At 68.4% G+C, this 55512-nt stretch carries 59 protein-coding genes and 4 pseudogenes (1 of these 63 only partly in view); 24 read left to right on the top strand and 39 right to left on the bottom strand.

The window, feature by feature from the left end; genetic code table 11:
- The 9 genes and pseudogenes from E3T37_RS17270 to E3T37_RS02750 all read left to right on the top strand — a co-directional run.
- Positions 1–490: pseudogene (locus tag E3T37_RS17270) on the top strand (transposase); the annotation flags it as partial.
- Between the two features lie 326 nt (positions 491–816).
- Entirely contained in the window at positions 817–2049 is a 1233-nt protein-coding gene (locus E3T37_RS02725; RefSeq protein WP_338145006.1) for an AMP-binding protein, read from the top strand.
- Positions 2046–2396, top strand: a complete 351-nt coding sequence (locus tag E3T37_RS17780) for a hypothetical protein (RefSeq protein ID WP_338145007.1) — start codon at positions 2046–2048, stop codon at positions 2394–2396. Before E3T37_RS02725 ends, E3T37_RS17780 begins: the two co-directional genes overlap by 4 nt.
- Positions 2393–3394 (top strand): pyruvate dehydrogenase (acetyl-transferring) E1 component subunit alpha, encoded by a 1002-nt coding sequence (gene pdhA, locus E3T37_RS02730; protein ID WP_134365318.1) that lies wholly within the window; start codon positions 2393–2395, stop codon positions 3392–3394. The genes E3T37_RS17780 and pdhA overlap by 4 nt, the downstream gene beginning before the upstream one ends.
- Positions 3395–3407: 13 nt before the next feature.
- Positions 3408–4389: pseudogene (locus tag E3T37_RS02735) on the top strand (alpha-ketoacid dehydrogenase subunit beta).
- Between the two features lie 28 nt (positions 4390–4417).
- Positions 4418–4492: pseudogene (locus E3T37_RS17275) on the top strand (biotin/lipoyl-binding protein); the annotation flags it as partial.
- Between the two features lie 40 nt (positions 4493–4532).
- Positions 4533–5276, top strand: a complete 744-nt coding sequence (locus E3T37_RS02740) for a 2-oxo acid dehydrogenase subunit E2 (RefSeq protein WP_241978612.1) — start codon at positions 4533–4535, stop codon at positions 5274–5276.
- Positions 5273–5515, top strand: a complete 243-nt coding sequence (locus E3T37_RS02745) for an acyl carrier protein (protein ID WP_134365319.1) — start codon at positions 5273–5275, stop codon at positions 5513–5515. Before E3T37_RS02740 ends, E3T37_RS02745 begins: the two co-directional genes overlap by 4 nt.
- Positions 5516–5636: 121 nt before the next feature.
- Positions 5637–6587, top strand: coding sequence for an RNA polymerase sigma factor RpoD/SigA (locus E3T37_RS02750; protein ID WP_179954742.1), 951 nt, complete (start codon positions 5637–5639; stop codon positions 6585–6587).
- On the opposite strand, the gene E3T37_RS02760 is transcribed toward E3T37_RS02750, so the two are convergent.
- Positions 6584–6832, bottom strand: coding sequence for a hypothetical protein (locus tag E3T37_RS02760; RefSeq protein ID WP_160141132.1), 249 nt, complete (start codon positions 6830–6832; stop codon positions 6584–6586). The genes E3T37_RS02750 and E3T37_RS02760 overlap by 4 nt on opposite strands.
- A gap of 89 nt (positions 6833–6921) precedes the next feature.
- Between E3T37_RS02760 and E3T37_RS02765 the strand changes: the two genes are divergently transcribed.
- The 5 genes from E3T37_RS02765 (at position 6922) to E3T37_RS02785 (ending at position 9930) form a co-directional block, all read left to right on the top strand.
- A complete protein-coding gene (locus tag E3T37_RS02765) occupies positions 6922–7818 on the top strand; it encodes a D-hexose-6-phosphate mutarotase (RefSeq protein ID WP_160141133.1) in 897 nt (298 codons plus the stop codon).
- A gap of 199 nt (positions 7819–8017) precedes the next feature.
- Positions 8018–8464, top strand: coding sequence for an Asp23/Gls24 family envelope stress response protein (locus E3T37_RS02770; protein WP_255572544.1), 447 nt, complete (start codon positions 8018–8020; stop codon positions 8462–8464).
- Positions 8465–8479: 15 nt separating this feature from the next.
- On the top strand, positions 8480–8746 hold the full coding sequence (locus E3T37_RS02775) for a GlsB/YeaQ/YmgE family stress response membrane protein (RefSeq protein WP_134365324.1): 267 nt from the start codon (positions 8480–8482) through the stop codon (positions 8744–8746).
- Positions 8747–8917: 171 nt separating this feature from the next.
- Complete coding sequence (locus tag E3T37_RS02780) at positions 8918–9328, top strand: DUF4383 domain-containing protein (protein ID WP_134365325.1); 411 nt, start codon at positions 8918–8920, stop codon at positions 9326–9328.
- Positions 9329–9381: 53 nt separating this feature from the next.
- Entirely contained in the window at positions 9382–9930 is a 549-nt protein-coding gene (locus E3T37_RS02785; protein WP_134365326.1) for a hypothetical protein, read from the top strand.
- Between the two features lie 41 nt (positions 9931–9971).
- Here the strand turns inward: E3T37_RS02785 and E3T37_RS02790 are convergent, their stop codons facing one another.
- A complete protein-coding gene (locus E3T37_RS02790; RefSeq protein ID WP_134365327.1) occupies positions 9972–11348 on the bottom strand; it encodes an ATP-dependent RecD-like DNA helicase in 1377 nt (458 codons plus the stop codon).
- A gap of 79 nt (positions 11349–11427) precedes the next feature.
- On the opposite strand from E3T37_RS02790, the gene E3T37_RS02795 reads away from it, so the two are divergent.
- Complete coding sequence (locus E3T37_RS02795; RefSeq protein WP_134365328.1) at positions 11428–12471, top strand: hypothetical protein; 1044 nt, start codon at positions 11428–11430, stop codon at positions 12469–12471.
- Positions 12472–12490: 19 nt separating this feature from the next.
- Here the strand turns inward: E3T37_RS02795 and E3T37_RS02800 are convergent, their stop codons facing one another.
- The 15 genes from E3T37_RS02800 to E3T37_RS02870 form a co-directional block, all read right to left on the bottom strand.
- Positions 12491–14440, bottom strand: a complete 1950-nt coding sequence (locus tag E3T37_RS02800) for a cytochrome c oxidase assembly protein (protein WP_160141135.1) — start codon at positions 14438–14440, stop codon at positions 12491–12493.
- 182 nt (positions 14441–14622) lie between these two features.
- The gene (locus tag E3T37_RS02805; RefSeq protein WP_066598601.1) at positions 14623–14910 is read right to left on the bottom strand and encodes an HU family DNA-binding protein; all 288 of its coding nucleotides are present in this window, start codon (positions 14908–14910) and stop codon (positions 14623–14625) included.
- Positions 14911–15199: 289 nt separating this feature from the next.
- On the bottom strand, positions 15200–15505 hold the full coding sequence (gene rpsN, locus E3T37_RS02810) for a 30S ribosomal protein S14 (protein WP_134364793.1): 306 nt from the start codon (positions 15503–15505) through the stop codon (positions 15200–15202).
- A gap of 2 nt (positions 15506–15507) precedes the next feature.
- Positions 15508–15675 (bottom strand): 50S ribosomal protein L33, encoded by a 168-nt coding sequence (gene rpmG, locus E3T37_RS02815; protein ID WP_104099752.1) that lies wholly within the window; start codon positions 15673–15675, stop codon positions 15508–15510.
- Positions 15675–15911 carry a 50S ribosomal protein L28 gene (rpmB, locus tag E3T37_RS02820; RefSeq protein WP_104099753.1) on the bottom strand — a complete coding sequence of 79 codons (237 nt, stop codon included), beginning with the start codon at positions 15909–15911 and terminating at the stop codon, positions 15675–15677. Before rpmB ends, rpmG begins: the two co-directional genes overlap by 1 nt.
- 250 nt (positions 15912–16161) lie before the next feature.
- Positions 16162–16596: a Fur family transcriptional regulator gene (locus E3T37_RS02825; protein WP_134365329.1), complete on the bottom strand. Its 435-nt coding sequence runs from the start codon at positions 16594–16596 to the stop codon at positions 16162–16164.
- On the bottom strand, positions 16593–17399 hold the full coding sequence (locus E3T37_RS02830) for a metal ABC transporter permease (protein WP_134365330.1): 807 nt from the start codon (positions 17397–17399) through the stop codon (positions 16593–16595). Before E3T37_RS02830 ends, E3T37_RS02825 begins: the two co-directional genes overlap by 4 nt.
- Complete coding sequence (locus E3T37_RS02835) at positions 17399–18268, bottom strand: metal ABC transporter permease (RefSeq protein WP_241976055.1); 870 nt, start codon at positions 18266–18268, stop codon at positions 17399–17401. The genes E3T37_RS02830 and E3T37_RS02835 overlap by 1 nt, the downstream gene beginning before the upstream one ends.
- Position 18269: 1 nt before the next feature.
- On the bottom strand, positions 18270–19061 hold the full coding sequence (locus tag E3T37_RS02840) for a metal ABC transporter ATP-binding protein (protein WP_134365331.1): 792 nt from the start codon (positions 19059–19061) through the stop codon (positions 18270–18272).
- Between the two features lie 7 nt (positions 19062–19068).
- On the bottom strand, positions 19069–20028 hold the full coding sequence (locus E3T37_RS02845; RefSeq protein ID WP_198415947.1) for a metal ABC transporter substrate-binding protein: 960 nt from the start codon (positions 20026–20028) through the stop codon (positions 19069–19071).
- A 106-nt stretch (positions 20029–20134) separates the two neighbouring features.
- Complete coding sequence (locus E3T37_RS02850) at positions 20135–20893, bottom strand: VIT1/CCC1 transporter family protein (RefSeq protein WP_134365332.1); 759 nt, start codon at positions 20891–20893, stop codon at positions 20135–20137.
- Positions 20894–20999: 106 nt separating this feature from the next.
- Positions 21000–22376, bottom strand: coding sequence for a dihydrolipoamide acetyltransferase family protein (locus E3T37_RS02855; protein ID WP_134365333.1), 1377 nt, complete (start codon positions 22374–22376; stop codon positions 21000–21002).
- A 124-nt stretch (positions 22377–22500) separates the two neighbouring features.
- Positions 22501–23523, bottom strand: coding sequence for an alpha-ketoacid dehydrogenase subunit beta (locus tag E3T37_RS02860; protein WP_134365378.1), 1023 nt, complete (start codon positions 23521–23523; stop codon positions 22501–22503).
- Positions 23524–23537: 14 nt separating this feature from the next.
- Positions 23538–24665, bottom strand: coding sequence for a thiamine pyrophosphate-dependent dehydrogenase E1 component subunit alpha (locus tag E3T37_RS02865; RefSeq protein ID WP_134365334.1), 1128 nt, complete (start codon positions 24663–24665; stop codon positions 23538–23540).
- 4 nt (positions 24666–24669) lie between these two features.
- A complete protein-coding gene (locus E3T37_RS02870) occupies positions 24670–25773 on the bottom strand; it encodes a histidinol-phosphate transaminase (RefSeq protein ID WP_134365335.1) in 1104 nt (367 codons plus the stop codon).
- A 106-nt stretch (positions 25774–25879) separates the two neighbouring features.
- On the opposite strand from E3T37_RS02870, the gene E3T37_RS02875 reads away from it, so the two are divergent.
- Positions 25880–26272 carry a phage holin family protein gene (locus E3T37_RS02875; RefSeq protein ID WP_134365336.1) on the top strand — a complete coding sequence of 131 codons (393 nt, stop codon included), beginning with the start codon at positions 25880–25882 and terminating at the stop codon, positions 26270–26272.
- A gap of 32 nt (positions 26273–26304) precedes the next feature.
- Here E3T37_RS02875 and E3T37_RS02880 read toward each other — a convergent pair whose 3' ends face one another.
- Entirely contained in the window at positions 26305–27828 is a 1524-nt protein-coding gene (locus tag E3T37_RS02880) for a hypothetical protein (protein ID WP_134365337.1), read from the bottom strand.
- Positions 27825–28145, bottom strand: a complete 321-nt coding sequence (locus E3T37_RS02885; RefSeq protein WP_134365338.1) for a hypothetical protein — start codon at positions 28143–28145, stop codon at positions 27825–27827. The genes E3T37_RS02880 and E3T37_RS02885 overlap by 4 nt, the downstream gene beginning before the upstream one ends.
- Before the next feature lie 146 nt (positions 28146–28291).
- Between E3T37_RS02885 and E3T37_RS02890 the strand changes: the two genes are divergently transcribed.
- Both E3T37_RS02890 and purB read left to right on the top strand, forming a co-directional pair.
- The gene (locus E3T37_RS02890) at positions 28292–28819 is read left to right on the top strand and encodes a low molecular weight protein-tyrosine-phosphatase (protein WP_134365339.1); all 528 of its coding nucleotides are present in this window, start codon (positions 28292–28294) and stop codon (positions 28817–28819) included.
- On the top strand, positions 28816–30198 hold the full coding sequence (gene purB / locus E3T37_RS02895) for an adenylosuccinate lyase (RefSeq protein WP_134365340.1): 1383 nt from the start codon (positions 28816–28818) through the stop codon (positions 30196–30198). Before E3T37_RS02890 ends, purB begins: the two co-directional genes overlap by 4 nt.
- Positions 30199–30264: 66 nt before the next feature.
- On the opposite strand, the gene E3T37_RS02900 is transcribed toward purB, so the two are convergent.
- The 16 genes and pseudogenes from E3T37_RS02900 to E3T37_RS02975 all read right to left on the bottom strand — a co-directional run bounded on the left by E3T37_RS02900 (position 30265) and on the right by E3T37_RS02975 (position 44143).
- Entirely contained in the window at positions 30265–30531 is a 267-nt protein-coding gene (locus E3T37_RS02900; RefSeq protein WP_134365341.1) for a hypothetical protein, read from the bottom strand.
- Positions 30528–31127: a DUF308 domain-containing protein gene (locus E3T37_RS02905; RefSeq protein WP_134365342.1), complete on the bottom strand. Its 600-nt coding sequence runs from the start codon at positions 31125–31127 to the stop codon at positions 30528–30530. Before E3T37_RS02905 ends, E3T37_RS02900 begins: the two co-directional genes overlap by 4 nt.
- A gap of 115 nt (positions 31128–31242) precedes the next feature.
- Positions 31243–32484: a Dyp-type peroxidase gene (locus E3T37_RS02910; protein WP_134365343.1), complete on the bottom strand. Its 1242-nt coding sequence runs from the start codon at positions 32482–32484 to the stop codon at positions 31243–31245.
- Positions 32481–33005, bottom strand: coding sequence for a copper chaperone PCu(A)C (locus E3T37_RS02915; protein WP_134365344.1), 525 nt, complete (start codon positions 33003–33005; stop codon positions 32481–32483). The genes E3T37_RS02910 and E3T37_RS02915 overlap by 4 nt, the downstream gene beginning before the upstream one ends.
- A gap of 76 nt (positions 33006–33081) precedes the next feature.
- Positions 33082–33675: a copper resistance CopC family protein gene (locus tag E3T37_RS02920; RefSeq protein WP_134365345.1), complete on the bottom strand. Its 594-nt coding sequence runs from the start codon at positions 33673–33675 to the stop codon at positions 33082–33084.
- A 102-nt stretch (positions 33676–33777) separates the two neighbouring features.
- Positions 33778–34398 (bottom strand): hypothetical protein, encoded by a 621-nt coding sequence (locus E3T37_RS02925; protein ID WP_134365346.1) that lies wholly within the window; start codon positions 34396–34398, stop codon positions 33778–33780.
- Between the two features lie 73 nt (positions 34399–34471).
- Positions 34472–35845, bottom strand: coding sequence for an NAD(P)(+) transhydrogenase (Re/Si-specific) subunit beta (locus E3T37_RS02930; RefSeq protein WP_134365347.1), 1374 nt, complete (start codon positions 35843–35845; stop codon positions 34472–34474).
- Entirely contained in the window at positions 35842–36153 is a 312-nt protein-coding gene (locus tag E3T37_RS02935) for an NAD(P) transhydrogenase subunit alpha (RefSeq protein ID WP_134365348.1), read from the bottom strand. The genes E3T37_RS02930 and E3T37_RS02935 overlap by 4 nt, the downstream gene beginning before the upstream one ends.
- On the bottom strand, positions 36153–37301 hold the full coding sequence (locus E3T37_RS02940; protein ID WP_134365379.1) for a Re/Si-specific NAD(P)(+) transhydrogenase subunit alpha: 1149 nt from the start codon (positions 37299–37301) through the stop codon (positions 36153–36155). Before E3T37_RS02940 ends, E3T37_RS02935 begins: the two co-directional genes overlap by 1 nt.
- A 158-nt stretch (positions 37302–37459) precedes the next feature.
- On the bottom strand, positions 37460–38851 hold the full coding sequence (gene dnaB, locus E3T37_RS02945) for a replicative DNA helicase (RefSeq protein WP_134365349.1): 1392 nt from the start codon (positions 38849–38851) through the stop codon (positions 37460–37462).
- 440 nt (positions 38852–39291) lie between these two features.
- Complete coding sequence (gene rplI / locus E3T37_RS02950; RefSeq protein ID WP_134365350.1) at positions 39292–39741, bottom strand: 50S ribosomal protein L9; 450 nt, start codon at positions 39739–39741, stop codon at positions 39292–39294.
- 6 nt (positions 39742–39747) lie between these two features.
- The gene (gene rpsR / locus E3T37_RS02955; RefSeq protein ID WP_035835236.1) at positions 39748–40011 is read right to left on the bottom strand and encodes a 30S ribosomal protein S18; all 264 of its coding nucleotides are present in this window, start codon (positions 40009–40011) and stop codon (positions 39748–39750) included.
- Between the two features lie 54 nt (positions 40012–40065).
- Entirely contained in the window at positions 40066–40569 is a 504-nt protein-coding gene (locus E3T37_RS02960) for a single-stranded DNA-binding protein (RefSeq protein WP_134365351.1), read from the bottom strand.
- 186 nt (positions 40570–40755) lie between these two features.
- Positions 40756–41124: pseudogene (gene rpsF, locus E3T37_RS02965) on the bottom strand (30S ribosomal protein S6); the annotation flags it as partial.
- Positions 41125–41392: 268 nt separating this feature from the next.
- Entirely contained in the window at positions 41393–42391 is a 999-nt protein-coding gene (locus E3T37_RS02970) for a hypothetical protein (protein WP_134365353.1), read from the bottom strand.
- 321 nt (positions 42392–42712) lie between these two features.
- The gene (locus E3T37_RS02975; RefSeq protein ID WP_134365354.1) at positions 42713–44143 is read right to left on the bottom strand and encodes a CCA tRNA nucleotidyltransferase; all 1431 of its coding nucleotides are present in this window, start codon (positions 44141–44143) and stop codon (positions 42713–42715) included.
- An 80-nt stretch (positions 44144–44223) separates the two neighbouring features.
- Between E3T37_RS02975 and E3T37_RS16685 the strand changes: the two genes are divergently transcribed.
- From E3T37_RS16685 to E3T37_RS03005, 6 genes are all read left to right on the top strand, one after another.
- The gene (locus E3T37_RS16685; protein ID WP_166787148.1) at positions 44224–46530 is read left to right on the top strand and encodes a DUF6049 family protein; all 2307 of its coding nucleotides are present in this window, start codon (positions 44224–44226) and stop codon (positions 46528–46530) included.
- Positions 46523–48142: a murein biosynthesis integral membrane protein MurJ gene (gene murJ, locus E3T37_RS02985; protein WP_241994532.1), complete on the top strand. Its 1620-nt coding sequence runs from the start codon at positions 46523–46525 to the stop codon at positions 48140–48142. Before E3T37_RS16685 ends, murJ begins: the two co-directional genes overlap by 8 nt.
- Positions 48143–48272: 130 nt before the next feature.
- Positions 48273–49247: a thioredoxin-disulfide reductase gene (gene trxB, locus E3T37_RS02990; protein WP_134365356.1), complete on the top strand. Its 975-nt coding sequence runs from the start codon at positions 48273–48275 to the stop codon at positions 49245–49247.
- Between the two features lie 11 nt (positions 49248–49258).
- Positions 49259–49582: a thioredoxin gene (gene trxA / locus E3T37_RS02995; protein ID WP_134365357.1), complete on the top strand. Its 324-nt coding sequence runs from the start codon at positions 49259–49261 to the stop codon at positions 49580–49582.
- Between the two features lie 121 nt (positions 49583–49703).
- Positions 49704–51023: a PLP-dependent aminotransferase family protein gene (locus E3T37_RS03000; RefSeq protein WP_134365358.1), complete on the top strand. Its 1320-nt coding sequence runs from the start codon at positions 49704–49706 to the stop codon at positions 51021–51023.
- A gap of 41 nt (positions 51024–51064) precedes the next feature.
- On the top strand, positions 51065–52021 hold the full coding sequence (locus tag E3T37_RS03005) for an ATP-grasp domain-containing protein (protein WP_134365359.1): 957 nt from the start codon (positions 51065–51067) through the stop codon (positions 52019–52021).
- 677 nt (positions 52022–52698) lie between these two features.
- On the opposite strand, the gene E3T37_RS03010 is transcribed toward E3T37_RS03005, so the two are convergent.
- From E3T37_RS03010 to E3T37_RS03025, 4 genes are all read right to left on the bottom strand, one after another.
- Complete coding sequence (locus E3T37_RS03010) at positions 52699–53649, bottom strand: ParB/RepB/Spo0J family partition protein (protein ID WP_134365360.1); 951 nt, start codon at positions 53647–53649, stop codon at positions 52699–52701.
- On the bottom strand, positions 53649–54587 hold the full coding sequence (locus E3T37_RS03015; protein ID WP_134365361.1) for a ParA family protein: 939 nt from the start codon (positions 54585–54587) through the stop codon (positions 53649–53651). Before E3T37_RS03015 ends, E3T37_RS03010 begins: the two co-directional genes overlap by 1 nt.
- A 98-nt stretch (positions 54588–54685) precedes the next feature.
- Positions 54686–55315, bottom strand: coding sequence for a 16S rRNA (guanine(527)-N(7))-methyltransferase RsmG (gene rsmG / locus E3T37_RS03020; protein WP_134365362.1), 630 nt, complete (start codon positions 55313–55315; stop codon positions 54686–54688).
- 14 nt (positions 55316–55329) lie between these two features.
- On the bottom strand, positions 55330–55512 hold the 3' portion of the coding sequence (locus E3T37_RS03025) for a R3H domain-containing nucleic acid-binding protein (protein WP_134365363.1). It continues 333 nt past the right edge of the window; only the last 183 of its 516 coding nucleotides appear in the window; the start codon falls outside the window, past its right edge — the gene reads right to left on this strand; its stop codon occupies positions 55330–55332.

Raw genomic sequence — 55512 nt, forward strand, 5'->3', positions numbered from 1 at the left:
CGCGCGGGCTCGAAAAGACGCGGAGAAGAAGGCCCGGGACAAGGGCGATGATGACGACGTGGTCTCGAAGAAGGGTGATGACGCGGCAAAGAACGCGGTCGTCGCTCCGAAGGCTCAGCGCAACTTCACCGACCCGGACGCTCGGATCATGAAGACCGCCGATGGGTCCTTCCACTACACCTACAACGCGCAGGCCATCGTTGATGCGGACCATCAAGTGATCGTCGCGACGACGCTGACGAATATTGCCGTGGACGTTGAACAGGTCGTGCCGATGATCGAGAAACTCCACGCCACGATGGGTACTCTCCCCGCCGAAGTGCTGGTGGATGCCGGGTATTGTTCAGCAGCAAACTTGGACTACGCCAAGACCGTGGAAGCCGCGAGCGACGGGCGGACTGAGTTCTTCATCGCGACCGGCCGGGTGAAGCACGGGGAACGTGTTCCGGATGTTCCTCGGGGCCGGATCCCCGCTGACGCGACGTTGCGCGNCTGCGGCCAAATCGGCCCGGATCTTGTCGAATCAACTTCGAATAGGCGTTACTGGCACACGCTCCTAGCCGCCGCGCCCCGGCGGGGGTTTCATGGGCTCATGACAGCCGGAACCGAGTCGTCGACACACTGGCCCACGATCCGAAAGGACGTCCCCAGCCTCCGTGTGGCCCCGAACCTCCTCGACTACGAGAAGACCCGCGCCACATTCACCTGGGACGAGGCCCGCCGCGGCCTGTCGGGGCTGCCGGGCGGCCAGGGCCTCAATATCGCCTACGAAGCCGTCACCGGCATGCCGCGGGCCCCCGCGCGCACCGGGAGGCCTTGCGCTTCATCCGGGCCGACGGCACGAGCCACTCCCTCACCTACGCCGAGCTCCTCGAGCAGACCAGCCGCTTCGCCGGCGTGCTGCGGGGCCTCGGGATCGAGCGCGGTGACCGCGTCTTCTCCCTCACCGGTCGCATCCCGGAACTGTACGTCGCAGTGCTGGGCACGCTCCGGCACGCCGCCGTCTTCTGCCCGCTGTTCTCGGCGTTCGGCGCCGAGCCCGTGCGCCAGCGACTGGAACTGGGCGGAGGCAGGGCACTGATCACAACGCGGGCGCTGTACCGCAAGAAGGTGGCGCCGATCCGGGACCGGCTGCCGCAGCTGCAGCACGTTCTCCTGGTCGACGCCGCGGATGAACCGGAACCGGGCACGCTGGACCTGGCGGCGCTGATGCGCGAGGCGCCGCCCTACGGGGAGATCGCCGAAACGCACCCCGAGGACATGGCCCTGCTGCACTTCACGAGCGGCACCACGGGCACTCCCAAGGGCGCGATCCACGTTCACGACGCCGTGACCGCCCACTTCGCCACCGGCCGCTTCGCCCTCGACCTGCATCCCGACGACATCTATTGGTGCACCGCGGACCCCGGCTGGGTCACGGGCACCTCCTACGGGGTGATCGCCCCGCTCGTGCACGGCGTGACCAGCATCGTCGACGAGGAGGAGATGGAAGCGGACCGGTGGTACCGCATCCTCGCCGATCAGCGGGTCAGCGTCTGGTACACGGCGCCGACGGCTCTGCGGATGCTGATGAAGGCCGGCACGGAGCGGGCCACCGCCCACGACCTGTCCGCACTGCGATTCGTGGCGAGCGTGGGCGAGCCCCTCAACCCCGAGGTCGTCGTGTGGGGTCAGGAGGCGTTCGGCCTGCCGGTGCACGACAACTGGTGGCAGACCGAGACCAGCGGAATCATGATCTCGAACTACGTCGCCACCGAAGATCCGCCCGGGCTCGATGGGCCGCCCCCTGCCCGGCGTCGAGGCCGCCCTGGTTCAGCGCGACGAGCAGGGCACACCCGTCATGCGGGGCGCCGAACCCGTGCTGGTGACCGAACCGGATGCCGTGGGAGAGCTGGCCCTGCGCCCCGGCTGGCCCTCGATGTTCCGCGGGTACCTCAACGAGGAGGAGCGCTACCGCCGGTGCTTCGTGGGCAGCTGGTACCTCACCGGCGACCTGGTCCGGAGGGACGCGGACCTACTGCTGGTTCGTCGGTCGCGGGGACGACGTGATCAAGTCCTCCGGCCACCTGATCGGCCCCTTCGAGGTAGAGAGCTCACTGATGGAGCACGCCGCGGTGGCCGAGGCGGCCGTGATCGGAATCCCGGACCCCGTCGCCGGCGAGGTGGTCAAGGCGTTCGTCGAACTGCACCCGGGCTGGGAGCCCGCCGAGGCACTGCGCCTGGACATCATCGGTTTCGCGCGAAAACGCCTCGGCCCGGCCGTGGCACCGCGGGAAGTCGAGTTCACGACGACGCTGCCGAAGACCCGCAGCGGCAAGATCCTGCGCCGCCTGCTGAAGGCCAGGGAGCTCGGCCTGCCGGAAGGGGACACGTCGACCGTGGAGGTACCCCGATGATCGATGAGTTCACCGCGAGACGGGTCACGGCCGACCCGGAGCGGGCCCGCCACCTGCTGCTGCAGATGCTGCGGGCGAGGCGGTTCGAGGAGAAATGCGTCGAGCTGTACAGCGCGGCCAAAATCCGCGGATTCATGCACGTGTACATCGGCGAGGAGGCGGTCGCGGCCGGGGTGATGGCGGCACTCGAACCGGAGGATGCGGTACTGGCCATCTATCGGGAGCACGGCCACGCCCTGCTGCGCGGAGTGTTGGCGGGAGCAATCCTCGCGGAGATGTACGGCTACGAACAAGGATGCTGCCGCGGCCGGGGTGGGTCGATGCACCTCTTCGACGCGGCCACCCGCTTCTACGGCGGCAACGCCATCGTGGCGGGCGGCCTGCCCCTGGCGGTGGGCCTGGCCCTCGCCGACAAGATGGCGGGTCGCGACCGCGTCACCGTCTGTTTCTTCGGGGAGGGCGCGGTCGCGGAAGGGGAATTCCACGAGAGCATCAACCTGGCCGCGCTGTGGCAATTGCCGGTGCTGTTTCGCTGCGAGAACAATCTGTACGCCATGGGCACGGCCCTCGGGCGCTCGGAATCCCAGACGGATATCGCGTTGAAGGCGGCCGCCTACGAGGTTCCCGCCTGGCCCGTGGATGGGATGGACGTGCTCGCCGTCGAGGAGACGGCCCGGCGGGCGGTGCACATGGTCAGAGCCGGCGGCGGCCCGCACTTCCTGGAGCTGAGCACCTACCGGTTCCGGGCGCACTCGATGTATGACCCCGAGCGCTACCGGGAGAAGGCCGAGGTGGCCACCTGGTTGGAGCGCGACCCCATCGACCTGCTGCGCGCGGCGCTGGAGGCGGCCGGCGAGCTCCCGGCGAAGACGTGGGCGGCGGTGCAGGGGGAGGTCGACTCGGAGGTGCAGGCCGCCGTCGAGTTCGCGAAGGCCGGCACACCCGAGCCGGTTGAGGACCTCACCCGGTTCCTCTACACCGAGCGAGGCCCGAAGTGACGGGGATGCCGACATGAAGACGACCTACCGCGAGGCGATGCGCGCCGCGATCCGTGAGGCGATGACGCGCGATGACCGGGTCTTCCTGATGGGCGAGGACGTTGGGCGGTACGGCGGCTGCTTCGCGGTGAGCCTCGGGCTGCTGGAGGAATTCGGCCCGGAACGCATCCGTGACACCCCGCTCTCGGAGTCGGGTTTCGTCGGGGCCGGGATCGGCGCCGCGCTCGGCGGGATGCGTCCCATCGTCGAGATCATGACCGTCAACTTCAGCCTCCTGGCGCTGGACCAGATCATGAACAACGCGGCAACCCTCCGGCACATGTCGGGCGGGCAGTTCAGCGTTCCGCTGGTGATTCGCATGACGCCCGGCGCCGGGCGCCAGCTGGCCGCGCAGCACTCGCACAGCCTCGAGGGCTGGTACGCCCACATCCCGGGGCTGCGCATCCTCACCCCGTCGACCCTGGAAGACGCCCGCGGGATGCTGTGGACCGCGCTGCAGGATCCCGACCCGGTGCTGATCTTCGAGCACGGCTCGCTCTACAACGTGGCCGGGGAGATCGCCGACGACGCCGGCGCGGTCGACATCGACACCGCCGCCGTGCGCCGATCCGGCCGGGACGTGTCCCTCATCACCTATGGCGGCACCCTGCAGATCACGCTCGACGCCGCCGAGCCGCTGGCGCAGGAGGGCATCGACGCCGAGGTTTTCGATCTGCGCACCCTGCGCCCCCTCGACGACGCCGCGATTCTCGCCACCGTCGCGCGCACGCACCGCGCCGTCATCGTGGACGAGGGATGGCGCAGCGGCAGCATCTCCGCCGAGGTGAGCGCGCGCATCACCGAGTCGGCCTTCTTCGACCTGGATGCGCCGGTCGGCCGGGTCTGCAGCGTGGATAGTGCCGCTGCCCTACGCCAAGCACCTGGAACTGGCCGCACTCCCCTCCGTCGACCGCGTCGTCGCCGCGGCCCGGGAGGCGGTGGGCACCCATGGGTGACTTCCTGATGCCCGCCCTCGGCGCGGACATGGATCACGGCAAGGTGGTCGAGTGGCTGGTCAAGCCCGGCGACTACGTGCACCGCGGAGACATGGTCGCCGTCGTGGACACGGAGAAGGCGGACATCGACGTGGAGTCCTTCGATGAGGGGGTCGTCGCGGGCACCCGCGGCCCCGCGCGCCCCGTCCCCGCGGGTGATGACGCCGGCGGTCGCCGCGGAGCGGGCGGCCGGCCTGCGCCGCGCCGTCGGCGCACTGATGGCCCGCTCGAAGAAGTCCATCCCGCACTACTACCTGAGCACCACCCTGGACCTGCGGGCCGCGCTCGCGTGGATGGAACAGGTCAACGCGGGTCGGCCCGTCGCGGAACGCCTGGTCCCCGCCGCGCTGCTCCTGAAGGCCTGCGCGCTGGCCGCCCGCGCCGTGCCCGAAGTGAACGGCTTCTACACCGACGGCGCCTTCAGGCCGAGCGCCGCCGTTCACCTGGGCGTGGCCGTGTCCCTGCGCCAGGGCGGCCTGGTCGCCCCCGCGATCCATGACGCCGACACGCTCTCCCTCGACGTTCTGATGGCCCAGCTGCGGGACCTCGTCGGCCGCGCCCGTGCCGGGCGCCTGGCGCGTGCCGAGATGGCAGATCCGACCATCACGGTCACTAATCTCGGCGACCTCGGCGTCGAAAGCGTGTTCGGGGTCATCTACCCGCCGCAGGTCGCCCTGGTGGGCCTCGGCCGGGTGGTCGAACAGCCGTGGGCGCACAACGGATTGCTCGGCGTGAGGCCCGCGGTCACGGCCACCCTGTCCGCCGACCACCGGGTCAGCGACGGGTTGCGCGGAAGCCGATTCCTGGCCCAGGTCGAAGAATTGCTGCAGGCACCGGAGGAGCTATGAACGAACAGGATGCTCGCGCGGCCGTCTACGCCGCCATCGGCCAGGTCGCGCCGGATGTCGACACGGACGATCTGGATGAAAATGCTCGGCTGAGGCAGGATCTCGAACTCGACTCCCTCGATTTCCTGCGGCTGATCGAGACCATCGCGCAGGCGACCGGCGTCGATACCCCCGCGCGGGACTACCCCCGGGTCGCGACCGTGAAAGGCCTGGTCGGCTATGTCCAGGCCCACGGCTGAGCCGGACAAGCCGAATGCCGTTTCCGAGCATTATTCGGTTTCTCGAGGTCCGCGTCAAGTCCCTCGACGGGATGAGGCGTGGGCTGTGTACTGATGTTCCAGCCCGAACTGGAGGAGACTCATGACGATCACCGCACGCCAGCCATCCATCGCCACTTACAACCGTGCCGCCACGGATGCGTTCGGTGATTACCTGAGGAAGATCGGCGCCGTGGCGCTCCTCACCGCCGAGGACGAGGTCGACCTCGCCCGGCGGATCGAAGTCGGCCTGTTCGCCGAGGAACGCACCGAGCGAGCCGAGCCGGGCGCGCTGGAACCCTCACTCCTGCGTGAACTCGCGTGGCTCGCCCACGACGGCCACCGTGCGAAGAACCGCTTCATCGAGGCCAACCTTCGCCTGGTGGTCAGCATCGCCAAGCACTACTCCGGACGCGGCATGCCGATCATGGACCTCGTGCAGGACGGCAACATCGGCCTCGTCCGCGCCGTCGAGAAATACGACTTCATGACCGGCTTCAAGTTCTCCACCTACGCCACCTGGTGGATCCGCCAGGCCATCCACCGCGGCATGGCCGACAAATCCCGCATGATCCGCATCCCCGTGCACACCGCGGAGAAGCTCAACAAGATCAAGCGCATCCGCCGAGACCTCACCAGCACCCTCGACCGCGAACCCACCATGCAGGAGTTGTCCGACGCCTCGCAGATCCAGGTGGTCGACGTGATGAGGCTGCTCCGGTACGACAACGAGCCGATGTCGCTGCAGGCCCCCGTCGGCGACGGCCTCGGCGACATCTCCGAACTGATCATCGACGATGACCTGCCCCAGCCGGAGGAGCACGCCGTGCTGACCATGCGGGCCACCGACATCGGCTTCTACCTGAACGCACTGCCCCCGCGCGAACGGTCGATCCTGACCGCCCGATTCGGGCTGACCGGCGGCGCACCGCAGACGCTCGACCAGATCGCGGTCGTGCAGGGCGTCACCCGGGAACGGGTGCGGCAGATCGAGAAGCGCGCCCTCGCCCTCCTCAAGGTGCCCTGCCTGGAGCAGTACCTGCGGGACTACTAGCCCAGCCGGCCCCGAGTGCGGCGGCCCCCGGCGAAATACGCGAGGGGGCCGATGAAGTTCACCCCGATGACGAGGGCCCAGACCACCTTCGGCCCGTTCACAAGCGCCGCCGGCCGGGCGGCGAGGTCGCGCCACGCTGCGGCCGCGAGGGCGAACTGCACGGATGCGCCCACAATCGCCCCGACCCGTTGCCGCGGGCTCAGGTCACGCCAATGCCGCACCTTCTTCTTCTTCTTCTTCTGCACACCCCCACGCTACTCCCCGACGCCAGCGGGGACCACGCCCGGCTTGCGCGCCGACTGGCCCGAGCGCGGGAAGCTGCGAAACTGTCACTATGCCCTTCGCACCTCCTGTTCCCGCGTCCCTGCCGGCATCCGTTGAGGTCGGCCTCGGTTCGGGCGGCCTGCCGGTTGTGCGCGTGGCCGGCCGCCAGGGTTCGGCCGAGATCTACCTGCACGGGGCCCAGGTCACCGCGTGGACTCCGGCCGGCGGGCGGCCCGTTCTGTGGCTGAGCGCGACCAGCCGGTTCCTGCCGGACGCGGCCATCCGCGGCGGGGTTCCGATCTGCTTCCCCTGGTTCGGGGCGAAGGCGGGGGCTCCGTCCGCCGCCGCGCACGGGTTCGCCCGGCTGACGGAATGGGAATTCGTCGACGCGCAGGAAGCCGGCGACGACGTGGTGCTGACCTTCCGACTGGGCGATACCCCGGCCACCCGCGCTTCCGCCTGGCCGCACCGGTTCGAGGCGCTCTACACGGTCACCGTCGGCACCCGCCTGGCCCTCGCCCTGCGGATCACCAACCTGGAACCGGAGGCCGTGACCTTCGAAGAGGCGCTGCACACCTACCTGCGGGTCGATGATGTGCGCGATGTGCGCGTGGCCGGTCTCGAGGGCGCTCCCTTCCTCGATCAGCTGGCGGGTCTCACCGAGGTCCCAGGGGCAAGCGAGCCCGTACGGTTCGAGGCGGAAACGGACCGGATCTACCTCGGCACTGACGCCGCCGCCACGGTGATCGACCCGGCGGGCCACTCCGTCACCATCGAGAAGCGCGAGTCGCACAGCACCGTCGTGTGGAACCCCTGGGCTGCCAAGGCCCGGTCGATGTCCGACTTCGGCGACGAGGAGTGGACCGGGATGGTCTGTGTGGAGACCGCGAACATCCGCGGGGATCTGGTTCGGCTCGAACCCGGCCAGAGCCACACGATGACCGCCGTTCTGGCGGCCGTGGCCTGATGCACCGATGCCCGTTCCGCCCCGCCCTAAAACTTTTATTCGCATCCGCGTGACGAAAGTCGCTCGCGGCACGTCCTATCAGTGCACTGCCCGGTTGGCGTTCGCGTGAACCGGTATCACCTTCCCAGATCGGAGCTCCACCATCGTTGACACCAGCGCATCCGCACAGAACCCGGTCACCGGGCCAGGCGAAACCGTCATCACTGACGGCGTCGTCGCCAAGGTGGTCGGCATCGCGGCAAATCAGGTGCCCGGTGTGCACGCGCTCGGCGGTAGCGCCGCGCGCGCCCTCGGGGCGATCCGCGAAGCCTTCAGCGGCGCGGACCTCTCCCCCGGGGTGAGCGTCGACGTCGCCGACGGTCGGGTATCGGCGACGATCTCCATCGTCGTCGAGTACCCGCACGAACTGCGGAAGGTCGCGGACGATGTTCGCGCCGCCGTCGCCACCGCGATCGAGACGATCGTCGGGATGCAGGTCGGCCCGGTCGATGTGACCGTCAAAGACGTGCACCTCGCCGCGGACGACAGCAGCGACGACAGCGACGCTGACGACAGCAATGCTGACGACAGCAATGCTGACGACAGCAATGCTGACGCTAGCAGCGCGGACGACACCCGCAGCGCCAATCACGATTCCACAGAATAGAAAAGGACAAGACACATGAGCTTCATCGGATTCCTCATTCTCGGCCTCATTGCCGGCGCAATCGCCAAGGCGATCCTCCCGGGCAACCAGGGCGGGGGCTGGATCATCACGTTGATCCTCGGCGTGGTCGGCGCCTTCCTGGGCGGTTTCCTCGGCTCGGCAATCTTCGGGGTCGACCTGGCCGGCTTCTTCTCGATCCAGACCTGGCTCCTCGCCATCGCCGGCTCAATCATCGTGCTGCTGGTCTACGGTGCACTGGCCGGCCGTCGTCGCCGGGCCTGATCCCCAGCTTTAAAACACAGAACGGGCGCACCCTCCGCGGAGGGTGCGCCCGTTCTGTGTTTGTGCAGTCACCGCACCGGGCAATCACCGCACCGGCCAAACCGAATCCCCGATGATTCCGAACAGTTACCAAGCACGGCGGGACCGTGACAACTACCGGAGGTCATTCTCATGCGCACATCACCCAACCGACTCATCGCCACCGTCTTCGGCGCCGTCTACCTGCTGGTCGGACTGCTCGGCTTCGCCGTCACCGGCGGCGTCAGCTTCTTCGCCACCCAGGGCGGGCTGCTGCTCGGCATTTTCGCGGTCAACCCCCTGCACAACACCGCCCACCTCCTGATCGGCGCCGCCCTGCTGATCGCCGGCGTGTCCACCGTCTCCGCGGCCAAGGCCGTCAACACCACGGTCGGCGCCGTGTACCTGCTGCTGGGAATCGTCGGGTTCTTCATCGCGAGCACCGCGCTGAACATCCTCGCCCTGAACACCGCCGACCACTTCCTGCATCTGGCCAGCGCCATCGTGCTGCTCGGCGCCGGGCTCGCCGCGGACAAGACCGCTGCCCGCACGGTCACCGCGTAACCGGCAGCCGCGCCACGCCCACGCCCACCGACGCACCCACGGACAGGACTCCCATGACTCCGATCAGCCTCCTCTGGACCGCCTTCGCCGCCCTGGGGGCGGGCACCATTCACCTGGCCGTGGGCGCGGGCGCTCCCCTGCCGCTCGCGATCCTCTTCGCCGGGGTCGGCGCCGCGGAGATCGGCTGGGGTGTGGCGACCCTCGTGCGGGGGCGCGTCCTCGTGGCCGACCTGGCCGTTGTCGGGGCGCTGATCCCGGTATTCGTCTGGGGAGCCACGGCGACCCTGCGCAGCGGCTTCGGCCTGCCCGCCGATGCGGCGGGCCTGCCGGTCTTCCCGATGGCCGTCGCCACCCTGTTCAGCGTGTTCGTGGCCCTCTCCCTCGCCGTCGCCCGGCGGCGGGCGGCGTCGGAGTCCGCGGCAACGGGCACACCTCAGGGCCGGCGCTTCCTGGCGGCGCTGGCGCTCGGAGGTCTTCTGGTCTCCGGTCTGACCACGCCGGCCTTGGCGGCAACGGATGCGGGCGCGCACGCGGTGCCGCACGGTTCCCACAGCGAAACGGCCCACCCCGTGCTGCCGGAATCACCGCATTCCCATCACTGATGGCCGCTGCTGATCGAAGCCGCAGCTGATCGAAGCGGGTGCTACTCCGCGGTGCCCGGCAAGGCGAGGCCTGGTGCGGGCGGGTTCGGCGCGGCCGGGCGCGGGCCGCGCATGAACCGCCGCACATTCTCGTCCACGATCATGTCGTTCGGGCGCAGGGGACGGGTGAGGTAGAGGCCGTCCAGGCTGGTCAACCGGCTGAGGGCCACGTAGGTCTGACCGGGGCTGAACACCCTCGCCCCGAGATCCACAACCGCTCGCTCATAGGTGGCGCCCTGCGACTTGTGAATGGTGACCGCCCAGGCCAGCCGCAACGGAAACTGCGTGAACTCGGCCACGACATCCTTGCGCAGCTTCTTGGTGGTCGGGTTGTAGGTGTACTTGAACTTCTCCCACACCGCCGGTTCGACCTCGTGCGTCTCGCCGTCGATATCGACGTAGACCGTCGATTCGACCCGGGTGACGGTGCCGATGCTGCCGTTCACCCAGCGCGGACCGCCGTCCTGCTGGGAGTCGTTGCGCAGGAACATGACCTGCGCGCCCACCTTCAGCTCGAGCACCTCATCGGCCGGGAACGTGCGGCCGCCGAAGTCGCCGGTGACGTCCGCCTTGGCGGTGCGCGCCCTGCCCGACAGTCGTTTGAGGGCGGAGGCGTTGATGCGGTTCACCGCGTCGTTGCGGGTGGCCAGGGTGATCACGCCCTCGCTGGGCGGAGTGCGCGCCCCGGCGGCGTTGAGCGCGCCGCCGATCTCGGCCGTCACCTGCCCGTGGCGGACCGCGTTGAGCATGTGCTTGAAGTCGGCGTCCCGCTGGCGGTGCACCTCGGTGAGCTCGAAGATGCGCAGGTCGGCGGCCTGCCACACCTTCGCGTCGAAAAACCACATCGACCGATAGTTGTCGGCGAAGTAGGCGCGTTCGTCGGAGTCACCCGGCACCGGGGCCAGCTGGTACGGGTCGCCGAACAGCACGATCTGCGCCCCGCCGAAGGTGTCGTTCGGGCGCTGCCGGGCCTGGCGGAGGCTGCGGTCGATCGCGTCCATCAGGTCGGCGTTGACCATGGACACCTCGTCGATGACCACGGTGTCGATCGTGTTGAGCAGTTTGCGCACCTGGTCGGACTGGTCGATCGCGTTGTCGGCGATCACGCCGATCGGCAGCCGGAACAGGGAGTGGATGGTCTGGCCGCCGACGTTCAGCGCCGCCACCCCGGTGGGCGCCGCGATCACGATCTGCTTGCTCGTGTGCCAGGACAGGTGGTTCAGCAGCGTCGATTTGCCGGTGCCGGCGCGGCCGGTCACGAACACGTTCTGGCGGGTGCCCTCGATGGCCTGGAACACTTCGGCCTGCTCGCGCGACAGCGGAATCTCAGACGGAATCTCGGACACGGTGGGCACTTTCGATGGGTTCGGACGGGACATCCCACTGTATCCGGCCCGGCTGTGGGAGGCGGCCGGGCGGGCGGGTCGGTGGAGAAGATGCGCGCCGTAGGATGAGGGAGTGAGCAACCGGGACGGCAGGCGCCGGCGAAACCAGCGGCGCGCCGTCGTGGCCGTGGTCCTCGTGTCCGCCCTGCTCGGCGCGGCCCTGGTCGCCACGATCGGTTCGCTCAACCGGGACTTGTACAGCGCGAGCGGATTCGTGCGGCAGTACCTCGATGCGCTCGCGCGGCAGGATGTCTCGAGCGCGCTGATGCTGCCCGGGGTCACGCCCACCGACGACCAGCTCGAGGCGGCGGATCTGCCGCAGGACCTCCCCCGGACGCTGCTGCGGCCCTCCGTGCTGGGCGAGCTCACCGACATCCGTCTCACCGGGGACAGCGAGACCGCGCAGGACCGGCACACGGTCGTCTACGGCTTCCGCCTCGACGGCGAACCCGCGCAGATGACGTTCCAGGTGGCGCACACGGGCACGTTCTTCGGCGTCTTCGACAGCTGGCGGTTCGAGACCAGCCCCCTGGCCGTGCTGCAGGTGACCGTGCTGCACGAGGCGACGTTCTCCATCGACCAGCTCACCCTCGACGCGCGCGCCCACGCCGCGAAGGGCGCCCCCGCCGCATTCTCCAATCAGGCCGCCTACCTCGCCTTCGCGCCGGCGCGCTACACGATGGGCCACACGTCCGCCCTGCTTTCGTCGCCGCCGCAGACCGTGACCGTGACCGCATCCGGCACCACGGACGTCACCATCGACGCCCAGCCCAACGAACAGTTCGTGACCCAGGTGCAGGACGAGCTGGACAGCTTCCTGAACGCCTGCACCACCCAGCAGGTGTTGCAGCCGTCGGGGTGCCCCTTCGGCATCGAAATCAACGACCGGGTCACCGAACCGCCGCTCTGGTCGATCGCCGAGTACCCGCAGGTCACCCTGACGGGCGGCGACTCCACCTTCGAGATGCCCGAAACCCCGGGCCACGCTCACATCGTGGTCGAGGTGCAGTCCCTGTTCGACGGCGAGGTCGAGACCCGCGACGAGGATGTGCCCCTGTCGGTCGCGATCAGCGTGACGGTCAACCCGGACGGCTCGCTCGCGCTCCAGCTGCACTGACGTCGGTCGCGCCCTGCCGCTACTCCGCGCGGTCGCGGTCGCGGGCGGCGAGCCGGGCCAGCTGCGCGTTGTATTGAGTGAGCTCGGCGTCGTGGGTGCGGTCGGCGTTGCGGTCCTTGCGACGGGTCTCCTTCTCGTCACTGTGGCTCCACTGGATAGCCACCGCGATGGCCAGGGCGATGGTCGGGATCTCGCCGACGCTCCAGGCGATCCCACCGCCCATCTGCTGGTCCGCGATGCCGCTGAGGCCCCAGTCACGCCCCATCGCGCCGTACCAGTCCGCCAGGAGCAGCCCGGTTCCGGTCATCATCGTCACCCCGAAGAAGGCGTGGAACGCCATGGTTCCCAGTAGCAGGAGCAGGCGGCCGGCGTAGGGCAGGCGGTAGGGCACCGGGTCGATGCCGATCAGTGACTGAACGAACAGGTAGCCGGTGATCAGGAAGTGCACCACCATCCACTCGTGGCCGATGTGATCGGTGGTCGCCCAGCTGAACAGCGACGAGTAGTAGAAGACCCACAGCGACCCGGCGAAGAGGGCAGCGGCGACCAGCGGATTGGCCAGGATGCCCGCGTACCGTGAGTGCACGGCGAGAAGGATCCACTCGCGCGGACCGCGGCTGCCGTCCTGCCGCTTGCGGATCGCGCGGGCGGCGAGCGTCACCGGCGCCCCCGGCACCAGGAACACCGGCACCAGCATGGTCAGGGCCATGTGCATAAGCATGTGCGAGGAGAACAGGTACTGCGCGTAGAGGTTCGCCCCGCCGTTGGTGATGTAGAAGAGGACGAGCATGCCGGTCACCCACAGCACTGTGCGGAACACCGGCCACTGGTCACCGCGGCGGCGCAGGCGGGCCACCCCGGCGACGTAGAAGAAGATCCCGAAGGCGCAGAACAGCACCCAGGCCAGGTCGAAGCTCCACTCGGTGAAGTAGCGACCGAAGGTGAGTTCGGGCGGCAGGAGCTCGCCGGTTAGGATTTGGGCGGGCGTCGACGTGGGCACCTGGGTCGCCGTGACCTGCGCCACCGGGGTCGCCGTCTTCGCGAGAGCGGCCGCCACGCCGGAGGCCAACCCCATGAACCCGAGCTCGGCCACGACGAGCCACCAGAACCAGCGACCGGCGTGCGGCCTCCCGGCCTGCTCGGAGCGTTGCATCCGTCGGATCAGGGTTCGGCGCTGCACGGCGCCGAAGACGCCCAGCGCGGTGAGGGCGAAGACCTTGACCAGCACCAGGATGCCGTACGGCGTGAACAAGCGTTCCCAGGTGCCCAGCCGCAGTTCCGCGCCGACGTAGCCCGAGGCCGCGACCACGATGAAGCTGACCAGGGCGAGCGTGGAGTACCGGTCGATGACCACATCGATGCGGCCGCCGGCCAGCTGCTTGCGGAGCACGATGATGGTGAGCAGGCCGCCCAACCAGATCGCGGCGAAGACGAGGTGCAGCCCCAGCGCCGTGATGGCGATATTGTGTCCCTCGGCGCCGGCCGCGTGCCCCTGCAGCGCCATCGGCACGAGAGCGCCCACCGCGAGGACCGTGACGAAGACGAGCCCGGTCTGGGAGCGCACCGCGAAGCAGAGCACGGTGACGGCGGCCGCGATCAGGGTGGTGCCCAGCCACGCCTGGCCGATTTCGATGTCGCTGAAGAATTGTCCGGCGGTCGCGCTGAACCGGTCGTCGAAGCTGAGCGGGATGGTCGTCACCTGCAGGAAGGTGAAGAAGCCGGTCAGGGCGGATGCAACGGTGAAGACCGCTGCGGAGCCGGAGGCGAAGTCGATCGCCGTGTTGTACTCGGGCTCACGCGGGCTCAGCGCGAAGACGGTGAGCACGAGGGCACCGATGGTTCCCGCCGCGGAGACGTTCACCAGCAGTTTGGCCAGGGGAAGGCCCCAGCGCACGACCGGCCCGGGATCGGCCAGCAGTTGGGCGGCCGAGCCGCCGCCGTAGGCCAGGGCCACGAGCGTCGCAAGCATGGCGACCAGCAGGAGTACTGCCGGACCGGAAATACGTACGAGACGAGGCACCGACTAAGCCTAACCTCGTGGGCCGCGCCGTGACTCCCCCGCGGTCGTCGCCCCCCCCATCATGACAGGGGGCCGTTAAAAGCAAACAGGGCGTCGACCGAAGTCGACGCCCTGCCCTCTTGGGGCGAAACCTACTTGGCGGCAGCCTTGAGCTTGCTGCCGGCGGTCAGCTTGACGCGGTGGCCGGCGGCGATGGCGATCTCTTCGCCGGTCTGCGGGTTGCGGCCGGTGCGCGCTGCGGTTGCGGTGCGCTCGACTCCGAGCCAGCCTGGGATGGTGACCTTGCCGTCGTTCGCGACGGTGTCAGCGAGAGTTGCAAAGAAAGCGTTCAGAACGCCGTCGACTGCAGCCTGGCTCTGGCCAGAGTCTGCGGCAACCTTGGCAACGAGCTCGGTCTTGTTCAGCGACTTGTCAGCCATTGAGTGTCCTCCTCGGACCTTTGTCTGTAAAAACAGGTATTCACGTATGTCGGGCGACGCTTCGAAAAGCGCCTCCGTTGGCCGGTTGGACCGGGTTGAATCTAGCAGAGTTCCCCGGAATTCCGCGGATTTACGGCGTTTCGAGGCGGTTTGCCCCTCCGGAACGGCCCCATTTCCGCTCTACGCGAAAAATGAGACAAAAAAAGAGAAGACGCCGACCGAAGTCGAAATCTTCTCTTTTTTCCGGAACCGGAGGTTCCGAATGACCGACTAGGCGGTCACGCGCGCTCTACCAACTGGACTTGGTGATGCCGGGCAGTTCGCCGCGGTGAGCCATGTCGCGGAAACGAACGCGCGAGATACCGAACTTGCTGAGGTGTCCACGGGGACGGCCGTCAACCGCGTCGCGGTTGCGCAGGCGAACCGGCGACGCGTTGCGGGGAAGCTTCTGCAGGCCGAGGCGAGCTGCTTCACGCGACTCGTCGGTGCCGGCCGGGTCAACGAGGGCCTTCTTGAGCTCAAGGCGCTTCGCTGCGTAGCGCTCGACGATAACCTTGCGCTGGTTGTTCTTGGCAATCATGCTCTTCTTCGCCATTTTTAGCGCTCCTCACGGAAGTCAACGTGCTTGCGCACTACGGGGTCGTACTTCTTGAGCACGAGACGGTCGGGGTCGTTGCGACGGTTCTTCTTGGTCACGTACGTGTAACCGGTTCCAGCCGTCGAACGGAGCTTGATGATCGGGCGGACGTCATGCTGCTTGGCCATTAGATTTTCTCCCCACGGGCGAGAAGGTCCTTGACGACCGACTCGATGCCACGAGCGTCGATGACCTTGATGCCCTTGACGGACAGGGTCAGCGTGACGTTACGGCGAAGCGACGGTACGTAGTACTTCTTGGTCTGAACGTTCGGGTCGAAACGACGCTTGGTGCGTCGGTGCGAGTGTGAAATGTTGTGTCCGAAGCCAGGAACGGCTCCGGTCACCTGGCAAGTAGCTGCCATGGTTCTCCTCCAATACCGAAGGGCGAATGCCCTTCCCAAGATCTCTTGTCGGCTGGCACGACGACATTCCCGCGAAGGCGGAAGCGAGGCGAACCAGCAGTGCACGCACAGATATGCGCAGCAGCGTCCAACACTACGCGCTGCTCTCCCCCGGCGCAAACTCAACCAATTCGACGGAGATTCTGCCATTTTTGGCGCTGAAGCCGGGAAAACAGGGTTGTGGGAGCAGAATCTCCGTCGAATTCGTTCGCTACTCGAGGACTGGGGCGGGGGGTGCGGCGGGAGGTGAGACGGCGGGGGCGGCGGCGGTGCAGGCGGCGCAGAGGCCGAAGACGTCGACCACGTGGGCGGCCTGGGTGAACCCGTTCTCGGCGGCGACGTTCTTCGCCCAGGTCTCGACGGCATCCGCTTCGATCTCGACCGTGAGGCCGCAATTGCGGCAGATCAGGTGGTGATGGTGGTCGGTCGTGCTGCAGGCGCGGTACAGGCCCTCGCCCTCGGGCGACTGCAGGGAATCGGCTTCACCCTCGAGGGCCAGGTCGGCGAGCGCCCGGTACACCGTGGCCAGACCGATCGGTGACCCGGTCGCGTGCAGGTTGGAGTGGAGCCCCTGTGCGCTGACGAATCCCTCGGCCGCGCCCAGCGCCGTGCGCACGGCCTCCCGCTGCCAGGTGTTCCGCTTCATAGTCTCAACCGTAACGGGGCCCGGACGAGCCGGCGACCGCCCAGGGCGAGCACGAAGAACGCCGCCGCGGTGAGGGCGATCGCGGGTCCGGCGGCGACGTCGATCGCCCGGGACAGGAGCACACCGACGAGCCCGGCCACCGCACCCAGCACCGGTGCGACGACCAGGATCTGGGTGGTGGTGCGCACGACCAGCCGGGCGGCGGCGGCGGGTGCCGCGATCAGAGCGATCGCGAGGATCGCGCCGACGGCCGGCATCGCCGTGACCACGGTTGCCGTGATGAGGGCCAGGGTGAGCAGCTCGATCGGCCATTCCCGGTAGCCGGCCGCGCGGAATCCGTTCGAGTCGAACGTGGAGAACAGGATTTCCTTGCCCAGGAAGAGCATCACCGCCACGGCCGCGACCAGCACCGAAAAGGCCAGGATCAGGTCGCCGGTGGTGACGGTCAGGATGGACCCCACGAGATAGGAGTCCACCTGCACCGGCAGCGACGGGTTGAGCGCCTGCAGGAGCACGCCGAGCGCGAAGCCGGCGGTGAGCAGGATGCCGGAGGCCACCTGGCTGCCCTGACGCTTCACCCGCCCGATCAGGGTCATGATTCCCACGATCAGGATGCTCGCCAGCGCGGCGCCGAGCGGGATGCTGATGCCGAGGATCGTGGCGGCGACCGCGCCGGGGAAGGTCGCGTGGGTGAGGGCCTGCGCGAAGAACGTCCGCCGGCGGAGCACGACGAGCGCGCCGACCAGGCCGGAAAGGGCGCCGATCCCGGCCGCCGCCAGGAGGGCCTTCTCGAAGTAGCCCATCAGCGGGCGACCCTGGGCCGCCGCAGCCCGTCGACGGCCAGGCGCAGCAGCAGCACGATGGCGTAGCCGGCGACGAGCACCAGCACGACGGTCGCCCCGCTGGGCAGGTCGATCCCGGACTGCACGGAGGCCTGGAAGCCGAGGGCCAGGCCCAGCCAGGAGCCCAGGGCCGCGAACCCGGCCGCGATCGGGAACAGGAGCCACAGCCGCGCCGTGACCAGCCGCGCTACGGCGCCCGGAACGATCAGCACGGCCAGCACGAGCAGGTTGCCGACGGCGCTGGAGGCCGCGACCACGACGAACGCGATGGCCACGTTGAGCACGAGGTCGAGCGCCAGCGGTCGGTACCCGTAGGCGGCGAAGCCGACCCGGTCGAATGCCCGGAACACCTCTTCCTTCAATGTGAAGGCGACCAGGAGCAGGGCGATGCCGCAGATGACGACCGTCTGGATGACCTCGATCGGGCTGACCGTGAGCAGTCGGCCGAACAGGAGCTGTTCCAGCTGCCCGACGTAGTTCGTCTCGCGCGAGACCAGGATCACGCCGACGCTGAACATCGCGGTGAAGACGATGGCGATCGCGGCATCCGAACTCACCGACCGGCGCACGATCAGGGTGAGCACGACCGCGGCGAAGAGCGCGGCGACCATTGCTCCGGCGAACAGTCCGTCACGCCCGCCCCAGACGAATCCGATGGCGATGCCGGGGAAGACGGCGTGCGTCAGCCCGTCGCTGATGAATTCGAGTCCCCGCAGGTTGACGAGCACACCGACCACGCCGGCCACGAGGCTGAGCGCGCCCAGCACCACGAGCGCCCGCGTCATGAACGGCAGGGCGAACGCGTCGACGAGCGGGTTCAGGAGCTCCACGTCAGTGTCCCGAGTGGTCCGGCAGGACGACGGTGTGCTCGTCGAGCTCCACGCCGACCTCGTGGAAGGTGCGCTGCACGTTCTCCAGGCTCAGCACCGACTCGCGGGGGCCGAACGCCACCTGCGTGCCGTTGAGCAGCAGGACCTCTTCACAGACTTCGCGGGCAAGCTGCAGGTCATGGGTGGAGACGAGCACGGCCACCCCCTCCTCCTTCAGCCGTTTCACGGTGCCGACGAGGGCGTCCCGGTTCTGCTGGTCGAGGCCGTTGAACGGCTCGTCGAGCAGCAGCAGCCGCGGGCCGGACGCCACGGCCCGCGCGAGCAGGCCGCGCTGCTGCTGGCCGCCGGACAGCTCGCCGAACCGGGTCTTCGCGCGCTGGGTGAGCCCGACGGCGTCCAGGGCCCGGGCAACGGCCTCGCGGTCACGCTTGCCGGGCAGGCGCAGCCAGCCCAGGGTGCGGTAGCGCCCCATCAGGACCACCTGCTCCAGGGTCACCGGGAACTGGGGATCGAGGTCGCCGGCCTGGGGCACGTAGCCGATCGAGCCGACCGGGGCCGTCGGTTCGCCGAGCACCTCCACGGTGCCGCTCACCCGCTGCACCAGGCCGAGGATGCCCTTGAGCAACGTGGACTTGCCTGAGCCGTTCGGCCCGATCAGGGCAACGGCCTCGCCCGCCCGCAGGTCGAAGGTGATGCCCTCGAGTGCCGGCAGGTGGCCGTACGAGAAGGCGGCCCCCACCACTCTGAGGGCCAGGGGGGCGCCGGCCCGCACTTGAGAAGGGTTCTCGTTCACAGATCAACTATCGCAGGTCTGCGGGAACCGCGGTGGGCGTGGCCCCCCAGGACTCCAGGATCAGGGTGACGTTGTGCACCTGGGAGTCGATGTACGTGGCGCCGTCGCTGCCCTTTGCGCCGAGCGAGTCGCTAAACAGCGCCTCCTCCCCCGAGTACACGGCGACGCCCGCCTCTGTGGCGATGGTGTCGGCGGCCTTCGGGCTGATCGACGCCTCGGAGAAGACGGCTTTCACCCCCGTGGCCCTGATGTCGGCGACGAGCTTGTCGATCGCAGCGGCGCTGGGCTCGGCATTGTCGTCGAAGCTCGGGATGATGGAACCGACGAACGTGATGCCGTAGGCCTCGGTGAAGTAGGTGAACGCGTCGTGGTTGCTCACGAGCAGGCGCTCCGCCGCGGGAACGGCGTCGATATTGGTGCGGATCCAGGTGTCGAGTTCGGCCAGTCGGCCCCGGTAGGCTGCCGCATTCGCAGCGAAGTCCGCGGCCTGGTCGACACTCGCGGCACCGAGGCCGTCGGCGATGGTCTGCACCATGGTCTCCGCGTTGGACACGTCGGTCCAGATGTGCGGGTTGCCGGATTTCTCGGTGCCGCCGAGGACCTCGACTCCCGTCGCTGCGGTGATGGTCACGCCGTCGAATCCGCTGGCGCTGATCGCGTCGGAGAGCCACTCCTCGAGTCCGACGCCGTTGATCACGAGAACATCGGCTGCTCCGAGGGCGGTCAGGTCAGCCACCGAAGGGTCGAAGCTGTGCGCGCTCTGGTTGGGCAGGATGAGCTGGGTGACCGAGACGCCGACGGTGTCGCCGACGACATTGCGAGTGAAATCGGCCACCTGCGTGGTCGTCGCGACCACCTGGAGGTCGTCGGCAGCGCCGGAATCAACTCCCCCGGTCGGAGCGCAGCCGGCCAGGAGCAGAGCGGTCGCGGCCGCAAGCACAGGGAGGACGAATCGCTTCTTGATCACGGTTCAAGGCTAGGCCTATTGATAATGATTGTCAAAACCATTAGGTGCGCGCCGCGCGAGAGGTGACCCGGGACCTTTTCGGGGGTCAGGACGGGGCGGGGCCGGTTTAGACGATGCCCGACGTGCCGAGCAGGGAACCGATCAGGAAGGTGACGACCAGAGCCGCGGCCCCGCCGAGCACGACCCGGATGGTCGCGCGGAGCTTCGGGCTGCCGCCGAGGTGGGCGCCGGTCATGCCGAGCGCCGCGAGGGCGATGAGCACGGCACCGAAGGTGATCGGAATGCGCACGCTCTCGGGCAGGAGCAGGATTGCCAGGAACGGAAGCAACGCGCCGAGGGTGAAGGCCGCGGCCGAGACCCAGGCGGCGTGCCAGGCGCTGACGACGTCGTCCTCGGCGATGTTGTGCTCGGCGAGCAGGTGGGCACGCACGGGATCGATCGCCGTGAATTCCACGGCGACCTGCCGGGCCGTGGCGGGGGCGAGTCCCTGCTTTTCGTAGAGTTCCGCGAGTTCCTGCAGTTCGCCTTCGGGGTCGATACTGAGCTCGCGCTTCTCGCGCTCGATCAGGGTGCGCTGGCTGTCACTCTGACTGCTGACCGAGACGTATTCGCCGAGGGCCATGGAGATGGCCCCACCGACGAGGCCGGCGGTGCCTGCCGCCGCGATGGCGGCGGTGGAGCCGGTCGCCCCGGCCACACCGACGACGAGGGCCGCAACGGAGACGATGCCGTCGTTGGCGCCGAGCACCCCGGCACGCAGCCAGTTGAGCCGGCCGGCATGGCTCTCGGTGCGCTTCGGTTCGGCGGCGGCAACAGCAACCGAGGGACTGAGGGAAGCGATTCCAGCGGACGTGAGTGAGGTCATAACGAATATCAGAACACAAGCCGGCATCCCCCGCCAGCGTGGAAAGCCTTACCTCACCGGCGAGCAAAAGAACTGGTGAGGCAAGGCTTCCCAAATATTCAACCGGCTATTCGAGGAGCAGCGCGGGCTCCTCGATGATGCTGGCGACATCCGCCAGGAACCGGCTCGCGACATCCCCGTCGACGACCCGGTGGTCGAAACTCGCGCCGATCGTGGTCACGAAGCGGGCGCGCACCTCGCCGTCCACCACCCACGGCTTCTGCTTGATCGTGCCGAGGGCGACGATGCCGGCCTCGCCGGAGTTGAGGATGGGGGTGCCCGTGTCCATCCCGAACACGCCGATGTTGGTGATCGTGATCGTGCCGCCCGACATGTCGGCGGGGGTGGTCTTGCCGTCGCGCGCGGTGAGGGTGAGTCGTTCGAGCGCGCCCGCGAGTTCCAGCAGGCTCATGTCCTGGGCCTCCTTGACATTGGGCACGATCAGGCCCCGCGGGGTCGCCGCCGCGATGCCGAGGTTGACGTAGTGCTTGATCACGATTTCCTCGTCGGTGAAGATCGAGTTGACCGTGGGGTTGCGCCGCACCGCCCAGATCATGGCCTTGGCCATGATCAGCAGCGGGGAGACCCGCACGCCGGCGAAGTCGGTGGATGCCTTGAGCCGCTTGACGAATTCCATGGTGCGGGTGGCGTCGACATCGACGAAGAGGCTCACGTGCGGTGCGGTGAACGCGCTGGAGACCATGGCCTGGGCGATGGCCTTGCGCACGCCCTTGACGGCGATGCGCTCCTCGCGGTCGCTCGGCCACTCCGGCGTCTGGATGTTGCGGAAGACGCTGGCCTGGGTGGCGGCGCGCAGCACGTCCTCCCGGGTCACGTCGCCGACCGGGCCGGTCGCCTCGACCAGGGACAGGTCGACTCCGAGATCCTTGGCGAGCTTGCGGATCGGCGGTTTGGCGATGACCGGTCCGGCGGATGCCGCACGCGGGAGCCGGGGAAGGGGCGCCGCCGCGGCGCGCGGGGCGATGACGGGCGGCGGCGCGATCGATTCGTGGGCGACCGGGGTGCTGCCGTGGCGCTTCCGCCGGGTGGGCATGGTCGCGGTGGCACCGCGGCCGACGAGCACGGGGCCGGCCTTCTCGGCCGGTTCGTCGGAGATCGTGGAACCGGCATCCGCTGCCGCGCCGGCCAGCTCGTTCTCATTCGCCCCCGTCGGGGGAGCGGACACCTCGGCATCGGTGCCGGCGTCGGAGACGATGGTGATGATCACGGTTCCGACGTCGACGGTCGTTCCGGGCTGCACCAGGATCTCGCCGACCACGCCGACATAGGGCGACGGGAGTTCGACCAGCGATTTGGCGGTCTCGATCTCGACCAGCACCTGGTTGATCGCGACGGTGTCGCCGGGCGCCACCTTCCACTCGACGATTTCGGCCTCGGTGAGACCCTCGCCGACATCGGGCAGGGTGAATTTCGACACGCTCATGAAGCGAGCTCCTTGCGATTGGTGAGGCGAGAGTGGCCGTTCCGGTCCAGAGTGCCCCGCGGAACGGTCACTCTGGACCGGAAAGGTGACTGCCGGGGGGACTGCGTGGTCATCTCGGGTGGTCTCAGTAGGCGAGGGCGCGGTCGACGGCTTCGAGCACGCGGTCCGGGCTGGGCAGGAAGTGCGTCTCCACGGCGGCCGGCGGGAACGGGGTGTCGAACCCGGAGACCCGCAACACGGGGGCTTCGAGCAGGTAGAACGCCTTCTCCATCACGGTGGCGGCGATCTCCGAGCCGACACTGACGAAGCCGTGGGCCTCCTGCGCGACGACCAGGTGCCCGGTCTTCTCGACCGAGGTGAGGATCGGGCCGTAGTCGATCGGCGAGATCGACCGCAGGTCGATGACCTCGATGCTGGTGCCCTCCTCCGCGGCGAGGTCGGCGGCCTGCAGCAGCACGCTCACCATGGCGCCGTGGCCGACGACAGTGGCATCCGTACCGCTCCGCACCACGCGGCTGGCGTGCAGCGGCGTGCCGCTCTCGGCCAGATTGACTTCGCCCTTGGGCCAGTAGCGGCTCTTGGGCTCGAAGAAGATGACCGGGTCGTCGCTCCGGATGGCTTCCTGCATCATCCAGTACGCGTCGTGGGGGTTCGACGGGCTCACCACGCGCAGTCCCGGCGTGTGCGCGAAGTAGGCCTCCGGGCTCTCCTGGTGGTGCTCGATCGAGCCGATGTGGCCGCCGTAGGGGATGCGGATCACGACGGGCATGATCACTTCACCCTCATGCCGGTTGCGCATGCGCGAGAGCTGGCTGGTGATCTGGTCGAAGCCGGGGAACACGAATCCGTCGAACTGGATCTCGCAGACGGGGCGGTAGCCGCGCAGAGCCAGCCCGATCGCCGTGCCGATGATGCCGGACTCGGCCAGCGGGGTGTCGAGCACGCGCTTGTCGCCGAATTCGGCGAAAAGGCCCTCGGTGACGCGGAAGACCCCGCCGAGCGGGCCGATGTCCTCGCCCATCATCAGGACCTTGGGGTTGTCCCGCATGGCCTGGCGGAGGCCGGCGTTCAGCGCCTTGGTCATCGGCAGGTTGGCCACGGTCGGGGTGCTCGCCGGGGTGCCGGCCGGGGTGCCGGCCGGGCTCATTTCGATCGTGTCGCTCACGCGGCGCCTCCTTCGAAGGATGCTTCGTACCGGGCGAGCCAGGCCTTCTCCTCGTCGATCAGGGGGTGAGGTTCGGCGTAGACGTTGTCGAAGATGACGTTCGTCTCGGGTGAGCGGATGTCCAGGGCCCGGCGGCGCACATCCGCGGCGTGGTCTTCCGCCTCCTCGTCGACGGCGTCGAGGAACTCCTGTTCGACGCCGAGGCCCCGCAGGTAGCTGCGGAACCGCACGATCGGGTCCCGGGCCACCCAGTAGGCGAGCTCCTCCGGGTCGCGGTATTTCGTGGGGTCGTCCGCCGTGGTGTGGGCGCCGACGCGGTAGGTGAGTGCCTCGATCAGGGCCGGACCCTTGCCGGCGCGCGCGTCGTCGAGGTGCTTGGCGGTCACGGCGTAGCTGGCGAGCACGTCATTGCCGTCGATCTGGGTGCCTGGCATGCCGAACCCGCCGGCGCGCAGGTAGAGGGGGGTGCGCGACTGGCGGGTGACCGGCACCGAGATGGCCCAGTGGTTGTTCTGCAGGAAGAACACCTGCGGGGTCTGGTAGCTCGCCGCGAAGACGAGCGCCTCGTTGGCGTCGCCCTGCGACGACGCCCCGTCGCCGTAGTACACGATGACGGCCTGGTCGGTCTCGGGGTTGCCGGTCGCGGTGGCGCCGTCGAGCTGCATGCCCATCGCGTAGCCCGTGGCGTGGAGGGTCTGGGAGGCGAGCACCAGGGTGTACAGGTGGAAGTTACCGTGTTCTTCGGGGGTCCAGCCGCCGAGCGTGACGCCGCGCAGCATCCGCAGGATGTCGACCAGGTCGAGTCCTCGGATCATGCCGACGACGTGCTCCCGGTAGGAGGGGAAGACGTGGTCCTGCGGCCTGGTCGCATGGGTGGAACCGACCTGGGCGGCCTCCTGGCCGTGGCTGGGCACCCAGAGGGCCAGCTGGCCCTGGCGCTGCAGGTTGGCGGCCTCGGTGTCGAATCGGCGGACGACCACCATGTCCCGGTAGAAACGCCGGTAGTCGGCCTCGGTCAGCCGGTCCAGGTAGGGCAGGAATTCGGCGGCGGATTCGCTCGGCGCGAAGACGCCCTCGGGGGAGAGGAGTCGCACCATGGGCGAGGCGTCTTCAGTCGCTGGCATCGTACTAACCTAGCCGCCGGGCCGAGTGTCCCGTTGGTAGATCGTCGACAATGTCTGAGCAGATAGCCAGGAGCTTTTCCACAGATTCTTCCTCGCCGATCGAGATCCGGATGCCCTCCGGGAAGGGGCGCACGATCAGGCCGACCGCCGAAAGCACGTCGGCGATGTCGGTGGTTTCCTCACCGGTGGGCAGCCAGATGAAGTTGCCCTGCGGTGCGGGGATGTTCCAGCCCTGTTCGGTCAGCGCGCGCCAGGCCGCGTCGCGGCGTTCGGTCAGGGTGCGCACCCGCCGCAGCAGCTGGTCGGTGGCGTCAAGTGACGCGATCGCCGCGGCCCCGGCCACACCGGTCACCGACAGCGGGATCGCGGTGGCACGGGCGCCGTCCAGAACGGCGACGGGACCGAGGGCGTAGCCGACGCGGAGGCCGGCCAGGCCGTAGGCCTTGGAGAAGGTGCGCAGCACGACCAGGTTCGGGAACCGCTTCAGGAGCGGCACGCCGTTGACCGCCTCCGGATCGGTGACGAACTCGATATATGCCTCGTCCAGAATGACGAGCAGATCCCTCGGGACGACCGCCATGAAGGCCTCGAACTCGTCGGCGGTGACGATGGTGCCGGTCGGGTTGTTCGGGCTGCAGACGATGACCACGCGGGTGCGCTCGGTGATGCGGGTGGCCATCTCGGGCAGATCGTGACCGTGGTCGTCCCGGTTCGGCACCCGGATGCTCGTGGCCCCGGCGACGGTGACCAGGCTCGGGTAGGCCTCGAACGACCGCCAGGAGTAGAGCACCTCGTCGCCCGGACCCGCGGCGGCGAGGATGAGCTGGGCCAGCAGGGCCACCGATCCCGCCCCGACATGCACCTCGTCGACGCTGCGATCGAAGCGGGCGGCCAGGCGTTCCCGCAGGGCCAGGGCGGAGGCATCCGGGTAGCGGTTGTACGCCGTTTCGGAGTTGACCGCGGCGATGACGCCGGGCAGCGGGTCGAAGGGGTTCTCGTTGCTCGAGAGTTTGAACGCGGTGGTGGCGGCGGCTTGTCCCTGCCGATAGGCCGGCAGTGCGACAATCTCGGGGCGCAGGCGGACCGAGGGCTGGTCTGAAGGGCTCACTCGGCGATTCTACGCCGGAGCATATTCGCGTGGCCGCATAATGCTGGCGACGTTCGGCCCGGTGGCCGGCCCTGCGCATCGCCGGGCGCGGTGCCATCATGGAGGCATGGCCCGATTCCTGCTCAAGCTGACCCTCAATGCCGTCGCCCTGTGGCTCACCACGGTGCTCGTCGCCGGCGTTTCCCTGCAGCCCTATGCGAACGACACCTTCTCCGTGGTCATGAGCTACCTGCTGATCGCGCTCCTGTTCGGTTTCGTCAACGGCGTCGTCGGCACGTTCGTGCGCATCATCGCCTTCCCGCTCTACGTCCTCACCCTGGGCCTGATCTCGCTGATCGTGAACGGCCTCCTGCTGATGCTGGTCGCCTGGTTCACGGACGTGATCGGTTTCGGCCTCGTGATCGAGGACTTCTGGTGGGGCGTGCTCGGCGCCCTGGTACTGGGCATCATCAGCTGGCTGCTGAACCTGGTGTTCCGGCCCGCCAGACCCAGCCGGTAAGACCGTATGGGCGCCGGCGAGTCGCCCATTGGTCACTCACCGGCCACCCGGATGCCCCGCCACCGGGAGGCCTGTCCCGGTTCCGCGCCGACCACGGTCGCCATGGTTGCCCGAAACTCCTGCAGGCGCGGCTCCGGGGACTCGTCCATCAGCCGCCCGGTGGCCCGATAGGCGGTGAGGGCGTGGGCCGGCAGCGGCTGATCCGGCGGCACCTCCCGCCCCGCGAACACCTCTCGCCGCACGAGCAGGCGATCATCCTCGGCACCCGGCGTGCCGCCCAGCGCCGGGATCAGATCGTCGGAGTGTTCGACCGTCACGGCGTCCACGCCGGGAGGCAGCGTGATCTGGCCGTCGGGCGCCCCGAACGTGGCGACCGCGACCGTGTTGAACTCCCCGGACGCCGCCACCTGCGCGGCGACGAGGCCGCCCTGCGAGTGGCCCACCGGAATCACCGGGTCCGCCGGCCGCACCCCGGCCTCCCGCATGGCCTGCACCACCGCCCGGTAGGAGCCGGAGTCCTGGTCGGCGACGGCGGAGAGGTCGGAGGTGAGGTCCCAGGGCTGTTCCGCGGCGACCGGGCTCCATTCCACCGTGCCGCCGATGTAGACCACCCAGGACGGGCTCTCGGCGCTGCCGTACCGCTCGATGCGCACCTGGGAGCCGTCCTCGGACACCGACGGGATGCGGTCGGCCAGGTCGGCGAACCCGGCGGGCGGAGGCGTCGCCCGGGTCGCGGGCCGCTGCCCGGCCACTCCCGGCCCGCCCAGGGGCACCACCGGCACGGGCACCACCGGCACGGGCACCACCGACACCGGCGTCTCCCGGAACAGGCCGAGCGGGCGGGACAGCGCCCGCACCCCCGCCGCCGACGTGGCCACACCGAGCAGGCCGAGGCCCTCGTCCCCGAGCAGGGCGGAGACCGGATAGGGCAGACCCGCGGCTCCGACCGCCGCGTCATCCACCGAGGACACGAGCACCCGCACCGCCGCGACCACGACGGGGTCGGTCAGCGCGCGCGGATTCGCCCGCAACCAGCCAGCCGCCGTCGCCGGGCCGTCGCCGGGCCGCGCCCCGGTGAGCAGGCTGCCGAGCAGGAATCCGGCAGCGCCGCTGGTCAGTGCCGGCAGGGCGGCCAGCGCCAGGAACGGCGCCAGCCGGCCGAGCGTGAATCCCAGCCAGACGCCGCCCGCACGGGCGACGCGCTCGCTCCGCCGTTCCGCCTCGCCGTACCCCTCCGCGGCGGCGATGAGCGAGTCGGCGAGGTGGCGGCTGTGCTCCGCCACCCGGTCGATGGCCCGGCCGACCCCGAAGACGCAGCCGGCCGCTTCGCCGCCCGTCCAGGCCGGGGACGGCGCCGGCGCGGAGTCCAGGGCACGGATGCCCGCCAGCCGCGCCTGCCACCCCTCGGCGTCGGCCTGCAGCGCACGCAGCCACGACGCCTCTGCCAGCAGCACATCCGTGGCCACGAGGGTGGTGCCCCCGCCGGACACGATCAGGGTGGCCGCGGGATCCTCGTCCGCCGCCGGGGTCGCCGGGGTCGCCGGAAGCCCCGTCACGGAGCCCCCGGGGTCCGGGTCGACGCCGCGGCCAGGACGACCTGGACCTCCTCGATCTCCGCCGCCACCGCGGCGAGGGCGTCCTCCAGGTGGCGGGCGGCCCGGTGGAGTTCCCCGGCGAGTTCGCTGCGCCGCTCGGCGTAGCCGCGCTGCGCCGCGGACCGCCAGGACCCGGTCAGGTCGGTCGGCGCCAGGGAGCGGGCGGCGATCTCGACGTCGTCCCGCAGGGCGCGGAGCAGCATCCGTCGTTCCCGGAGCTCGGCCAAGCGAGCCGGCAGGCCGGAGTCGCTGATGAACGTGCCGTCTGAACCGAACACGGCCCTCCTCCCTGCACCCCCGTCGCGACGATGCTGCCAGCGAGCGTGCCACCTCCCGGTGGCCGGGCGGGGTCCACCCGCAAGTTCACGGAATGTACGACCGGCGGACGGCTGTGGAGGGGTGGCGGGTGCAACACAATGGAGGTATGGCTTTCGCGTCGATCACACCGGACGAATCGACGCCGTTCCGGATCGTCTTCGTCTGCACCGGGAACATCTGCCGTTCGCCGATGGCCGAGGTCATGCTGCGTGACCTGGTCACGCGTTCCGGCCTGGGCCGGCTGATCACCACCAGTTCCGCCGGCACCGGTGACTGGCACGTGGGCGAGCAGGCGGACATCCGCACGATCACCGCCCTGGCCAAGCGAGGCTACGACGGGAGCCATCACCGGGCACGCCAGTTCGACCCGGCCTGGTTCGACGACCTCGACCTGGTCGTGGTGCTCGACCGGGGGCAGGAACGGATCCTCCGCAACTGGGCCGCCACCGACCGGGACCGCAGCAAGGTGCGCCTGCTGCTCAGTTTCGACCCGGCCCAGGCCGGCCTGCGGGACGTGCCGGACCCGTACTATTCCGACGATGCATTTTTTGACACGGTTCTTGGCATGATTGAGAGCGCAAATGAAGCGCTCTTCGCGCAACTTGCACCCGCAATCCGACAGGGAGTCCGATGAGTCCGTTACCGCCCCAGGTCCTCAGCCCACTCGATGGCCGCTACCGCGCCGCCGTCACCGAACTGGGGGAGTACCTGTCAGAGGCCGGCCTCAACCGGGCTCGCGTGCAGGTCGAAGTCGAGTGGCTGATCACGCTCACCGACCGCAGCCTGTTCGGTTCCGTGCCGCTGACGCCCGAGCAGAAGTTGTCCCTGCGCGCCCTGGTCACCGACTTCGGCCAGGCCGAGATCGATGAACTCGCCACGCTGGAAGCCACCACCCGGCACGATGTGAAAGCCGTCGAATACCTCGTGCGTCGCCGCCTGACCACGCTCGGACTCGACCACATCAGCGAGCTCACCCACTTCGCCGCCACCAGCGAGGACATCAACAACCTCTCCTACGCACTGACCGTGAGTGACGCCGTGCGTGAGGTCTGGCTGCCCAAGTTCCGCGCCGTGATCGGGGCCCTGCGCCTGCGCGCCCTCGACTACCGGGCCGACTCGATGCTCGCCCACACCCACGGCCAGCCGGCCACGCCCACCACGGTCGGCAAGGAGCTGGCGGTGTTCGTCTACCGTCTCGAGCGCCTGGCGAAGCAGGTCGAGAACAGCGAGTACCTGGGCAAGTTCAGCGGTGCCACCGGCACTTTCGCCGCCCACGTCGCGGCCGATCCCGCCGTCGACTGGCCGGCCGTCTCTCGCGAGTTCGTCGAGGGTCTCGGCCTGACCTGGAACCCGCTGACCACCCAGATCGAGTCCCACGACTGGCAGGCCGAGCTCTACTCGCGCATGTCCCACGTCAACCGGGTGCTGCACAACCTGGCCACGGATGTCTGGACCTACATCTCCCTGGGCTACTTCCGTCAGATCCCGCAGGCCGGAGCCACGGGCTCATCGACCATGCCGCACAAGATCAACCCCATCCGCTTCGAGAACGCCGAAGCGAACCTCGAGCTCTCCAGCGCGATCCTCGACTCGCTCGCGGCAACGCTGGTGACCTCGCGCCTGCAGCGCGACCTGACCGACTCGACCACGCAGCGCAACATCGGCGTCGGTTTCGGGCACTCTCTGCTCGCCCTCGACAACATCGTGCGGGGTCTGGGCGAGATCGACATCGACCGGGACGCCCTGGCCCGGGACCTCGACGCGAACTGGGAGATCCTCGGCGAGGCGATCCAGACCGTCATCCGGGCCGAGGTGTCGGCGGGCCGCTCGTCGATCGAGGATCCGTACGCCCTGCTCAAGGAACTCACCCGCGGCAAGCGCATCAACCGGGACGACCTGGTCGCGTTCGTGACCGGCCTGGAGATCGGCGACGCCGCCAAGGCGCGCCTGCTCGAGCTCACGCCCGCAGGCTACGTGGGCCTCGCGGACCCACTGCTCGACTACCTGCCGTAGCGGGTCGCCGCTCCGCGGGTGGCGTGCCACCCGCGGAGCGGCGCAGCTCCCGCGCGGCGCCGCAGGTCAGGGGTTGAGGTTAAAGCCGTGGGTCTCGCCGTCGGTGTCGGTCTGCTCGGCGCTGTTCGGTTTCATGGCGCGCATCAGCACCAGGATCACTCCGAGCACGACGACGAACGTCACGGCGGTGCCGAACAGCGCGAGCAGCACGTCGCGGGTGCTCATCAGCACCACGAGCCCCAGGAACAGGGCCATCACGCCGGAGAAACCGAAGGTCTCCTTGGGCGTCATCAGCGCGGAGCGGCCGGGCTTGCGCGGGGTGTTCTGGGTCACAGGGTGTCCGAATCGTTGGGTGAGGCCGTGAGCGTGCGGGGATCTGGCGTGGACGCCCACTTGAGGGAGAGCCCCGCGATGACGAGGTAGACGCCCAGCATCACGAGGTACGCGCCGAGCAGACCGACCGACACGACCGGGTTGGGCGGGAGCAGCAGGAAGACCAGTGCGAGCACGGCGGTGAACGCGCCGACCACGAGCCAGTCGCGGTCACCTGGGTCGCGCCGCCGGGCACGGATGCCGCTGTACAGCTCGAGGAAACCGGTCACCGCCGCCCAGACCGTGACGAGGTAGAGGAAGAAGCCGAGCCCGCCGGCGTTGAAGGCCAGCGCGAGCGCGCCGGCCGCCATGCCCACCACGCCCTGCAGGAGGAACAGCGATCGCTCGCGGGCATCCGTGAGAGTGCGGCGGCTCAGCAGGCCGACGGCCACGCCGCTGACCAGCGCGAAGGCGCCGAACACGACCAGGCCGAACTGCGCCGAGTGGTTCGCGTTGAAGGTGATGGCGGCTGCCGGCACGAAGGCGAGTGCGGCGCGCACGATCGGCACGCTCCAGTAGCGGGTACCGACGGAGTGTGATGCCTGGGCGTTGGCCACGCGGCGACCTCTTTCATTGCGGGTTGAAGACTGGCCTAGTCTACGCGGCCGGCCCGATGTGCCCCGATGGGCCCGGCGCCCTCCGCCCGGGGCGCCGGCCGGGCCCGATGAGCACTCACAGCAGGGTGTCGCCGATGAAGCCGTCGGCCGCGCAGCCGGGCGGAATGGCGAACACGGCCGAGCCGATCGGGGTGATCCACTGGTTCAGCAGGTCGAGGGTGTCCAAGCGCTGCTGGATCGGCACGAATTGCGCGTCAACGTCCGCCTGGAAGGACACGAAGAGGAGCCCGGAATTGGAGACGGCGGTTCCGGTGGGGGTGTCGTCGTAGTTGTACCCTCGGCGATGGATGCGCTGGCTCCTGTCCTCCGACCGGGCCCGACGCAGGTGGGAGTATTCGGGGATCACCGGGAACCCGAGCGCGGTGGTCGCCGCGAAATCGGGCACGTCCTTCTCCCTGGTTCCCGTCAGCGGCGCTCCGGTGGCGAGCGTGCGCCCGACCGCGGACTCACGTCCGGACCGGTCGAGCTTGTCCCACTTGTCGAGGTCCATGCTGATCCGGCGCAGCACGAAGCCGGTGCCGCCCGTGAGCCAGGCGGGGTTGTCGGCCGGGCCCCAGACCAGGGCGCTGAAGTCGTCCGTGCCGACCACGGGGTTCGCCGTGCCGTCGACCTGGCCGAACAGATTGCGCATGGTCGTGCCGGGCTTCTCCGAGCCGGCTGAGCGGCGGAATCCCGGCTGCACCCAGTGCACGCTCGCGAAGGAGCGCACGTCCTTGAGCAGCATCCGGGTGGCGTGGGCGATCGTCATCGGATCGTCGGCGGCGATCTGCAGCAGCAGGTCGCCGCCGGTCCAGGCCGGCTCGAGCCGGTCGACCGTGAACGCGGGCAGTGGTTTCAGCCAGCCGGGGGCGGTCCCGGCGGCCCGGGCCACCAAGGCGGCCCCGAAGCCGAAAGTGACCGTGAGCCGGGCTGGAACGACGGCCAGTTCGGGTTCGGAGTCGGCCAGGGCGGCGTCCCCCTGGGTCAGGCGGGCCGCATCGTCGGTGAGGATGCGCATCATCCGCCGCAGCCCCGCGCGATCGACCCCGTCTCGGAGGACCAGGGCGACGAAGCTGGCGTGCGCCTGCGGGGCGGTGTCCACGCCCGCCTGGTGCGCGCCGAAGAACGGCACGGTGTCCGACCCGCTGACCATCGGCTCGGCCGTGCGCGCCGGAGCGGCGGCGCCGGCCTTGACGGCGAGGTCGAGGGCGACGGCACCGGCCGCGCCGATGCCGGCGGCGGCACCACCCAGGAGGAGGTGCCGCCGGCTCAGGCGCCGACGCGCCGGGTCGGGCTGTTCCTGCCGTCCGTCACTCACTTGGCGTTGCCACCCTCATAGGTCTCGTTCGCGCCCGTGTAGTCCTTGACCGGGGCCGTGAAGACGAAGCTCGAGCCGTCGGACAGGTTGAGCGTGACGGTGACGTCGTCGCCGGCCGCGAGGGGGGCGGCGAGCCCCATGAACATGATGTGGTTGCCGCCGGGCGCGAGCTCGATCGAACCGCCGGCGGGAATGACGAAGCCGTCCTCCTTCTTCTGCATGATCATGTCGCCGGCGTCGTTGGCGACGGTCTCGTGCAGTTCGAGCATGGGTGCCGCCGGTGACCCGGCGGAGGTGACGGTGACGTCCTCCGCCCCGGAGTTCTCGAGCAGCCCGAAGGCGCCGGACATGCCGCTGTCTGCGGCCTTGACCCAGGCATCCGTCATGGTCAGGGAGCTTCCCTCCGGCGTCGTGTCGGCTGCCGGCGCCGGCGTCTCGGCCGTGCCGGCGCAGCCCGAGAGGGTGAGCAGCAACGCGGCGGCGGCAACGACGAGACGGGTGGGGGTGGAGGTGATCTTCATGAGTGGTTCTCCTGGTGTGGAAACAAGCCGATGGGAAGGGTGATGTGTTGCAGGTGTTTCAGGTGTTTCAGGTGTTTCAGGTGTTTTTGCGGCGTTTGGCGCGCCAGGCGGCGAACAGGGCGAAGGCGGCGAGGCCGCCGCCGGCCCCGATGAGTCCGACCGCGATGAGCGGGAGGCCCGCAGCATCCGACTGGTCGGCGTCGGCGTCGGACGCAGCGCCGGGGCCGGTCGACGGGTTCGGGGCCGCGGTCGCGCCCGCGCCCGGCTCGGACGGCGCCGCCGTTCCGATCGAGAAGGCGAACGCCCCCGACACCGGATGCCCGTCCGCCGACACGACCCGCCAGCGCACCTGGTAGGCGCCGTCCTTCATCCCCGCCGCGAGTGCCTGCGTGGCCTCCGGCCCGTCGAGGCGCATCTCGCCCTCGGCCCAGTTGCGGTCCTCGCTGTCGACGACCAGCACGATCGCACCGATCTCGAGGATCTCGTCGGTGAAGCGGATGGTGACCGTCGATGGCGCGACGTCGAGGCGTTCCCCGTCGGCCGGGACGGTCGACTGGACCTGGTCGTGAGCGGTCGCCGCCGGCGCCGCCGGGCTGAAAACGGAGAGGGCGATCACGATCAGGGTGAGAAATACCGCCGTTGCCGGGCGTCGTCGGGGGGCGTGCGTCATCGAATTACTCCGGTCGTCGAGGTGGGTGCGTGAAGGCGCGCGTGAACGCCGGGACCACACCGGGTCGCGAACGGGGTCGTTCGAGTCAGGCCGAGCGGCGGGTCAGGGATTCAGGGCGCGGGCCGGCGGGCCGCGCCGCAGCACGCTCCCGAGCAGCACGCCGAGGTCGGCCGGCACGAAGACTCCGCCGAAGCCGGGTCGCACGGTCGCGGCATCCGTCTGGATCGCGACCGGCGCGAGGGTCCGGATCAGGACCCGGGTCAGGTGGTTCGTGGCTTCGGCGAGGAGCGCCCAGAAGGTCTTCTCGCCGCGGTAGAGCGCCACGATCGTGACGAGGGCGGCCAGGCCGTGCCCCACCCACATCCAGGCGCTGTCGGGCAGGATGCCCTCGGCGGCCATCAGAGGCCGGGCCGCGGCGTCGGCGGCCACGGTCACGGCGCCGTGGTGGTGGGAGCTCGTCATGGTCATGCCGGAGGTGCCGCCGAGTCCGAACAGCACGTGCAGCAGCAGCTGGCTGACGCCGACGGACAGTGTGAGGCGCAGCAGGGACAGGCTCTTGCCGGCCAGGAACACCGACGCCATGCCGGCGAAGGCGAGGGCGAGGGCGGCACTGAGCAGGCCGGGCGCGTTCCCGCCCGCCGCGACGTGGGACAGGGCGGCGACGAGAACGGCGACGGATGCCGTGAGCCAGCCACGGACGAATCTCGCCCATCTGGTCGTCATGGCTCTCCCTCGGCGGACCCGCTCGGGTTCGGCTCCTGTCTGAACACTACAGCGCCGACCCGAGCACGTTTGATCAGAGCGCGTTGACCGCGCTCAGCATCTTCGTCAGGGAGTCCTTCGCGTCGCCGAACAGCAGCGTGGTCTTCGGGTCGAACAGCAGTTCGTTCTCGATCCCCGCGAAGCCGGGGCGCATGGACCGCTTGAGGAACACGACCTGCCGGGCCTCGCCGACATCCAGGATCGGCATGCCGTAGATGGGTGAGCCGGGCGAGGTCTTCGCCGCGGGGTTGACCACGTCGTTGGCGCCGACGACGAGGGCGACATCCGTGTTCTTGAACTCCGGGTTGACCTCGGCCATCTCCTTGAGCGACTCGTAGGGCACGTTCGCCTCGGCCAGCAGCACGTTCATGTGCCCGGGCATCCGGCCGGCCACCGGGTGGATGGCGAAGACCACCTCGACGCCGCGCGCCTCGAGGGTGGTGGCGAGCTCGGCGATGGTGTGCTGGCCCTGCGCGACGGCCAGGCCGTAGCCGGGCACGATGACCACGCGCTGGGCGTAGTTGAGCAGCACCGCGACGTCTTCGGGGTTCGAGCTGCGCACCGGCCGGTCGCTCTGCGCGGTCGATCCGGCGGTCGAGCCGCCCTTGAAGGCACCGAACAGGATGCCGCTCACGCCGCGGCCCATGGCGGAGGCCATGGCGCGGGTCAGGATCGTTCCGCTGGCGCCGACGAGGGTGCCGGCCACGACGAGCAGCAGGTTGCCCAGCACGATGCCGGAAGCCGCGACTGCCAGCCCGGTGAAGGCGTTCAGTAGGGAGATCACGATCGGCACGTCCGCACCGCCGACCGGCAGCACCAGGAGCGCGCCGACCAGGAGTCCCAGGAGAAGGAGTGCGATGGCCCATCCGGTCGCGCCCGTCGCGACGACGAAGCCGCCGGCCACGAGAGCCGCCAGAACGATGGCACCCATCACGACGGCGAGGCCGGGGAAGATGAGCGGCCGCGAGCTGATCAGGCCCTGCAGTTTGCCGACCGTGACGGCCGAGCCGGAGAAGGAGACCGCGCCGACGAGCATGGTGAACACCACGGCGACCTTGACCCAGGGGCCCTCGCTGTTGCCGAGTTCGAGCACCGCGACGAGCGCCGCGGCGCCGCCGCCGACCCCGTTAAACAGGGCGACCAGCTGGGGCATCTGCGTCATCTCCACGCGCCGAGAGATCGGGGCGGCGATCGCCGAGCCGACCGCGATGGCGATCAGGATGGCCGGGATGTTGTCGAGCCGGGCCGACAGGAAGACGGTGATCACGGCGAGGAGCGCACCGGCGGCACCGATCAGGTTGCCGCGGCGGGCGGTCTTCGGCGAGGAGAGCCCCTTGAGGGCGAGGATGAAGCAGACCGCGGCGATCAGGTAGAGGATGCTGGTCCACTCCGGCGAGAGAAGGCTCATTTCGTGGCATCCTTCGTGTCGGCGCCGGCCGGTTTGCGCGGCGCGAACATTTTGAGCATCCGGTCGGTGACGACGAAGCCGCCGACCAGGTTGGCGGTGGCCAGAACCACGGCGATTAGAGCGACCGTCAGGAGCCAGAGGTTGAGGGTCTGGCCGGCGACCGTGATGGCGCCGATCAGGATGATGCCGTGGATCGCGTTGGCGCCACTCATCAGGGGGGTGTGCAGGGTGCTGGACACCTTCGAGACGACCTCGAAGCCGACGAAGACCGCCAAGACGACGACTGTCAGCAAAGTGATCGGATCCATCAGTGTTGTTCTCCTGTCAGGGCCGTGGCCGTCGGCTCGTGCCGGATCGTGCCGCGGTGCGTCAGGCAGGCCCCGGCAACGACCTCGTCCGTGAAATCGGGGGAGACCGTGCCGCTTTCGGTCATCAGGGCGAGCAGGTTGGCCACGTTCTTGGCGAAGAGCCGGGACGCGTCGGCGGGCATCGTCGAGGGTGCGTCCTTCATTCCGACCAGGGTGACGGTGCCGTCCCCGGTGCGGGTGGGCACCTGGGTGTCCCGCCCCGCGACGACGCCCTCGACGTTGCCGCCGGTCTCGGCGGCAAGGTCGATCACGACCGAGCCCATCCGCATGGCCGTGACCATGTCCTGCGTCACGAGCAGCGGGGCCGGGCGGCCCGGGATGGCGGCCGTGGTGATCAGCACGTCGGCGGCGGCCACGTGGGGCGCCAGCAGTTCCCGCTGTCGCACCGACCGATCCTCGCTGAGTTCGCGGGCGTACCCGCCGGTGCCTTCCACGGCGTCCAGGTCGAGGGTGATGAAGGTTCCGCCCATCGAGGTCACCTCGTCCGCCGAGGCCGGGCGCACGTCGTACGCGGAGACCCGGGCGCCAAGGCGCTTGGCCGTGGCGATGGCCTGCAGGCCGGCGACGCCCGCGCCCAGCACGAGCACGCGCGCCGGCGGGATCGTGCCGGCGGCGGTCATGTAGAGCGGGAAGAATCGGGGGAAGCGGATGGCCGCCTCGAGCACCACGCGGTAGCCGGAGACGAGGGCCTGGGAGGTCAGGGCGTCCATCGACTGGGCGCGGGAGATGCGCGGCACCAGCTCGAGGGCGAACGAGGTGACGCCCGCGGTGGCCAGTGCGGCGACGGTGGGAAGCTCGGAGGCGGGGGAGGCCAGGCCGATCGTGATCGTGCCGGAACGGAGGCCGCCGACGAGGTCGGGGCTGAGGGGGCGCACGTGGCAGAACACGTCGAGCTCGCCGAGGCCCAGTTCGGGAACGACGGTGGCGCCGGCATCCGTGTACGAGCCATCGGGATGCCCGGATTCGGAGCCCGCACCGGACTCGACCAGAACCTCGAGTCCGAGGGCCGTGAGCTGGGTCACCGTCTCGGGGGTGGCCGCGACGCGGCGCTCACCCTGCAGACGTTCTCGCCTGATGCCAACCTTCACGCGCATGTCTCCTTAGCGGCGGACGCGAGAGCGAGAACGGATCGATCCGAACTGGGGCGGCACTTGCATCTTCCGTTCGTAGCGTAGCGGTGATCACTTGCCGGCCGGAGAATATGACCGGCGGCAGAATCGATCCGGCCCGTGGCCGAATGGGCCTGCTACGCGCCCGGAACCATGTCGGCGAAGCGGGAGTAGTGGCCGTGGAACGCGACGGTCACCGTGCGGGTGGGGCCGTTTCGGTGCTTCGCCACGATCAGGTCGGCCTCGCCGGCGCGCGGGTTGTCTTTCTCGTACGCGCTCTCACGGTGCAGCAGGATGACCATGTCGGCGTCCTGTTCGAGGGAGCCCGACTCGCGGAGGTCGGAGATGGCCGGCATCTTGTCGGCACGCTGCTCGGGACCACGGTTGAGCTGGGAAAGCGCGATGACGGGAACCTGGAGTTCCTTGGCCATCAGCTTGAGCGCCCGGGAGAACTCGCTGACCTCCTGCTGGCGCGACTCGACCTTTTTGCCCGACGTCATCAGCTGCAGGTAGTCGATGATGACCATCTTGAGGCCGACCCGCTGCTTGAGCCGGCGGCACTTGGCCCGGATCTCCACCAGCGTCATGTTGGGGCTGTCGTCGATGTAGAGCGGGGCGTCGTTGATGCGGCCGCGCGTGGCGGCGATGGTGGTCCAGTCGCGGGCGTCGACGGCACCCTTGCGCATGCTCTGCAGGGGCACGGATGCCTCGGCCGCGAGCAGGCGCATGGCGATCTCACTGCGTCCCATTTCGAGGGAGAAGAAGATGCTGGGCATGTCGTGCTTGATTGAAGCCGCCCGGGCGAAGTCGAGGGCCAACGTGGACTTACCCAGCGCCGGTCGCGCGGCGACGATGATCAGCTGGCCGGGGTGGAATCCGTTGGTGAGCTCGTCCATGTCGGCGAAGCCGGTCGGCACACCGGTCATCTGGCCGTCTTTGAGCTTGGCGGCCTCGATCTCCTCGATCGCGGCCGTGACCGCGTCGGTGAGGGGCACGTAATCTTCGGTCTCGGTGCCTCCGGTGACGGAGTAGATCTCGGCCTGGGCGTTGTTCACCAGGTCGAGCACCTCGCCCTCGCCGGAATAGCCCATCTGTGCGATGCGGGTGCCGGCCTCGACCAGGCGGCGCAGCAGGGCGCGTTCGGCGACGATCGAGGAGTAGAAACCGGCGTTGGCCGCGGTCGGAACCAGGCTGGTCAGCGTGTGCAGGTAGTCCGCGCCGCCGGCCCGGGACAGCTCGCCCAGTTTGGTGAGCTCGTCGGTGACGGCGATGACATCGGTGGGCTCGCCCTGCGCGTAGAGGGAGAGGATCGCGTCGAAGATGATCTCGTGCTTGGGGATGTAGAAGTCGGCGGCCCGGACGGTTTCGACGACGTCGGCGACGGCGTCCTTGCTCAGCATCATGCCGCCGAGCGCGCTCTGCTCGGCGAGGAGGTCGTGGGGGAGCGTGCGCTCGGTGTGCCGGGCTTCCATTCCGCCGCGCTGGTCACTCCCGCGCTTATCTGCCAGACCCAGGTGAGCGATCGACACTCGTGCCTCCTTCTGCTCGTGGTGCTGGTCTATCAGGGCCCACTGACACCGACTGCCGGCACCCCTCGCACACCTCGATTGTGGCCGCCTGCCCACCCTACGTACCCGGTTCGGCCGCTCCAAAACGGGCTGTGGATAACCCTGTGGAGAATCTGGGCGAAACGCCGCGTGTCTTGTGCACAACCTGTGCACTGTCCTGTGGAAAACTTAAGATTTTCCCGTAAAAAATGCATTTTGATCAGGCTTTTATACTATTCACAGCTCTGTGGGAAAACTAATCTAAACAATGTGTTGAAGCTTCATGTGCTGTGAGCAAACCTGTGTACAAAGGCTCATTTTCAAGATCTGAAATCACCCCTGAACAGGGTGAGCGGGACAGCTTAAAAAGGTGTAGCGGCGGAGCTCCATTCGGAGCCCGCCGCTACACCTCGAGGGTGATGCTATTTGGCGGCTACCACCAGCAGTGTGATGGTGGCGCTCAGTTCGTCGCGAAGACGAACCGTTGCCTGGTGCTCACCGGTCATCTTGATCGGGCTGAGCTCGATCTTGCGCTTGTCGATGGCGCCGAGACCGGCTGCCGCCACTGCTTCGGCAACATCCGTGGTCTTGACGGAGCCGAACAGGCGTCCGCCTTCGCCGGCCTTGACGACCAGCTTGACCTTGGTGTTCTCGAGTGCAGCCTTGAGTGCCTGTGCCTCTTCGAGGGTGGCGTGCTCGCGGGCGACGCGAGCAGCTTTGATCTGTTCGATCTGCTTCTCGCCACCGCGGGTCCAGGAGACAGCGAAGCCCTGGGGGTAGAGGTAGTTGCGGGCGTACCCGTTCTTGACCTCGACGATGTCACCGGGTGCACCGAGGCCGGAGACCTCGTGCGTCAGAATGATTTTTGACATGAGGTCCTACCTGCCTGAACCGGCGTAGGGGAGCAACGCCATTTCGCGAGCGTTCTTGACGGCGCGGGCGATGAGGCGCTGTTCCTGAACGGAAACACCGGTGATGCGACGGGCGCGGATCTTTCCACGCTCGGAGATGAACTTGCGAAGGGTGGGGACATCCTTGTAATCGATGACACCAACCCGGATGGACTTCGCGGGAGCGGCGTTCTTGCCACCCTTAGCTCCGCGGAGCGGCTTGCGGCGGTCGCCGCTCGACTTTCCAGCCATGATTTCCTTACTTTCTTAAGAAGTGTTTTTCAGCCGACTGCCCGGAGGCTCGGCTTAGAAGGGTGTCTCGTCGCTGAAGTTGCCCGGGGTGCTCCAGACATCTCCGCCGGTGTTCGCGGCGGGGGCGCTGGCGGCCCAGGGCTCGTCGTTCCCGGAGACGGCAGGTGCGCCGCCGCCACGGGGGGAGGACGATGACTGCGCTCGAGTGAGCTGAGCGGTGGCGTATTTCAGCGAAGGACCGATTTCATCGATCTCGAGCTCCATGCTCGTTCGCTTCTCGCCTTCCTTCGTCTCATACGAACGCTGCTTGAGACGCCCGGTAGCGATGACACGGGTACCCTTGGTCAGCGAACCAGCCACGTGCTCGGCGAATTCACGCCAAACGCTCGCGCGCAGGAAGAGCGACTCGCCATCTTTCCACTCACTCGTAGCGCGATCGAAATTGCGCGGAGTGGAAGCGATGGTGAAGTTGGCAACCGCCAGCCCGTTCTGCGTGTAACGCAGTTCCGGATCGCTGGTGAGGTTGCCCACCACGGTAATTACGGTCTCGCCGGCCATGGGCTACTTGTCGCTTGCCTTGTCGGCAGCAACGGGAGCCTCAGCCTCTGCCGCAGCAGGAGCGTCGGCGACCGGAGCTTCGACCTTGGCCGGAGCAGCCTTGACCGCTGCAGCAGCAACCGCCGAGGCGGGCTTTGCGGACGCGGCGACCTTGGCGGTCGGAGCGGCAGCGGCGGCTTCAGCCTTCGCAGCAATGACCTTCGGGTTGGCTGCCTTGCGGGCGGCCTTCTCGGCGGCAAGCTTGCTTGCGACGGCAACCTGGGCGATGCCTTCTTCTGCGCGAAGAACCTTTGTGCGCATGACGGCTTCCGACAGCTTCAGCTGGCGGTCGAGCTCGGCCGTGGCAGAAGCGTTCGCGGTGAAGTCGACGACGGCGTAGATGCCTTCTGACTTCTTGTTGATCTCGTAGGCGAGACGGCGGCGACCCCAAACGTCAACCTTGTCAATGGTTCCACCATCGTTGCGAACAACGTTGAGGAACTTGTCAAGGCTGGGAGCTACGGTGCGCTCATCGATCTCGGGATCGAGGATAACCATCAACTCGTACTGATGCATGACTAACCCACCTCCTTCGGACTAAACGGCTGCAGAATCTCTGCAACAGGAGGGTTGTGCATGTGTCGAAAACGGAGGCCGGGAATCCGGCGCGTAGACAACCTGCCAAGACTACCGGATGCCGCGGCGATCCGCCAGCGCTCCGGCGCGGCGCCCTCCGCGCCGACGCTCATCGTTCCGGGAGAGTCGCCGAGTTCGACGTTTCCGGACGAGGTCGCCACGTGCGCCGGTCGAACTCGACCGGAAGTGCCGAACTCGGTGCGGCGGCTCATCGTTCCGGCCTCAGCCCGGCACCGATCAGAACCGCGCGGAGCCGAACAGGACTCACCGCGACATCCCACAGCCAGCGCACCATTCCTCGATCCGGCCCTCCAGCCGGCGCGCGCAGGCGGTCCTCTCGCACCTTCTCGTCCCACACGACCTCTTGGATTGTGCGGCCGGCCATGTACTGGTCGCGTGTGTACTTGACCTTCCCGTCGAACTCGCCCAGGAGAGTCACTCGGCGAACATTGTGTCGGGCGTGCCACCTGAAATCCACTTTGTCTTCCCCTCCGGCCGGCCGAAGGTAAGCCACCTGCAGCTCCGGCGCGGGCAGCCCGGCCAGGTAGATGTTCGCGCGGCTCACCGATTCTCCGGCGGAACCGGATTGCCCGTCCGCGAACGCGGCAGCCAGGCGTGCGCCGCGGCAGCCGCGCACCGCACCCAGCCGGGTGACCGCCTCCTGGAATTCAGCGTGGGTGATGTCCTGCTCGCGAGAGCCACTCGGCAGCACGAACGGCGTCCGGAGGCCGGCGTCCAGGGCGACGACGGCGGCTGCGAATCGTTCGGTTCGCGCAAGATCGACCATCGTGCGTAATCGGCTCGTCACGAGGAAGCCGTTGATCTCGACGACCTCGTCATCGTCGATGCGGTCGTAGTGCCAGACGACACCATTGCGCGCATGGCGATGAGCATCGCCGCCGCACATCAGGTGAACCTCGGCGGGCCACCGGCCCAGCACGGGAAGGCCCCAGATCCGGGCGGCCGACAGGTGCGAGAGAACCGGCCGGGAACGGCGTGTCAGGACGACCGCCTGAATGCGAAGCAGATACCGGGCGTCGTCGTCCGCGGCGGCCCACACCGGAGACGACACATAGATGCCCCGGAGGAGCCTCTCCTGCTCACCCGCCGTGACCCCCCGCCGCAGGGCTCGGCCGTCGTGACCGATCAGCTCCTGGTCGCTGGTGCGCCGGAGGTCAGTTCGATAGGGAAAATCGCGATTATCCACGCCCCCGATGCTGGCCGAGCCGCGCGGCGCCCGGCCGGCAATGCGGCGGACGGTGAACGAACCCAGGTCGGCACATCCTGTGGAGGGGAAGACGGATGCGCCGAGCTCGCCAGTTGCGGTCGAGTTCGCCCGGCACACCTGCCGACGTCGACCGGAAGTGGCGACCTCGACGCGAGCGGAGCCGGGTCGACTCGGGCCGCGTCGACCCGGGGCCGGTCGCGCCCGGCCAGTCCGGCAAATCCGGCAAGCCCGGCAATCCGGCAAGTCCGGCAAGTCCGGCAAGTCCGGCAAGTCCGGCCAGTCTGGCCAGTCTGGCCAGGCCTACCGGGCCCGAGCGGCCCACCAGGCGGTCAGGCGGCGGGTGGCCTCTTCCTCGCCGAGGGGTCCGTCGTCCAGCCGCTGCTCCAGCAGGAAGCGGTAGGCCTCGCCCACCTCACGGCCCGGCGAAACGCCGAGGATCGCCATGATCTGCTGTCCGTCGAGATCGGGGCGCACGGCCGCCATCTCTTCCTGCTCGGCGAGTTCCTTGATGCGCTGTTCCAGGTCGTCGTAAGCGAAGCCGAGCCGGTCGGCCTTGCGACGGTTGCGGGTGGTCACGTCCGCCCGGGTCAGGATGTGCAGTCGTTCCAGCTGGTCGCCGGCATCCCTCACGTAGCGGCGCACGGCGGAATCGGTCCAGGCGCCCTCGGTGTAGCCGAAGAATCGCAGGTGGAGTTCGATCAGGCGGGCCACCGCCGAAATGGTGTCGTTGTCGAACCGCAGGGCGCGCAGGCGCTTCTTCGCCAGCTTCGCCCCGACCAGGTCGTGGTGGTAGAAACTGACCACGCCGCCCGGCTCGAGCTTGCGCGTGGCCGGTTTGCCGGTGTCGTGCATGAGCGCCGCGAGCCGCACGATCAGGTCCGGCCCGTTGAAACTGGCGCGGGACTTCTCGTAGCCGATGGCCTGGTCCAGCACGGTGAGGGTGTGCTGGTAGACATCCTTGTGGTGATGGTGCTCGTCGATCTCGAGCCGCAGTGCCGGAATCTCCGGCAGCACCCGGCCGAACAGGCCGGTGTCCACCAGGAGTTCGATTCCGACCCGCGGGCTGTCCGACTTCAGCAGCTTCGACAGCTCGTCACACACACGCTCGGCCGAGATGTTCAGGATGCGGTCCGCCATCGCTTCCATCGCGACCCTGGTGTCCGCGTCGAGGCTGAATCCCAGCTGCGCGGTGAACCGGGCGGCCCGCATCATCCGCAGCGGATCGTCGCCGAAGGACCGCTCCGGCGAAATCGGGGTGCGCAGAATTCCGGCCAGAAGATCAGCGATGCCGTTCGCCGGGTCGACCAGGGCCAGTTCCGGCAATCGGAGGGCGAGGGCGTTGACCGTGAAGTCGCGGCGCAGCAGGTCGTCCTCGAGGCTGAGGCCGAAGACGACCTCCGGTTTGCGGGTCTGGCCGTCGTAGCTGTCGGCCCGGTAGGTGGTGATCTCCACGGTCTCACCGGCGACCAGGGCGCCGATCGTGCCGAACGCGCGGCCGATGTCCCAGTGGGCGTCGGAGATGGGCTTGACCACCTTGAGGATCTCGTCCGGGGTGGCATCCGTCGTGAAATCGAGGTCGTGGATCGGCCGGTCGAGGAACGCGTCGCGCACCGGGCCGCCGACGAGGGCGAGTTCATGGCCGGCCGCGGAAAACGCGTTCGCCAGTCGGGAAACGGTGGGGCTGGCAGCCAGGTCGCCCAGCCGCGTGAGGGCTGTCGCGACGCTCTGCATGCCCCCCATGTTAGTTGCCGGCGGCGGTCCGGACGTGCCCGCGCAGTGTTATCCCACCTGGCACGCCGTAGAATCCCCTTATGGTGGCCGACTCAGTTCCTGCGCGCCGGCCCGCTCACCCCGACGCCGTCCGCGGCCTCCGGCGGCGAGTGCGAGCCTCTGCCGGAGTCGTCCTGATCGGGCTGCTCGCCGGCGTGCTCCCGGTGGCTTCGGCCGCTCTCCTGCCCGCCTTTCCCGTGCTGGCCGGCCTCACGACTGGAGCGCACGCTGCCGGATCCCCTGCATCGCCGGCCGCCACCTCGGCCGATTCGGTGGCGATCTCCGTGACGCCGACGACGCTGGCACCGCTGAAAATGGGCCAGGACCTGGCCGTGACCGTGACGATCACGAATCCGACCGTCGATCCGATCGCTCCGGGCACCCTCGACGTCTATCTGGCCGAACGCGCCCTCATCACCCGCGGCGCCCTGGAGAAGTGGCTCCATCCCGAGAAATCGACGAGGCCGGGTGACCTGCTGATGAGCGAGGCCATGAAGGTCTCGATCCAGCCCGACAGCACCGAGGTCCTGACCCTGACCGTGCCCGCAGACTCCGTGGGTCTCACCACTGGCAATGCGTGGGGTGCCCGCGGAATCGCCGTCACCCTCTCCACGGAGGGAACAACGCGGGCGCAGGGCCGCGGCACGTTCGTCTGGTATTCCGATGAAGAGGTCACCCCGGTCAACCTTTCGGTGGTCATGCCGATCACCGTTCCGGAACAGTCGACGGGCCTGATCACCGCCAAGGCGCTGGAGAGCTTCACCGGCCCGACGGGCGTACTGACCCGACAGCTGGACGGCGTGATCGGCCGACCGGTCACGCTCGCCATCGACCCGATGATCATCGCCTCCATTCGCATCCTCGGCACGTCCGCGCCGCCCAGCGCAACCGCGTGGCTGAACCGGCTGGCACTGGCGAGAAACGATATATTCCCGTTGAGCTATGCAGATACCGACATTGCGCTGCAGGCCCAGGCGGGCGGCGACACCCTGCTGGCACCGACATCCTTCGACCAGGCCATCGACCCGACCCTGTTCACCCAGCCGCCGACGCCGGCCCAGACGACCCCGGCGGACCAGACGCCGCAGAATCAGGCACCGGCCACGGCACCGGCACAGACGCCACCGGCGTCCCCGGCCGACGGCACGCCGCCGACCACGGAAGAATTGCTGGCGTGGGAATATACCGCTACGGACATAGCGTGGCCGGCGGAGGGAGTGGTCGCGGACGCCGACCTGGGCACCTTCACCGCGAACGGCCTCACCACGACCATCCTGACCGGTTCCAACGTCTCCCATCAGGCCACCGACCTCACCCCGAACAGCGTTGTCGCACTGGGTGCCGGGCGGGGCGTGGGGCTCGTATCCGACGGTCCCGTCTCCGACTCGCTCCGGCGGGCCGCCCTGGCGACCACGGACGAAGCCTGGAGCGTCGCGATGGCCGAGGTCAGTTCGCAGCTCGCCGTCGTTTCGGCGGAACAGCCCGGCACGGCCCGCACGCTCGTGGCCACGTTCGGCCGGGGCTGGCCGCCCACCTCCGCCCGGCTCAGCCAAACCCTCGACGCTCTGACGGTCCTCCTCTGGCACTCGCCGGCCTCCCTGCAGGACGCCCGCAGCGCGGCGGCCGCGGATGACGTTACCTTCGACAGCCAGGCCGAGCCCGACGACCGCGTGAACCTGGCCCGCCGGCTCCTGGAGCGAGAAAGCGACGTAACCGCGTTCTCCTCCGCCCTGTCCGACCCCGGGGCCGTCACGGGCGGCCACCGCCTGGACCTGATGGCCCTGCTCGCCACGTCGTGGGCGTCGCACCGGGCCAGCTGGCTGGACGCGTCGACCACGAGCCTGCTGGCATCCTCCGATTTGCTCAGCTCGATCACGGTCTCCACCAAGGGCCCGATCAACGTGGTCGGCAGCAAGGTGGACATTCCGGTCACCCTGGACAACGCCCTCGACCAGGCGGTGACCGTGCGCGTGCAGGTCGTCCCCTCCAACGGCCGGCTCCTGGTCGAAGACGACGTCGAGTCAACGATCGAGGCCGAGTCGGCCCGCACCGTCACGATTCCCGTGACGGCCGCGGTCGGCAACGGTTCCGTGACCCTGCGCGTGACCCTGTTCACCCCCGCCGGAAGCATGATCGACCAGCCGCACCTCATCCCGATCAACGTGCGCGCCGACTGGGAGGGCCTCGGCTCGCTCCTGTTCGCCGCGCTCGTGGTGCTGTTCTTCGGCTTCGGGGTCTGGCGCAACATCGTGCGCCGCCGGCGCGAGCTGATCGAACCCGATGTCGAGGTCGACCCTGCGGCCATCCGCGGCGCCGCCTCCGAGCCCACGACGGAGCCCCGTGCCTAAAACCGACAGCATCGGCCGGGCCAGCGCGTTCCTCGCCTCCGGGACCATCGTCTCCCGCATCCTCGGCTTCGTGAAGCTGATCGTGCTCGCCGGGGTGATCGGCCAGGTCGGCCAGAGCACGAACGCGTTCGCCGTGGCGAACCAGTTGCCGAACACCGTCTACGTCATCGTCGCCGGCGGGGTGCTGACGGCCGTGCTGGTGCCGCAGATCGTGCGGGCCAGCCTGCACGCCGACGGCGGCACGGCCTACATCAACAAGCTCCTCACTCTGGCCCTGGCCATCCTCGCCGCCACGACCATCGCAGCCACCGCGCTCGCCCCCATGCTGACCGTGCTCTACGGGTCGAACATGAAGCCGGAATCGCTGGCCCTCGCCACGGCCTTCGCGTTCTGGTGCCTGCCGCAGATCTTCTTCTACGGCCTGTACACGGTCCTGGGCGAGGTTCTCAACGCCCGTAAGTCGTTCGGCCCGTTCACCTGGGTGCCCGTGCTCAACAATGTCGTGGCCATCGCGGGCCTGCTCGTCTTCTCGGCCCTCTATGGAGCCGACCCGAACGGCGCCCGGCTCGCCACCGGGTTCACGTCCGCGATGATCGCCGTCCTGGCCGGGACTGCCACGCTGGGCGTCGTGCTGCAGGCCGTCGTTTTGTTCTACTTCTGGCACCGCATCGGCCTGCGCTTCCGCCCCGACTTCCGCTTCCGCGGCGTCGGTCTCGGCGTGGCCGGCCGGATGGCCAGCTGGACCTTCGGGATGCTGCTGCTGACCACCCTGGCCGGAATCGTCGAGACCCGGGTGGTCACGCTCGCCGGCGACACCGACGCGTCGGTCGCCGCGCTCAACACGGCCTGGCTCATCTTCATGCTCCCGCATTCGGTGATCACCGTGTCGGTCGCCACCGCCTACTTCACTCGGATGAGCGAGCACGCCTCGGTGGGGAAGCTGGCTCTGGTGAGAACGGATGCCTCCTCCGCCATCCGGGGGACCACCCTGATCATCATGCTCGCCTCTGCCGTCATCGCCGTCTGCGCCTACCCGTTCGCCCGCGTCTTCGTGGCCCCGTACGGCCAGGTGCTGAGCATCGGCAACGTGATCATCGCCTACGTGCTCGGCCTGGTGGCATTCTGCGTCCTGTTCGTCATCCAGCGCACGTTCTACGCCCTCGGCGACACCCGCACCCCGTTCTTCTTCACCCTGTTCCAGGTGACCCTGGTCATCATCGGCGTCCTCGCCTGCGCACTCCTGCCCAGCGCCTGGATCGCGGCCGGCGTCGCCCTTACGGTCACCGTGTCGGGCATCGCGCAGGCCGGGCTGGCCGCGTGGCTGCTGCGGGGACGGCTGGGCGGCATCGACGGTCGGCGCATTCTGCGCAGCCTCGCCACGTACTCCGTGGCCACCGTGCCCGCGATCCTGGCCGGGGTCGCTCTCCTGCAGGTACTCGGCGGCACCCGGGAAGCCGGATTCGCGCTGTCGGGGAAGATCCAGGCGGTCCTGGCCATGGGCGTCATCGGCCTGGGCATGTCGGCGGTCTACTTCGGCCTGCTGCTGCTCATGCGCAGCAGTGAGCTGCGCGGATTCCTCGACCCGGTGCTCGATCGCATCCGTCGCCGCTGACCGGTTCTCGGCCCGCGCGCCGGCGCCTGACCCGCACTCAGCCGGCTCGGAATATCATCGGATTAGGATGTGTTGTACCCGGCAGCGAGCAATCCAGATCGCTTCCCCCGCAACTTGAAGGAGTCTACGCGTGCGTCAGATCATCATCATCGGCTCTGGCCCGGCCGGATTCACCGCCGCGATCTATGCCGCACGCGCCAACCTCAAGCCGCTGCTGATCGCCAGTTCGGTCGAGGCCGGGGGTGAGCTGATGAACACGACCGAGGTCGAGAACTTCCCCGGTTTCCCGGCGGGCGTCCAGGGCCCCGAACTCATGGCCAAGATGCAGGAGCAGGCCGAGCGCTTCGGAACAGAGGTCGTCTACGACGATGTGACCGAACTCGAACTCACCGGCACCACCAAGACCGTGACCCTCGGCAGCGGCGAGAAGCATGAGGCTCTCGCCGTGATCTTCGCCACCGGTTCCGCGTACCGCAAGCTGGGCCTCGACGACGAAGAGCGCCTCTCCGGCCGCGGTGTGTCCTGGTGCGCCACCTGCGACGGCTTCTTCTTCAAGGAGAAGACCATCGCCGTCATCGGCGGCGGTGACTCCGCCATGGAAGAGGCCACCTTCCTCACCCGGTTCGCGAGCAAGGTCTACGTAGTGCACCGCAAGGACACCCTTCGGGCCTCCAAGATCATGCAGGAGCGCGCGTTCAGCAACCCCAAGATCGAATTCGTCTGGAATTCCGAAGTGGCCGGCATCACGGGCACGGATGCCGTCGACGGCCTGGTCCTGCGCAACACGATCTCCGGAGAGGAAAGCCCGCTCCCCGTCGGCGGCATCTTCGTCGCCATCGGCAACGACCCGCGCACCCACCTCGTGCACAACCAGCTCGACCTGACCCCTGAGGGCACCATCGCCGTCGCCGGCCGCACCTCGAAGACCAGCCAGACCGGCATCTTCGCGGCCGGGGACGTCATCGACCCGACCTATCGCCAGGCCGTTACGGCCGCCGCATCCGGCACCGTGGCCGCCCTCGACGCGGAACACTATCTTGCTTCCCTGCCCGCGGACCTGCTGGCCAGCGCCGGCGAGACCGTCCTCACCACGTCCACGAACTAAGGAGAAACCACATGTCTGCACGCGCCGTCACCGACGTCACCTTCGACCAGGAAGTCATCAACAACTCGAAGACCGTTCTGGTCGACTTCTGGGCGGAATGGTGCGGCCCGTGTCGCGCCGTCAGCCCGATCCTCGACCAGATCGCCAGCGAGAACGCTGACAAGCTCGACATCGTCAAGCTGAACGTCGACGACTTCCCCGCCCTGGCTGCCAAGTACCAGATCACCTCCATCCCCGCGATGAAGGTGTTCCAGAAGGGCGAGGTCGTCCAGACCGTCATCGGCGCCAAGCCCAAGGTCGCACTCGAGAAGGACCTGGCCGCGTACCTCGCGTAACAGCAACACTCTCGTCTCCCTGAGGCGCAATGCCCGCCCGGCTCACGCCGGGCGGGCATTTTTTGTGATTCCGCCCGGGCCATACCCCATACGATTGAAACCTCACCAGATCGGAAGTGACGTGCCAGGACAGCGCTCCCCCCAGACCGGTAACAATCTCGACCCGTGGTACCACCACTACGCCGATCGAGCCGCCGGGCTGCGCGCCTCCGAGGTCAGGGCGCTGTTCGCCGTGGCCTCCCGCCCCGAGGTCGTCTCGCTCGCCGGAGGCATGCCGTTCGTCGCCGCCCTGCCGCAGGAACTCGTGATCAACGCCATGGACAGCGTCATGCGACAGCAGGGTCCGGTTGCCCTGCAATATGGCTCTGGTCAGGGAGTTCCCGTGCTGAGAGAGCAGATCCTTGAGGTCATGGCGCTGGAAGGCATCCGTGCCCACGCCGACGACGTCGTCGTGACGACCGGTTCCCAGCACGCCCTGGAACTGGTCAGCAAGCTCTTCCTCGACCCGGGAGACGTCGTGCTGTCCGAGGGCCCCAGCTACGTCACCGCCATGGTCATCTTCAAGTCGTACCAGGCCGAGGTCGACCATGTGCCGATGGACGAGCACGGACTCATCCCCGAGGCCCTCCGCCAGCACATCGTGCGGCTGAAGGCGGCCGGCAAGACCATCAAGTTCCTCTATACGATCCCGAACTTCCACAATCCGGCCGGAGTGACCCTGAGCTGGGAACGCCGGGTGGAGATTCTCGAGATCGCCCGCCAGAACGACATCCTCGTGCTGGAGGACAACCCCTACGGGCTGCTGTACTTCGACCAGCCGGCACCGGATGCCATGCGCTCGCTCGAGCAGGAGGGCGTCGTCTATCTCGGCACGTTCTCCAAGACGCTCGCGCCCGGTTTCCGGGTGGGGTGGGCGCTGGCCCCGCACGCCATCCGGGAGAAGCTGGTGCTCGCCAACGAGGCCGCTGTGCTCTCGCCCAGCTCCTTCAGCCAGCTGGTCATCTCCGAGTACCTGGCCACGGCGGACTGGAAGGGCCAGATCAACACCTTCCGCGGGGTCTACCACGAACGCAAGAACGCCCTGCTGGGCGCTCTGGAGGAGTATCTGCCGGAGCTGACCTGGACCAACCCCAACGGCGGCTTCTACGTCTGGGTCACGCTGCCGGGAGGGCTCGACTCCAAGGCGATGCTGCCGCGCGCCGTCAAGGAACTCGTCGCCTACACGCCCGGAACCGCGTTCTTCGCCGACGGAGACGGACGCCAGAACATGCGTCTGTCGTTCTGCTATCCGACCCCGGGAAATATCCGGATCGGCGTGCGCCGCCTCGCCACCGTGATCAGGGACGAGCTCGACCTGCTCGAGACCTTCGCCGGCACGGGCTCGCTGGACCCCTTGCGCGAGAGCGCTCGATTCGGCTCACCGCCGCCCGAGACCGCCTAATTCTTCGACTTTCCCAGCTAGAGCAAGGAAAATACCTGATCATGAGCGATTTTTTGCCACTTGACATTGTTGTTCTCGCCGGTGGGATCTCCCACGAACGGGATGTGTCACTGCGGTCAGGGCGCCGGGTTTCCGATGCCCTGACCAGTCTGGGACACACCGTCTCGGTGCTGGACCCCCAGGCCGGGATGCTCGCCGAACTCACCCGGCGGAACCCCGATGTCATCTGGCCCGTCGTGCACGGTGCCACCGGCGAGGACGGCGCGCTTCTGGCCCTCCTGGAAACCACCGGCATCCCTCACGTCGGCTCCCAGGGCGGCCCGGCCCGCCTCGCCTGGTCGAAGCCGATTGCGAAGGAGCTTGTCCGCCGGGCCGGGTTCGCCACTCCGGATTCCATCGCCCTCTCCACCGACACCTTCCGCGACCTCGGCGCGGCGAGCGTGCTCGAGCACCTCCTGACCGCACTGCCGATCCCGCTGGTGGTCAAGCCCTCAGAGGGCGGATCCGCCCAGGGCGTCACGATCGTCGAGTCCGCAGCCGGCCTGCCGCGCGCCATGGTGGACGCGTACACCTACGCCACCGTGGCCCTGGTCGAAGAGCGGATCACCGGAACGGAACTCGCCGTCACCGTGATCGACCGCGGCCACGGTCCCGTGGCCCTGCCGGCCGTGGAGATCGTGCCCATCGACGGCGTGTACTCCTTCGAGGCCCGCTACAACGCGGGGGAGACCCTGTTCTACACTCCAGCCCGGATCCACCAGGAAATCGCCGACCGCGCCGCCGAAACCGCGGTCGCGATCCACCAACTGCTCGGCCTGCGCCACATCTCGCGGATCGACCTGATCGTCGACCCGGACGGCGTGCTCTGGTTCCTGGAAGCGAATGTGCTCCCCGGCCTGACCGAGACGTCCCTCTCGCCGCTGAGTATCGAAGCGACCGGCGAATCGCTCGGCGCCGTCTACGAGGCCCTCGCCCGGGCGGCGATCGCCGGGTCCTGACCGCGGCGACGCCGCCGAGCTCAATCGGACCGCGCGGTCCGCTGCAGTGTTTCACGTGAAACATGAGTTGCCAACCGTCTGGTCACGCCCGCCAGCTGATTCGCCTCCATTTCGACCTCCTCTGGCCCTCCTAAAGACCGTTCTGTTATCCCCAGCCGTCCCTTAGCATGCCTCCTGGTGACGCGAAAATGGTCAGAAAGACACCCCGGGTCTGGCGACCCAGGGCTTCGCGAAGAATAGTGACGCACTGTTGGGTCCCGCTCCTTCGATCAACGGAGACGGACCTGGCGCGGAGAGGGGTTCACTACGGACCCGTGGCACGTCCAAAACGCCCTGGTGGCCACCGCACCTCCCTGAACAAGGGACCGCTCAAGGACTACTCACTCTGATCACCGGCGCCCGCGCCGGGCCTGCTGCTGTCGGTGACGCTGTCGCTGATGTGACAGAGTCCCCACAGTTTCGCCACGGACAAGTCGGGCCGCGGCCATATGCAGAGCAACCGCGCCGGGGGTTTCACGTGAAACATTCCAGTCGGCCAGTTGCTCGCCCGTGGCCGAAGCGCCTCCGGCCAGGACACCGTGCACCTTGGACAACGGTGTACCCGCACCGAGCTGGACACTCTCGTATTACCGTGCCAAATGTTTCACGTGAAACATGTTCCCGCCGGGGGGGGTGGGCTAGCTGGTTCCGAAGCCGGGTTCCCCCAGAACACCGAGGATGCGGTTAAGGTCGCCAATTGTAGCGAAATCGATTGTGATCTGGCCTTTTCGAACACCGAGATGAATCTTTACCCGGGTGTCCAGGCGATCTCCGAGGTGTTCGGCGATTTCGTCCAGGTGTCCCTGCCGCCGCCCGGCGGCCGGCCTCACCGGTGCCAGCCGAGGCAGGGAGGTGGCAGCGGCCTCCGCGGCGCGAACGGAGAGGTCCTCGTTCACAATCTTGTCGGCCAGCTGGAGCATGCCCGCCAGGTCGCCGACGGAGAGGATCGCACGGGCGTGACCGGCCGTCAGGACCCCGGCCGCGACGCGCAGCTGCACGGGTTCGGGCAGTTTGAGCAGACGAATGGTGTTGGTGATCTGAGGGCGCGACCGGCCGATCTTCGACGCGAGTTCGTCCTGGGTGATGCCGAAATCCGCGAGCAGCTGCTGGTAGGCCGAGGCCTCTTCGAGCGGATTGAGCTGCGCCCGGTGCAGGTTCTCCAGCAGGGCGTCGCGCAGCATGTCGACATCCGCGGTCTCACGGATGACGGCGGGGATGGTAGCGAGGCCGGCCTCTTTGGTGGCGCGGAGGCGGCGTTCGCCCATGACCAGCTCGAACTTGCCCGGCATCTCAGCGATCGGGCGCACCACGATGGGTTGCAGCACACCGACTTCCTTGATGCTGTGTACGAGTTCGGCGAGGTCTGTCTCGTCGAAGACGCTGCGGGGCTGGTGCGCATTGGGCACAATGTCGCCCGGATCCAGGTGAGCGAGGCGCGCACCGGGGACCGGAACCAGCTCCACGTTCGCCACCGGCCGGAGTTCTTCCGAGTAGGGGAAGAACACGTCGACGGGACGGGCCTGCGTCGGGTCATCGTGGATGGGAATCAACGCGCCGATGCCACGTCCGAGGCCTGTTCTTTTCGCCATTACTGAACTTCTCCTGTTTTCGGGGCGCCCCGGCGGGCGATTTCTGCTGCTGCTTCGAGGTAGGAGAGCGATCCTGCTGAGTTGAGGTCGTAGCTGATGACACTCTGACCATAGCTGGGGGCCTCAGAAACGCGTACAGAACGCGGAATGAGGGTGCTGAGCACCTGTTCCGGGAAGTGATCGCGCACATCCTGCGCCACCTGGTTCGCTAGATTGGTGCGGCTGTCGTACATCGTCAGCAGAATCGTCGACACGGACAGGTCGGGGTTCAGGTGTTTCTCGATCAGCTCGATGTTCTTGAGCAGCTGGCTGAGACCCTCGAGTGCGTAGTACTCGCACTGGATCGGGATCAGGACCTCGCGGGCGGCGACGAATGCATTGATGGTGAGCAGGCCGAGCGACGGGGGACAGTCGATGAAGACGTAGTCGTAGGGGTCGGCCATCGACTTCAGGTGCCGCGCCAGCGCCCGGCTGAGCCTCTGCTCCCGCGCAACCAGGGAAACCAGCTCGATTTCGGCGCCGGCCAGGTGGATCGTGGCCGGGACGCAGTACAGGTTGCCGAATTCCGGACTGCTCTGAACGACCCCGGCCATCTCCACGTCATTGACGATCACGTCGTAGACACTCGGGGTGTCGGCGCGGTGTTCCACACCCAGAGCAGTCGAGGCGTTTCCCTGTGGGTCCAGGTCGATCACCAGCACACGTGCACCCTGCCGTGCCAACGCCGCGGCCAGGTTCACCGCCGTCGTCGTCTTGCCGACGCCGCCCTTTTGGTTGGAGATCGTGATGACCCGGGTGCTGTCCGGCTTCGGCAGACGTTCCGAAGCGATCAACTGCCGGCGGCGGGTCAGATCCGAGATCTCCCGGGCCAGGGGAGTGGTGTCGTCGTACCCTGCGGCGGTCTTGCTGACTTGCTGGGATTCGCCAGGATGTTTCACGTGAAACCTTTGCGTTCGACGATTGATGAGCCATCCGACGGGCGACCCGGTTGTGTCTCACCACTGAAAAACGCAGACAAGACGCAGACACCGGGGACCTAATCCACTGTAGCCCTTATGACCCTCGTCACGTCCTGCAGCACGCCCTCGCCGAGCGTGATTACCTCAACATTGCTGAGACGGTACTTGCGAACAGCCTTCGCGGCGGACTCCACCTCGGCGGTGGCGCCCGCACCCTTCATCAGGACCAGCTCACCACCGGACCGCAGCAAGGGGGCGGTCAGCGGGATCAGCGTGCGGAAGGCGCTCACCGCGCGGGCGGTCACCTGGTCCAGAGGGCGGGAGAGTCGCACCTCCTCTGCGCGGGCCCGAACGACGCTCGTGTTCGAAAGCCCGAGCGCGGCGACCTGGGAGTTCAGCCATGCCACCCGGCGCTCCATCGGTTCGATCAGAACGAAGGTCACGTCCGGTCGCGCGATCGCGAGAACCAGACCGGGCAGCCCGGCGCCGGACCCGACATCGCCGACCAGGCCCGGTCGAAGCAGGGGAGCGACAATGGCGCAGTTGAGGATGTGGCGGCTCCAGAGCCGCGGCAACTCGAGCGGCCCGATCAGGCCCAGCTCTTCGCCCTGAGCCGCCAGGTTCTCCACGAACGCTCGCGCCACCTCGATCCGGTCCCCGAACAGGACGGCCGCCGCGGCGGGCTCGACCTCAAGTGCGTCAGTCAATGTTTCACGTGAAACTAGGAAGCGGAGATGACCGTGTGGCGGTCCCGGCCCTCGCCGCTGGACTCGGACACATAGCCCGCCAGGGAGACCAGGTCGTGCACGAGCTTGCGTTCGTACGAGGACATGGGCGGCAGGGCGGCCTCGGAGGCACCGGCTTCGATGCGCTCCACCGCGCGGGCCACCAGAGACGCGAGTTC

Source organism: Cryobacterium sp. TMT2-10 (assembly GCF_004403075.1).
Lineage (GTDB): Bacteria > Actinomycetota > Actinomycetes > Actinomycetales > Microbacteriaceae > Cryobacterium > Cryobacterium shii.

Bases quoted from the DNA above. Each gene is read 5' to 3' on its own strand.
- E3T37_RS02825 (WP_134365329.1), bottom strand. From the start codon at position 16,596: ATGAAGCGGAACACCTGGCAGCGGGAGGCCGTGCGCACGGCGCTGGGC.
- E3T37_RS02750 (WP_179954742.1), top strand. From the start codon at position 5,637: ATGACGATCACCGCACGCCAGCCATCCATCGCCACTTACAACCGTGCC.
- pdhA (WP_134365318.1), top strand. From the start codon at position 2,393: ATGATCGATGAGTTCACCGCGAGACGGGTCACGGCCGACCCGGAGCGG.
- E3T37_RS02805 (WP_066598601.1), bottom strand. From the start codon at position 14,910: ATGGCTGACAAGTCGCTGAACAAGACCGAGCTCGTTGCCAAGGTTGCC.
- E3T37_RS02740 (WP_241978612.1), top strand. From the start codon at position 4,533: ATGAGGGGGTCGTCGCGGGCACCCGCGGCCCCGCGCGCCCCGTCCCCG.
- E3T37_RS03010 (WP_134365360.1), bottom strand. From the start codon at position 53,649: ATGGCGAAAAGAACAGGCCTCGGACGTGGCATCGGCGCGTTGATTCCC.
- E3T37_RS02775 (WP_134365324.1), top strand. From the start codon at position 8,480: ATGAGCTTCATCGGATTCCTCATTCTCGGCCTCATTGCCGGCGCAATC.
- E3T37_RS02975 (WP_134365354.1), bottom strand. From the start codon at position 44,143: ATGCAGAGCGTCGCGACAGCCCTCACGCGGCTGGGCGACCTGGCTGCC.
- E3T37_RS02930 (WP_134365347.1), bottom strand. From the start codon at position 35,845: ATGAGCCTTCTCTCGCCGGAGTGGACCAGCATCCTCTACCTGATCGCC.
- E3T37_RS02790 (WP_134365327.1), bottom strand. From the start codon at position 11,348: ATGTCCCGTCCGAACCCATCGAAAGTGCCCACCGTGTCCGAGATTCCG.
- E3T37_RS02800 (WP_160141135.1), bottom strand. From the start codon at position 14,440: ATGCTTGCGACGCTCGTGGCCCTGGCCTACGGCGGCGGCTCGGCCGCC.
- E3T37_RS02865 (WP_134365334.1), bottom strand. From the start codon at position 24,665: ATGCCAGCGACTGAAGACGCCTCGCCCATGGTGCGACTCCTCTCCCCC.
- E3T37_RS02745 (WP_134365319.1), top strand. From the start codon at position 5,273: ATGAACGAACAGGATGCTCGCGCGGCCGTCTACGCCGCCATCGGCCAG.
- E3T37_RS02780 (WP_134365325.1), top strand. From the start codon at position 8,918: ATGCGCACATCACCCAACCGACTCATCGCCACCGTCTTCGGCGCCGTC.
- E3T37_RS02850 (WP_134365332.1), bottom strand. From the start codon at position 20,893: ATGACCTCACTCACGTCCGCTGGAATCGCTTCCCTCAGTCCCTCGGTT.
- rpmG (WP_104099752.1), bottom strand. From the start codon at position 15,675: ATGGCCAAGCAGCATGACGTCCGCCCGATCATCAAGCTCCGTTCGACG.
- E3T37_RS02855 (WP_134365333.1), bottom strand. From the start codon at position 22,376: ATGAGCGTGTCGAAATTCACCCTGCCCGATGTCGGCGAGGGTCTCACC.
- E3T37_RS02785 (WP_134365326.1), top strand. From the start codon at position 9,382: ATGACTCCGATCAGCCTCCTCTGGACCGCCTTCGCCGCCCTGGGGGCG.
- E3T37_RS02875 (WP_134365336.1), top strand. From the start codon at position 25,880: ATGGCCCGATTCCTGCTCAAGCTGACCCTCAATGCCGTCGCCCTGTGG.
- E3T37_RS02765 (WP_160141133.1), top strand. From the start codon at position 6,922: ATGCCCTTCGCACCTCCTGTTCCCGCGTCCCTGCCGGCATCCGTTGAG.
- E3T37_RS02920 (WP_134365345.1), bottom strand. From the start codon at position 33,675: ATGACGCACGCCCCCCGACGACGCCCGGCAACGGCGGTATTTCTCACC.
- trxA (WP_134365357.1), top strand. From the start codon at position 49,259: ATGTCTGCACGCGCCGTCACCGACGTCACCTTCGACCAGGAAGTCATC.
- E3T37_RS02935 (WP_134365348.1), bottom strand. From the start codon at position 36,153: ATGGATCCGATCACTTTGCTGACAGTCGTCGTCTTGGCGGTCTTCGTC.
- rplI (WP_134365350.1), bottom strand. From the start codon at position 39,741: ATGTCAAAAATCATTCTGACGCACGAGGTCTCCGGCCTCGGTGCACCC.
- E3T37_RS02860 (WP_134365378.1), bottom strand. From the start codon at position 23,523: ATGAGCCCGGCCGGCACCCCGGCCGGCACCCCGGCGAGCACCCCGACC.
- rpsN (WP_134364793.1), bottom strand. From the start codon at position 15,505: ATGGCGAAGAAGAGCATGATTGCCAAGAACAACCAGCGCAAGGTTATC.
- E3T37_RS02830 (WP_134365330.1), bottom strand. From the start codon at position 17,399: ATGGGCTACTTCGAGAAGGCCCTCCTGGCGGCGGCCGGGATCGGCGCC.
- E3T37_RS02890 (WP_134365339.1), top strand. From the start codon at position 28,292: ATGGCTTTCGCGTCGATCACACCGGACGAATCGACGCCGTTCCGGATC.
- E3T37_RS02960 (WP_134365351.1), bottom strand. From the start codon at position 40,569: ATGGCCGGCGAGACCGTAATTACCGTGGTGGGCAACCTCACCAGCGAT.
- purB (WP_134365340.1), top strand. From the start codon at position 28,816: ATGAGTCCGTTACCGCCCCAGGTCCTCAGCCCACTCGATGGCCGCTAC.
- E3T37_RS02915 (WP_134365344.1), bottom strand. From the start codon at position 33,005: ATGAAGATCACCTCCACCCCCACCCGTCTCGTCGTTGCCGCCGCCGCG.
- rpmB (WP_104099753.1), bottom strand. From the start codon at position 15,911: ATGGCAGCTACTTGCCAGGTGACCGGAGCCGTTCCTGGCTTCGGACAC.
- E3T37_RS02925 (WP_134365346.1), bottom strand. From the start codon at position 34,398: ATGACGACCAGATGGGCGAGATTCGTCCGTGGCTGGCTCACGGCATCC.
- E3T37_RS03005 (WP_134365359.1), top strand. From the start codon at position 51,065: ATGAGCGATTTTTTGCCACTTGACATTGTTGTTCTCGCCGGTGGGATC.
- rpsR (WP_035835236.1), bottom strand. From the start codon at position 40,011: ATGGCTGGAAAGTCGAGCGGCGACCGCCGCAAGCCGCTCCGCGGAGCT.
- E3T37_RS16685 (WP_166787148.1), top strand. From the start codon at position 44,224: ATGGTGGCCGACTCAGTTCCTGCGCGCCGGCCCGCTCACCCCGACGCC.